This is a genomic window from Frankia sp. Allo2 (assembly GCF_000733325.1).
GTDB lineage: Bacteria > Actinomycetota > Actinomycetes > Frankiales > Frankiaceae > Frankia > Frankia casuarinae.
Genome location: NZ_JPHT01000007.1, coordinates 134,315 through 182,580 on the forward strand (window position 1 = coordinate 134,315; position 48,266 = coordinate 182,580).

42 protein-coding genes (1 of these 42 cut by a window edge) are annotated in these 48,266 nt (G+C 69.2%); 24 read left to right on the forward strand and 18 right to left on the reverse strand.

Annotated elements, in window-relative coordinates:
- The 4 genes from ALLO2_RS07760 to ALLO2_RS07775 all read left to right on the forward strand — a co-directional run.
- On the forward strand, nt 1-864 hold the 3' portion of the coding sequence (locus ALLO2_RS07760) for an LCP family protein (RefSeq protein WP_035730775.1). 786 nt of this gene lie to the left of the window's left edge; the window shows 864 of its 1,650 coding nt (coding positions 787-1,650); its start codon lies off the left edge, out of view; the stop codon is at nt 862-864.
- Nucleotides 865-1,139: 275 nt separating this feature from the next.
- Nucleotides 1,140-2,720: an LCP family protein gene (locus ALLO2_RS07765; protein WP_011435164.1), complete on the forward strand. Its 1,581-nt coding sequence runs from the start codon at nt 1,140-1,142 to the stop codon at nt 2,718-2,720.
- Nucleotides 2,717-3,622, forward strand: a complete 906-nt coding sequence (locus ALLO2_RS07770) for a TIGR03089 family protein (protein ID WP_035730859.1) — start codon at nt 2,717-2,719, stop codon at nt 3,620-3,622. The genes ALLO2_RS07765 and ALLO2_RS07770 overlap by 4 nt, the downstream gene beginning before the upstream one ends.
- A 159-nt stretch (nt 3,623-3,781) precedes the next feature.
- The gene (locus tag ALLO2_RS07775) at nt 3,782-5,116 is read left to right on the forward strand and encodes a UDP-glucose/GDP-mannose dehydrogenase family protein (protein WP_011435162.1); all 1,335 of its coding nucleotides are present in this window, start codon (nt 3,782-3,784) and stop codon (nt 5,114-5,116) included.
- A 78-nt stretch (nt 5,117-5,194) separates the two neighbouring features.
- On the opposite strand, the gene ALLO2_RS07780 is transcribed toward ALLO2_RS07775, so the two are convergent.
- Nucleotides 5,195-5,812, reverse strand: coding sequence for a carbonic anhydrase (locus ALLO2_RS07780; RefSeq protein ID WP_011435161.1), 618 nt, complete (start codon nt 5,810-5,812; stop codon nt 5,195-5,197).
- Between the two features lie 335 nt (nt 5,813-6,147).
- Here ALLO2_RS07780 and ALLO2_RS07785 point away from each other — a divergent pair, with 335 nt between their 5' ends.
- Nucleotides 6,148-6,720, forward strand: coding sequence for a GtrA family protein (locus ALLO2_RS07785; RefSeq protein ID WP_011435160.1), 573 nt, complete (start codon nt 6,148-6,150; stop codon nt 6,718-6,720).
- A 358-nt stretch (nt 6,721-7,078) separates the two neighbouring features.
- Nucleotides 7,079-7,675: a TetR/AcrR family transcriptional regulator gene (locus ALLO2_RS07790; RefSeq protein ID WP_035730779.1), complete on the forward strand. Its 597-nt coding sequence runs from the start codon at nt 7,079-7,081 to the stop codon at nt 7,673-7,675.
- Between the two features lie 216 nt (nt 7,676-7,891).
- On the opposite strand, the gene ALLO2_RS27005 is transcribed toward ALLO2_RS07790, so the two are convergent.
- Nucleotides 7,892-8,299 (reverse strand): hypothetical protein, encoded by a 408-nt coding sequence (locus ALLO2_RS27005; protein ID WP_232234963.1) that lies wholly within the window; start codon nt 8,297-8,299, stop codon nt 7,892-7,894.
- 411 nt (nt 8,300-8,710) lie between these two features.
- Here ALLO2_RS27005 and ALLO2_RS27010 point away from each other — a divergent pair, with 411 nt between their 5' ends.
- Together ALLO2_RS27010 and ALLO2_RS07805 are read left to right on the forward strand one after the other, a co-directional pair.
- Nucleotides 8,711-9,151: a hypothetical protein gene (locus ALLO2_RS27010; protein WP_051868615.1), complete on the forward strand. Its 441-nt coding sequence runs from the start codon at nt 8,711-8,713 to the stop codon at nt 9,149-9,151.
- Between the two features lie 2,168 nt (nt 9,152-11,319).
- The gene (locus ALLO2_RS07805) at nt 11,320-12,033 is read left to right on the forward strand and encodes a hypothetical protein (RefSeq protein WP_011435156.1); all 714 of its coding nucleotides are present in this window, start codon (nt 11,320-11,322) and stop codon (nt 12,031-12,033) included.
- Between the two features lie 38 nt (nt 12,034-12,071).
- Here the strand turns inward: ALLO2_RS07805 and ALLO2_RS07810 are convergent, their stop codons facing one another.
- Complete coding sequence (locus ALLO2_RS07810; protein ID WP_035730781.1) at nt 12,072-12,581, reverse strand: PH domain-containing protein; 510 nt, start codon at nt 12,579-12,581, stop codon at nt 12,072-12,074.
- A 49-nt stretch (nt 12,582-12,630) separates the two neighbouring features.
- Nucleotides 12,631-13,581 (reverse strand): biotin--[acetyl-CoA-carboxylase] ligase, encoded by a 951-nt coding sequence (locus ALLO2_RS07815; RefSeq protein ID WP_035730870.1) that lies wholly within the window; start codon nt 13,579-13,581, stop codon nt 12,631-12,633.
- A gap of 190 nt (nt 13,582-13,771) precedes the next feature.
- On the opposite strand from ALLO2_RS07815, the gene ALLO2_RS07820 reads away from it, so the two are divergent.
- From ALLO2_RS07820 to ALLO2_RS07835, 4 genes are all read left to right on the forward strand, one after another.
- The gene (locus tag ALLO2_RS07820) at nt 13,772-15,367 is read left to right on the forward strand and encodes an acyl-CoA carboxylase subunit beta (RefSeq protein WP_035730783.1); all 1,596 of its coding nucleotides are present in this window, start codon (nt 13,772-13,774) and stop codon (nt 15,365-15,367) included.
- Between the two features lie 125 nt (nt 15,368-15,492).
- Entirely contained in the window at nt 15,493-15,744 is a 252-nt protein-coding gene (locus ALLO2_RS24120) for an acyl-CoA carboxylase subunit epsilon (protein ID WP_084588374.1), read from the forward strand.
- 116 nt (nt 15,745-15,860) lie between these two features.
- Nucleotides 15,861-17,618, forward strand: a complete 1,758-nt coding sequence (locus ALLO2_RS07830; protein WP_035730871.1) for a biotin carboxylase N-terminal domain-containing protein — start codon at nt 15,861-15,863, stop codon at nt 17,616-17,618.
- Between the two features lie 71 nt (nt 17,619-17,689).
- Nucleotides 17,690-18,100, forward strand: coding sequence for a DUF5313 family protein (locus tag ALLO2_RS07835; protein WP_011435150.1), 411 nt, complete (start codon nt 17,690-17,692; stop codon nt 18,098-18,100).
- 190 nt (nt 18,101-18,290) lie between these two features.
- Here the strand turns inward: ALLO2_RS07835 and ALLO2_RS07840 are convergent, their stop codons facing one another.
- Complete coding sequence (locus tag ALLO2_RS07840; RefSeq protein WP_035730785.1) at nt 18,291-19,772, reverse strand: NAD(P)H-quinone dehydrogenase; 1,482 nt, start codon at nt 19,770-19,772, stop codon at nt 18,291-18,293.
- Nucleotides 19,773-19,965: 193 nt separating this feature from the next.
- Here ALLO2_RS07840 and ALLO2_RS07845 point away from each other — a divergent pair, with 193 nt between their 5' ends.
- The gene (locus tag ALLO2_RS07845; RefSeq protein WP_011435148.1) at nt 19,966-20,406 is read left to right on the forward strand and encodes a gamma-glutamylcyclotransferase; all 441 of its coding nucleotides are present in this window, start codon (nt 19,966-19,968) and stop codon (nt 20,404-20,406) included.
- Between the two features lie 106 nt (nt 20,407-20,512).
- Here ALLO2_RS07845 and ALLO2_RS07850 read toward each other — a convergent pair whose 3' ends face one another.
- The 4 genes from ALLO2_RS07850 to ALLO2_RS07865 all read right to left on the reverse strand — a co-directional run bounded on the left by ALLO2_RS07850 (nt 20,513) and on the right by ALLO2_RS07865 (nt 25,603).
- On the reverse strand, nt 20,513-21,730 hold the full coding sequence (locus ALLO2_RS07850; RefSeq protein WP_023839885.1) for an amidohydrolase: 1,218 nt from the start codon (nt 21,728-21,730) through the stop codon (nt 20,513-20,515).
- A gap of 75 nt (nt 21,731-21,805) precedes the next feature.
- Nucleotides 21,806-22,954, reverse strand: coding sequence for a glutamate--cysteine ligase (locus ALLO2_RS07855; protein ID WP_035730788.1), 1,149 nt, complete (start codon nt 22,952-22,954; stop codon nt 21,806-21,808).
- A gap of 221 nt (nt 22,955-23,175) precedes the next feature.
- Nucleotides 23,176-25,026: an aspartate--tRNA ligase gene (gene aspS / locus ALLO2_RS07860; protein ID WP_051874983.1), complete on the reverse strand. Its 1,851-nt coding sequence runs from the start codon at nt 25,024-25,026 to the stop codon at nt 23,176-23,178.
- A 190-nt stretch (nt 25,027-25,216) separates the two neighbouring features.
- On the reverse strand, nt 25,217-25,603 hold the full coding sequence (locus tag ALLO2_RS07865) for a hypothetical protein (protein ID WP_023839883.1): 387 nt from the start codon (nt 25,601-25,603) through the stop codon (nt 25,217-25,219).
- A 39-nt stretch (nt 25,604-25,642) separates the two neighbouring features.
- Here ALLO2_RS07865 and ALLO2_RS07870 point away from each other — a divergent pair, with 39 nt between their 5' ends.
- Nucleotides 25,643-26,455, forward strand: a complete 813-nt coding sequence (locus tag ALLO2_RS07870; RefSeq protein WP_023839882.1) for a purine-nucleoside phosphorylase — start codon at nt 25,643-25,645, stop codon at nt 26,453-26,455.
- 18 nt (nt 26,456-26,473) lie between these two features.
- Complete coding sequence (locus tag ALLO2_RS07875; RefSeq protein ID WP_011435143.1) at nt 26,474-28,516, forward strand: phospho-sugar mutase; 2,043 nt, start codon at nt 26,474-26,476, stop codon at nt 28,514-28,516.
- Here the strand turns inward: ALLO2_RS07875 and upp are convergent.
- A complete protein-coding gene (upp, locus tag ALLO2_RS07880) occupies nt 28,462-29,100 on the reverse strand; it encodes a uracil phosphoribosyltransferase (RefSeq protein WP_011435142.1) in 639 nt (212 codons plus the stop codon). The genes ALLO2_RS07875 and upp overlap by 55 nt on opposite strands.
- Before the next feature lie 40 nt (nt 29,101-29,140).
- On the opposite strand from upp, the gene deoC reads away from it, so the two are divergent.
- Complete coding sequence (deoC, locus tag ALLO2_RS07885) at nt 29,141-29,920, forward strand: deoxyribose-phosphate aldolase (RefSeq protein ID WP_108913196.1); 780 nt, start codon at nt 29,141-29,143, stop codon at nt 29,918-29,920.
- A 102-nt stretch (nt 29,921-30,022) separates the two neighbouring features.
- Here deoC and ALLO2_RS07890 read toward each other — a convergent pair whose 3' ends face one another.
- The 4 genes from ALLO2_RS07890 to ALLO2_RS07905 all read right to left on the reverse strand — a co-directional run bounded on the left by ALLO2_RS07890 (nt 30,023) and on the right by ALLO2_RS07905 (nt 33,773).
- A complete protein-coding gene (locus tag ALLO2_RS07890) occupies nt 30,023-30,613 on the reverse strand; it encodes a DNA-3-methyladenine glycosylase I (protein WP_035730889.1) in 591 nt (196 codons plus the stop codon).
- A 191-nt stretch (nt 30,614-30,804) separates the two neighbouring features.
- Nucleotides 30,805-31,905 carry an adenosine deaminase gene (locus ALLO2_RS07895; RefSeq protein WP_035730891.1) on the reverse strand — a complete coding sequence of 367 codons (1,101 nt, stop codon included), beginning with the start codon at nt 31,903-31,905 and terminating at the stop codon, nt 30,805-30,807.
- Between the two features lie 87 nt (nt 31,906-31,992).
- Nucleotides 31,993-33,297, reverse strand: a complete 1,305-nt coding sequence (locus ALLO2_RS07900) for a thymidine phosphorylase (protein WP_035730791.1) — start codon at nt 33,295-33,297, stop codon at nt 31,993-31,995.
- Nucleotides 33,294-33,773, reverse strand: a complete 480-nt coding sequence (locus ALLO2_RS07905) for a cytidine deaminase (protein ID WP_011435137.1) — start codon at nt 33,771-33,773, stop codon at nt 33,294-33,296. Before ALLO2_RS07905 ends, ALLO2_RS07900 begins: the two co-directional genes overlap by 4 nt.
- Before the next feature lie 76 nt (nt 33,774-33,849).
- Between ALLO2_RS07905 and ALLO2_RS07910 the strand changes: the two genes are divergently transcribed.
- The 6 genes from ALLO2_RS07910 (at nt 33,850) to ALLO2_RS07935 (ending at nt 41,717) form a co-directional block, all read left to right on the forward strand.
- Nucleotides 33,850-35,991, forward strand: coding sequence for a serine/threonine-protein kinase (locus ALLO2_RS07910; RefSeq protein WP_035730894.1), 2,142 nt, complete (start codon nt 33,850-33,852; stop codon nt 35,989-35,991).
- A gap of 93 nt (nt 35,992-36,084) precedes the next feature.
- Complete coding sequence (locus tag ALLO2_RS07915; protein ID WP_011435135.1) at nt 36,085-38,109, forward strand: serine/threonine-protein kinase; 2,025 nt, start codon at nt 36,085-36,087, stop codon at nt 38,107-38,109.
- A 250-nt stretch (nt 38,110-38,359) separates the two neighbouring features.
- The gene (gene sdhC, locus ALLO2_RS07920) at nt 38,360-38,755 is read left to right on the forward strand and encodes a succinate dehydrogenase, cytochrome b556 subunit (protein ID WP_011435134.1); all 396 of its coding nucleotides are present in this window, start codon (nt 38,360-38,362) and stop codon (nt 38,753-38,755) included.
- The gene (locus ALLO2_RS07925; protein ID WP_035730792.1) at nt 38,755-39,216 is read left to right on the forward strand and encodes a succinate dehydrogenase hydrophobic membrane anchor subunit; all 462 of its coding nucleotides are present in this window, start codon (nt 38,755-38,757) and stop codon (nt 39,214-39,216) included. The genes sdhC and ALLO2_RS07925 overlap by 1 nt, the downstream gene beginning before the upstream one ends.
- Nucleotides 39,217-39,264: 48 nt before the next feature.
- A complete protein-coding gene (gene sdhA, locus ALLO2_RS07930) occupies nt 39,265-41,019 on the forward strand; it encodes a succinate dehydrogenase flavoprotein subunit (protein ID WP_035730896.1) in 1,755 nt (584 codons plus the stop codon).
- The gene (locus ALLO2_RS07935) at nt 41,019-41,717 is read left to right on the forward strand and encodes a succinate dehydrogenase iron-sulfur subunit (RefSeq protein WP_011435131.1); all 699 of its coding nucleotides are present in this window, start codon (nt 41,019-41,021) and stop codon (nt 41,715-41,717) included. Before sdhA ends, ALLO2_RS07935 begins: the two co-directional genes overlap by 1 nt.
- Before the next feature lie 17 nt (nt 41,718-41,734).
- On the opposite strand, the gene ALLO2_RS07940 is transcribed toward ALLO2_RS07935, so the two are convergent.
- On the reverse strand, nt 41,735-43,954 hold the full coding sequence (locus ALLO2_RS07940; RefSeq protein ID WP_023839876.1) for a RecQ family ATP-dependent DNA helicase: 2,220 nt from the start codon (nt 43,952-43,954) through the stop codon (nt 41,735-41,737).
- Nucleotides 43,955-44,302: 348 nt separating this feature from the next.
- Here ALLO2_RS07940 and ALLO2_RS07945 point away from each other — a divergent pair, with 348 nt between their 5' ends.
- Nucleotides 44,303-45,067: an SDR family NAD(P)-dependent oxidoreductase gene (locus ALLO2_RS07945; RefSeq protein WP_011435129.1), complete on the forward strand. Its 765-nt coding sequence runs from the start codon at nt 44,303-44,305 to the stop codon at nt 45,065-45,067.
- Nucleotides 45,068-45,322: 255 nt separating this feature from the next.
- On the opposite strand, the gene ALLO2_RS07950 is transcribed toward ALLO2_RS07945, so the two are convergent.
- Complete coding sequence (locus tag ALLO2_RS07950) at nt 45,323-45,598, reverse strand: SCO4848 family membrane protein (RefSeq protein ID WP_011435128.1); 276 nt, start codon at nt 45,596-45,598, stop codon at nt 45,323-45,325.
- Nucleotides 45,599-45,804: 206 nt separating this feature from the next.
- On the opposite strand from ALLO2_RS07950, the gene ALLO2_RS07955 reads away from it, so the two are divergent.
- Nucleotides 45,805-46,065, forward strand: coding sequence for a hypothetical protein (locus ALLO2_RS07955; protein ID WP_035730898.1), 261 nt, complete (start codon nt 45,805-45,807; stop codon nt 46,063-46,065).
- Between the two features lie 32 nt (nt 46,066-46,097).
- Here ALLO2_RS07955 and ALLO2_RS07960 read toward each other — a convergent pair whose 3' ends face one another.
- The gene (locus ALLO2_RS07960; RefSeq protein WP_035730793.1) at nt 46,098-47,294 is read right to left on the reverse strand and encodes a Fic family protein; all 1,197 of its coding nucleotides are present in this window, start codon (nt 47,292-47,294) and stop codon (nt 46,098-46,100) included.
- A gap of 616 nt (nt 47,295-47,910) precedes the next feature.
- A partial coding sequence (locus tag ALLO2_RS23185) for a transposase (RefSeq protein ID WP_157493305.1) occupies nt 47,911-48,266 on the reverse strand: 356 nt, incomplete at its 5' end.

The window sequence follows — 48,266 nt, forward strand, 5'->3', positions numbered from 1 at the left end:
GAGCAGGCACTCGCCTTCGTCCGCCAACGCCACGGCCTACCCGACAACGATTTTGATCGCATCCGCCGTCAGCAGCAGTTCATCGGCGCCGTCTTCACCCAGGCAACCACGACCGGGGTGCTCGCCAACCCGGTCAGGCTGGAGAACCTGCTCCAGGCCGCGACCAGGGCGCTCACCGTCGATGACGGCACCAGCATGAACGACATGCGCGCGCTCGCGACACGGCTGCGCGGGATGTCCGCCGATCAGATCCGGTTCGAGACGATCCCCGTACACACCCCGACGCCGGCCGAGGGCGGCAACGCCGTGGGGGAGCTGCCGAGGTTCGGCTCCGTGCAGCTTTACGACCCCGAGACGCTGGAGAAGTTCCTCGCTCCGCTGCGCGGGCGGGCCCGTGACACGCGGGAGTCCTCCGTTACCCCGGCACCGACTCCGACGGTCGACCCGGCGCAGGTGCTGATCGACGTCTACAACGGCGCCGGAGTGGGGGGCCTCGCCGCCAAGGCCGCCGGGGCGCTGCGGCAGGCCGNTTTCCGGGTCGGCCCGCCGCAGACGTGGCAGGCCGGCGTGGTGGAGACGACGCAGGTGCGCTACCGCCCAAGCGAACAGGCCGCCGCCCATGCCGTGCAGGCCGACGTGCCCGGCAGCCGGTTGCGCGCGGACGCCTCCGTCCCCGCCGGCCACATCGCCCTCGTCCTGGGCACGTCCTACAACGGGGTGAACCCGAGTCCAGCGGCCGGGGGCGCCGGATCGACCGGTGGTNCCGGCACAGCCGCNGGGGCGACCGGCGGGTCCGCTACGGCGGACCCGCCTCCCGCCTCACCGTCAACGGCCGCGGATCTCACCTCGGGGTGCACGTACTAACCGCTCGCCGTCTGACTCACCGCCGGCTGACTGATCGTTCACCCGACCGTCCGATCACATTCCGCGCCGTCCGCACTACGGCCGGAGACGAGATCAACCCCGCCGCGAACATCCGTGCTTGTCATGGCAACGTCTTGGCCGTCCGGAACGTCCAGTTAGACGGACACGGCTGCCACATCACGACCACGACGGCCGCGGCATGCGTTCCGGCGGGGGTTCTCCCGCCCCGGCCGCCTGAACGAGGAGGGCTTTCGACTCAGGTGAGCCCCGATACCATGCGCCCGCCGGCCCTGCCGTCCGCGTTGGACCCACGTGGGCCCCGTCGCCACCGCTCCCCGCTGCGACGGCTGTCCGTTGGAGCCGTCGCTCTGCTGTCCGTGCTGGTTCTCGGTCTGAGCACCATCGGGTGGGCCGCCTACCGACAGTTCGACAAGGCCGTCACGCGCGTCGACTGGGACATCGAGGGTGCCCGCCCGGCGAGCGCGGACGGCGAGGAGAACGTCCTGCTGCTCGGCGACGACAGCCGGGAGGGCACCGGGGGTGAGTACGGCGTGGTGGACGGCGTCCGGTCCGACACCACCATCATCGCCCACTTCGGCAAGGACGGCTCGGCCACGTTACTGTCCTTCCCCCGGGACATGCTCGTCCCGGTGGTGCCGCGGGAGAAGGCCACCGCCCACGACGGCCGGTCGAAGCTCACCGAGGTGCTCGGGCTGGCGGACGTCCCCGGTCTCGTCACCACGCTGGAGTCCCTGACCGGCCTGAAGATCGACCATACCATCTCGATCAATCTCGCCGGTTTCAAGACGATGACCGACGCGGTGGGAGGCGTGAGCGTGTGCGTGACGCCCCTACCGAACGGCAGCACCCGCAACCTGCACGACTCGATGTCGGGATGGAGCGGACGGCTCGGCGAGAACCGTCTCAACGGTGATCAGGCGCTGGCCTTCGTCCGGACCCGTTACGCGCTCGGGGACGAACGCCTTCGCATTCTGCGCCAGCAGCAGTTCCTCTCCAAGCTGCTGGCGACAGCGACCAGCAGCGGAGTGCTCACCAACCCAGCCAAGATCACTTCACTGATCGGTGCGGTCGGCAGCGCGCTGCGGATCGACCAGGGTCTCGACCAGACCGCGATGCTCAAGCTCGCGAAGCGGGTCAGCGAGCTGGGTCCGGGAAGAATTCACTTCGTGACAGTCCCTACGCACATCGCGCTGCGCTCCGATGGCGCGGTTGACGACCTGGGTTCGATTCCCCCGCACGGGGCCGTACTCATCGTCGATCAGGCCGGCCTCGACCAGGTCCTCGCTCCGCTGCTGCCCGCGGGCACCAAGCCTCCCGCACAGCGAACTCTCGACCCCGCCCAGGTCTCGATCGCCGCCGTCCGCAACGCCTCGGGACGTGCCGGACTCGCCACCGGCACGGTCGACGGACTGCGGGCACGCGGCTTCACTGGGCCGATGACCGCCGCGACATCGACCCGCCAGACTCTGACCGAGGTACGCCATCCCCCGGGCCAGGAGGCTGCGGCACGCACCCTGGCGGCGACGATCCCCGGCAGCCGGATCGTCGCGGACGCCGGCCGCTCCGGGGCCGGCCTCGTCCTCGTCCTCGGATCCACCTTCACCGGCCTGCCCAGCTCCGGCCTGCCCAGCGGTGGGCTGCCGGGCGCGGCGGCAACCGTCGGCACGAGGATCTCGACGACCTCGACCGCCGCCGGTGGTGACACCCGGGCGACCACGATCGGCGGCACCGCGACGCCGACCCCGGCGGCCGGCGGGGCCGGCGTCGGCGGCACCACAGGCACCGCGGCCGCTCCGGTCGGTCCCGTTCCCTCCGACCCCTCGTGCACGCCATGAGCGCCTCCGTGCCGCGGCTGGTCGCCGCACGGACGCTGCTTGGCCNGGCCGCGGACGCCGACGCCGCACCCGCGGCGGGGGNTCGCGGCATCGCGTCCGTCCTCGCGCACCGGCTGGCCACCGATCCCGCCCGCCCGCTGGTCACCTTCTACGACGACGCGACCGGCGAACGCGTGGAATTCTCGGCGACCACCTTCGACAACTGGGTGGCGAAGACCGCGAACATGCTGGTCGACACGCTCGGCCTCGGCATCGGTGACCGGGTCGGCGTCCACCTGCCGACGCACTGGCTCAGTTCGGTCATCCTGCTCGCCACCTGGTCGGCCGGGATGGACGCGGTCCTCGTCCGGGACGCAGCCGGCGAGCAGGACGGCGGGGACGCCGAGAAGGCCGGCGGGGAGCTCCCGGTCGCGACCCCCCTCGACGCGCTGTTCGTGGCCGAGGACCGGCTCGACGAGGCATTCGGCCTGATGGTGGACGAGATCGTGGCCCTGTCACTGCGCCCGCTGGGTGGTCGGATGCGCAGGCCCGTCGCCGGGGTTCTCGACTACGCCGCGGAGGTGCCCCCGCACGGCGATCGGTTCGCCGCCCCGGCAGCGCCGCCTGGGCAGGCCGCGCTGCTGCGCGCGGGTACCGCGATCGCGGGGGCGTGGGGCCTGGGACCCGCGGACCGGGTGCTGTTCACCGCGCCGCTCGCCACGACCGAGGGCCTGGTCGGTTCGCTGCTTGCTCCCCTGGTCGCAGGCTCGTCGATCGTGCTGTGCCGGCATCTCGACAGCGCCGCGCTCCCGCGGCGCATCGAGACGGAGAAAATCACCGCCGTCGGCCGATCAGTCCTGCGGCACGCGCCCAGCCCACTGCCCGCGGGGGTCCGGTCGCTGCCGCTCCCCCGCCTCGGGTGAAACCCGTACGACCCCCGTATCGGGCCGCGGCCGGGGAATGACCATACCCGACATCCGGGCGGCTCACAGACGGCGTGACCATCGAACGGCGCGACGGCCAANGAGAATTGGGGCAGCGCGGCGGCCGTCTTTACCACGTGCAGCGGAGGTCACTCAGACGTGAGCACGTCACCGGTTCTTCACCTCAGCGTCATCGGCACCGGCTATCTGGGCGCGACACATGCCGTGTGCATGGCGGAACTGGGTTTCGAGGTCATCGGTGTCGATATCGACGCGACCAGGACGCAGCGGCTCGCCGCGGGTGAGGTGCCCTTCTTCGAGCCCGGTCTGGAAGGGCTACTCCGCAAGAACCTGGAGGCGGGACGGCTGACCTTCTCGAGTTCGCTCGCCGAGGCGGTTGACCGGGCCGAGGTGCATTTCATCTGCGTGGGAACACCGCAACGGCCCGATTCCGGCGCGACGGACCTGCGCCACGTCGAGGCGGCGACGAATGGTCTGATCGCGGCCGGGCTGCGGCCCGGGACGCTGGTGGTGGGCAAGTCGACGGTTCCCACGGGCACCGCGGCCCGGCTGGCCGGACGACTTGCCGCCGGCGCCCCGGGCGCGGAACTTGCGTGGAATCCCGAGTTCCTCCGGGAGGGGTCCGCCGTCGACGACACCCTGCGGCCGGACCGCCTGGTCTTCGGGGTCGTCCCGGGTGGCACCGCCGAGGCACGGCTGCGGACGGTCTACGCCAGAACGATCAAAGAAGGCACACCCGTCATCGTCACCGACTTCGTCACGGCCGAAATCGTGAAGGTCGCCGCGAACGCCTTCCTCGCGACGAAAATCTCCTTCATCAACGCGATGGCCGAGATCTGCGACATGACCGGGGGGGACGTGACCGAACTCGCCGCCGCCCTGGCCCACGACCCCAGGATCGGGCCCCGGTTCCTCCAGGCCGGCATCGGCTTCGGCGGCGGCTGCCTACCCAAGGACATCCGTGCCTTCCAGGCCCGTGCGGACGAGCTGGGAGTCGGCTCCGCGCTGGCCTTCCTCACCGAGGTCGACGCCGTCAACACGCGGGCCCGGACGCGGACGGTGGCGCTGGCCACCAAGGCGCTGGGGGGCTCGCCGACGGGCCGGATGGTGGCGGTCCTCGGTGCCGCCTTCAAACCGAATTCCGATGACATCCGCGACTCGCCCGCCCTCGACGTGGCCACCGCGCTGCACCGCGCCGGCGGCCACGTGTCCGTCTACGACCCCGCGGCGATCCCGAACGCCCGCATTCACTATCCGTACCTGCACTACACCGACTCGGTGATACGGGCCGTGGCAGGCGCGGAGATCGTCCTGGTCCTGACGGAATGGAGTGAGTTCCGCGAGATCGACCCGGCCGCCCTACGGCCGCACGTCAGCAGACCCATCGTCATCGACGGACGGCACGTCCTGGATCCCGCGGTCTGGCGGGATGCCGGCTGGATCTACCACGCGCTCGGACGGCCACTCGCGTGACCCACCGACCGGACCGAGCAAGCTTGGTCCGACGACGATCCGACAATGCGGCCTATCCCCACGCCGCCGTGGACCGCTCTACGGCAGAACCTCGACCAGTGCCCCGGTCTCCACCTGGTAGACGAACCCGCGTACCGAGGTGGTGGACTGCAGGAACGGCGACGAACGCAGCACCCTGACGGACTTGCGCACGTCCTCCTCGACATCGGGAAAGGAATACACGGCCCATTCGGGACGAACGCCCGTCTTGCACTCCAACTGGTCCCGGAACCCGTCGTCGGTGATCCTTTCGAGACCACACCCGGTGTGATGCAAAAGAATGATCTCCGTCGTTCCCAGCACGTGCTGGCTCACGGCGAGCGAGCGGACCACATCCGGGGTGATGACACCACCGGCGTTGCGCAGGATGTGGGCGTCACCTTCGACAAGACCGAGCAAGGCCTCCACCTGGATCCGCACGTCCATACACGCAACCACCGCGACGCCCAGGCGCGGCCGCGCGCCGGGCAGGGCAGGTAGCCCGGCCTCCCGCCGCCGGGCGGGGTGACCTGCAGCGTAGCTCAGCAGGAGTTCGGTCGCCGTGGCAGCGCCGCTCACCGGGCTCACCGTATCCGCGGGGCGCACGGTGTCCGCATGGACATCGTCTGCATGGACATCGGCAACGGGGTCGACAGCGGTGTGGTCATCGGTGTCCACGTGGTCATCGGTCCTTGACGTCGGCATCAACGGCTCGGCCAACGACTCGAGCGGATCATGATGATGCGTCCTTCCGATCAATGGTCCCCACTCTCCAACTGCCAGGATGCCGTCCATGGGCCCAGCTTCGCCAACGTTCCCGAGTTTTTGCCGAAGTTGTGCCACTCACGTTGCCCGCCGCACCGGATTGGTGGCATCACCTAGCGTAGAGATGGGAACAGCTACCCGGTGACTCCACCACGCGCCGGCGCGTTCACCGCTACGTCCGGCATCATGTCCGGTGAGCCGGCCTCGCCGCGGATGTCCACCACGCCACCGTCGACGGGGGTGGCACGGTGGGCGGCCGGGAGCAGCCGGTACTCTCTCTGGGTGGTAAATATCGATCGGGGTCGCCCGTGGTGAGACACCGACAGACCCGCTCACCGGTGCAGGTACTCGTCCACGAGATGGGCAAGTTCGGGCTGGTCGGCGGTGCGTGTTACGCCATCGACTTTCTCGTCTCCAACCTGTGCCACACGCTTCTCGGAATGGGTCCGCTCAGCGCGAAGACCGTCTCCACGGTGGTCGCCGCCACCTTTTCCTACATCGGGAACCGGCAATGGTCGTTCAACCATCGCGCCCGAACCGGTCTACGTCGCGAGTACACACTCTTCGTGATCCTGAATACGGTCGGGTTGCTGATCGCGCTCGGCTGCCTCGGGTTCGCACGCTATGTACTCGATCTCAAGGGCGTACTTGCGTTCAACCTGTTCGGTAACATCATCGGCACCGGGCTGGGCACCGTATTCCGGTTCTGGGCCTACAAGAAGTGGGTCTTCCTCCACCCGGACCACCCCAAGGCCGCCACGAGCTGCGGAGCCCGTCAGGACGGTCGTCGGCACATCCCGGAGCATGCGGGCCGGATCTGACCGCACCAGCGGCCACCGGCCCGACACCCCGGCCCGGCGCGCATTCCGCCACCTGCTCCGGCACCGGACCGGCCGTTTCAGGCGCACCGCGCATCGCCGCCACCCCGGACGCCCAACACGCCCGCCGACACGGCACGACAGCGGAACAGGACGTTCCGCCCTCTCACCGTCCCCGGCGGACAAGTCGGGAACAACCCAGTTCCGATACCGAACGGTTCCCGAACCTTCGCCGGTGGGCTACGCTCGGCGGGCCAGGCTGGCGCCGCGCGCCCACAGCCCTCCATCCAGCGAGACACATCGGCTACCGGGAACGCCGCGTGGAGCGCCGTCCAGTCCGCAGCAACCTGGAGGGTGTGTCGTGACCCCGTTCTCGCTCGCGTCGTCGCACCCCGGCGGCCGACCTCGCGACGAGAGCCGGGACCAGGCGATCCGCACCGCCACCCTGGACCTTCTGGCCGAGGTCGGATACGACGGTGTGACGATGGACCGGGTGGCCACCCGGGCGCGAGCCGGCAAGGCCACCATCTACCGGCGCTGGCCGTCAAAGCTCGCCCTGGTGATGGACGCGGTCAACGCCTTCACCGAGCAGCGGATGCCGGCACCCGACAACGGCTCCCTCCGCCTGGACATCCTTGAGTTCCTGACCTCGTTCCATGACGCGATCCGCGGCGATCGGGGACGGATCCTCGCGGAACTGATCTCGGAGATGCCGCGCAATCCCGGTCTGCGCGACGCCCTGCGCCGCGGCCTCTGGATGCAACGCCAGGCGAGCTCGGAAGCCATCATCGAACGCGGGATCGCCCGCGGCGAGGTCCGCCCGGACGTCGACCGCACGGTACTCATAGAACTCGGANCCGCCGTCATCCTCCAACGGGTGCTGCTGACCGGAGACCCGGTCGATCAGACGTTCCTGGAGATGATCGTCGACGACATCGTGATCCGTTACGCGGCCTGATCCGACACCTTGTCTCCAAGACGACCCGGGATCCCCCTCCGAACACAAAGCTCCTAACATCGAGCATCGAGCCCGACCTGGGCCGAACGGGGCGATCCGTCCCGCTCTAACACAGATGGACGGTTGCGAGAACCGCCCGGCACCACGGCGGGATCAGCAAGATCACGAGTGCGGGCAGGGGCCGCTCTTCGCGCAGCGCAGGAGGACGTCATGCAGTCACCGGGCCCAGGCCCCCAGGACCCGGACGCCCAGACCCAAGGGGTTGACGGCAACGCTGGTGGTTCCTATTCCGCCTCGCCGTACTCCGCGGGCTCGGCACCGTTCGGCGACGAAGACGAGACCCACCTGATCGGCGACAGCGCACCCGGCGTCAACCAGCCCGGCGGCTACCCGCCCACGGCACAGTACTCCCAGCACCAGCACCCCCAGCACCAGCACCCCCAGCACCAGTACCCCCAGCACCAGCACCCCCAGCACCAGTACGCACAGAATCCGTACGCACAGCACCAGCACCCCCAGCACCAGCACCCCCAGCACCAGTACCCCCAGCACCAGCACCCCCAGCACCAGTACGCACAGAATCCGTACCGCGGCACCGATCAGTACCCCCCGACGGCGGTCCACCCACCCAGTGGGGGCTACCCACCCGGCGAGGGCTACGGCCAGGATTATCCCGTCGGCGGCTATCCCACGGAGAGTTATCCGCAACAGGCATATCAGCAGAACTATCAGCCGGGTTACCAACAGGGCTATCAGCAGCAGGGCTACCCCGCGGCGGACGGTTACGGAGGCTATCCGCCGCCGGGGGCGCCCCCCCGGCCCGGCGGCTCTCAACGTCGGCGTAACACCATCATCGCTGCCGCGGTGGCGGCGACACTCCTCCTGATCGTTGTTTCGGTTGCGCTCCTCTCCGGAGGTTCCGACAACCCGGGCACGGTGGCCGCGTCCGAAAGCCCCAGCGCCTCGCCGACCTCGACAAGCCCATCGTCATCGCCCTCGCCAAGTCCGAGTCCGAGTCCGAGTGTGAGTCCGAGTGTGAGTCCCTCGGCGCAGTTCACCTCGGCGCAGCACGCCCTGCTGGCCAAGCTCGACTCGTCCGTGATGATGGACTGCGAGCCCAACAGCGAAGCCGAGGGCGGCCACATCAAGGCGTCGTTGTTCTGCAACTCGGATGATGGGAAGGTGGTAGCCGCCTACTCCTACGCGACCACCAGTGATCTGAACAGCGACGTCGAGGTGCGCAAGTCCCTGGTCACCACCACCGGAGGCAAATGCGAGCAGGGCGGCGACGAGGTCTTTACCTGGAACTTCCACGAGGGTGCGACCCAGGGCACGGCCGTCTGCAACGTACGTGACGGTGATCATTTCATCTTCTGGTCCTACAACTCCACGTTGGTCTCCTTCATGGCGACCGGCCCCGACGGGGCGGCCCTGTACGAATGGTGGAGTAATTTCGATCCGGTGCCCAAGGCCTGACGTCGCGGTGGACGCCGCCGGGACGCGGCCACGTCCACACGGCGGGGCGCCGTTTGCTGTGAATTCGATCTTGCCTGCTTGCCTTCGGCCGGGCGGGTGGTGATAGAGCAGTATTTGTGACGCAGTAGCCTGACATCGCCCATATCCGGGTGGTGAGGGGCCTACGCTGGGGTCGCACCTGTCACCCATCTCGGGAGGAACCGTGCCCAGCCCCGGCCAAGGCGACAACGAAGCGTCGCAGGTGTCCGAGCCACCGCCGGACTTGCCGCGGCCAGGGAGCGGCCCCGATGCAGACCCGGACGGGCCTGACCGGACCATCCTGTATCCACTGCACCGGGGACCAGGGGTGGAGCCGGGGCATGCCTTGTCGCCTCCGCCATACACGAATCCGGTCCCACCGCCGTCGGCCCTGGGCTCGGGACCGCCGCCGGGTTCCATNCCGCAAGGCCCGGTTCTGCCNCCGGGCCCGCCGGTTCCCGCGGTTCCCACGGTTCCCCCCCGCTTCGGGGGACTGCCCGGTCCGGGTGGCCTGCCGGGGCCGCCCGCGCCCTCCACTCCGTCATGGCCTCCCGCTCCCCCCGGGCCACCCGAATCTCTCGCCCCGCCCGGCTCCGCCCCGCCCACCGGCCCCCCCGCCTGGTCCGCCCGGGCGGACCAGCCTGGTCCGGGCGGGCAGGGACCGCCTGGCCTGCCGGCTCGGTCGGGGACGCAGGGACCTCCCGGCCCCCCGGGCCCCCCCGGGCCACCCACAGGCATGGCCGGCCCGCCCGGTCCGCTCTACTACGGCTCGCCAACCAGATCCGGCAGCTCTGACTCCCCGGTGGCCTTCGGCCCCCCCTGCCTTCGGGACCTCAGACGTCCTCCGGAGTGTCGATGTCCCCACACCACACCCCATCGTCACCGTGGCCGGACGACGGCGACCTCACCTATCGCCTGACCCCGCCCACCGGACGGCCCGGCATCCAGGGCGGCGACCCTAACCAGCCCGGAACCCTCGCGAACCAGCCCGGAACCCTCGCGGCCGAAACCGGCACCGGGCTCGGCACGAACGGTGACACGGCCTTCCTCGGAGCCTTCGAGGCCCGGGGCAGGTCCACGAACGGCGTTGACGCGCAGGCCGAGCCGTCCGCACCGCCCATCGGTTATCCGGCGCCAACTCCCGGAGCGACAATCGGTGTCAACCCGCCGAACGGATTCCCTTCGGTGAGCGGAACTCCGGTCACATCCGGCGCATCTCCGCTTCCCGTATCACCCGCCGACCACCCGTTGACGGGCGGGACGCCTGTCCCGACCGGCGGCTTTCCAGCGTCGGCGCCCGTCAATCTCCTCGGCACGTCCGCCCCCTCGGTCGACACGGCCACCGCCGTGCGGCTCGGCGCGCCTGCGGATTCCAGACGGCCCTCGTCGTTACCGGGGCTGTTGCCGGGACTTCCGCCGGAGCCGCCCGTCCACCCGACGGGAATCCCCGCCGGCGCGGCCGGACCCGGGCTCACCGAGCGCGCCGTGGCCCCCCTGGCCCCCATGGCCAAGCGCGGCACGGCCTCCCGGCACGAGGTCAGCGTGGATCGACGCCTGCTGTTCGCGGGCGGCGGTCTCCTCCTGACCCTGGTGATCCTGCTCGGAGTCGTCGTCTTCACCGGCGGGGACGGCGCCGACACGACGAGCGGACAATCCGTCGCCAGAACATCGACCATCGAAGCGTCGGGGNGCGGNGGNCAGCCGGCCGGCAATCCACAGGAGATCCTCCGCTCACTACTGAACCCGGTCGTCATGACGGGATGCGCCGTCCCCGCACACCGTGACAGCGCCTACGCCGACGCCGCCCTCGTCTGCAAGGATTCCAGCGGCATCGAGGTCACCGCCTTCCACTTCCCGAGTCAGTCCGCCATGGACCGGCAGATCGGCGCCCGTGAAACGTACTACTATGACGAGGGGAACTGCGACGATGGCCAGCAGAGCTCGGAGCAGTGGAGCTCGCCGGCCGAGTCGACCGGTGGCACCCGGCTGTGCTACTTCTTCGCGAAGCGTTTCTACGAGTTCTGGNCCTACGACGACTATCGAATCGCGTTCTCCGCGGATGATCAAGATCCGGGTAACCTCAACAGATGGTGGAAGTCGTTCGATCCACTCCGCCATTGAGCTGACCTTCCTCGGGAGGCCGGATACCTGTGAACGGTTCCGAAGACGGATTCCCGCGGAATCCGGCCGACGGTGACGAGGATCCATCCGGTGGAACCGGCTCGTGGTGGCGTCGTGGACCCCTCACCGCGATCGTCCTGATCATCGCGGCTCTGATCGCGAGTGGCATCACCATCGGACTCGCCGTGACCCACGATCCGAGCGACAGCCCCGCCGGTCGCCACCCGTCGGCGTCCGGCACGACGGGCACCGCAGGCACCGTGGCCTCCGGAGGGCCCGGCGTCGGACCGTCGCCGGGCCCGACGCTCGACGCCGCCGAGGCCCGGCTGCGGTCCTCGCTCAAGCCGTTCGCGGTCGACGAATGCACGAGTGCGCCGCCCAGCGAGGGACAGGCGGTACCCGATGGCGTGGAGGCGGCCCTCAGCTGCGTCCCCGGGGTGGCGACCGACGCTCCAGCCCCCGCTCGAATCCTCGTCCTGCGTTACCGGGACGCCTCGGCCCTGACCCGCGACATCGCCCGCCGGTCCGCAGCCCTCGCCGACGTCGGCGACTGTTATCAGGGACAGACCGGCATCGAACGCTGGGCACGCGGCTCCCGACGCCGTGGCACCTTCCTGTGCGATGCAAGACCCGGCCGGTTCTCGGTGTTCTGGACGGTTGACGACGAGCGTCTCGGCTTCGCCACGGAGGATCCGCAGGCCGACAAATTGCTCGCATGGTGGCGGGAGTTCGATCCGGTGTGACGGATCTGCCGTGCTTACCGCCTCCGGCCGTCCCGGCGTCAGGCCCCCGGATAGCCCCGTGACTGGTAGGGCGCGGAGAGATCGGCGAGGGTTTCCTGCACCCGCTCGGCGTGCGGCATACACGACAGGCTGACCCGGCCCCGCTGCCCCACCGCCTCAATGATCAGCTCACCCGAGCCCAGAAGCCGGTCGATGACGTTCTGCTGCACCGTCGCGCCAACCAACCAGGCGAGCGGGACGTCACGCCCGACCCGCGTGACGACCCCTTCGCGGATCACCAGTCGATGGTTCGTCACGACGTAATGGGTCGTCATCCGACGTAACCATGGCATCACACTCAGGTAACCGATCGCACCGAAGGCGACCAGAAGCACGAGATACTGGATGGGCTTCTGCAACACCCCTCCGGGTGCGAAGAAAACCCCCAGCACGGCGAAANGGAGGGCGGCAACCGTCCAGAACGCCGGGACTACCAGGCTGACCCAGTGCGGGTGCACATGAAGGACAACCTCTTCGTCCTGGGTGAGGATATCGTCGGGAAACGCCACGGCAACGATCGTCGCATCTCGGGCGGACAGATCACTGCCGGGTCCCTCGTCACCGCAGGTGAACGATGTCGGCGGCGCTGTAGGGTCGCCCGTTGACGACGAGCCGGCCGTNGGGGTCAACGTNGGTGGCGGNCCCGAGCNCCGCCGAACCGTCCGGCAGCTCGACGCGCACCCGCCTGCCGATCGTCGCGCACACCCGTAGGTACTCCGCGCGAGCCGCTTGCGGGTCGGCCTCCCAGCCAGTGATCGCCCCGACGAGATCCGCGAGTACCACCCCGAGCAGCTCGGTCCGGTCCAGAGCCGCCGGAAGCGCGCCGCTGAGCAGCAGGCTTGTCGACCGCTCCGGGAGCTCGTCACGCTCCGCCATGACATTCAACCCAAAACCGATAATCACCGAGGGTGACGATAGTGGGACCTGGACGACCTCGACCAGGATGCCGGCGAGCTTCGCATCGTCAACGAGAACGTCATTGGGCCATTTCAGGACTGCGGGAACCGCCGCCACCTCGCGTAGCGTCGCCAGAAGCGAGGTTCCGACCACCATGGGCAGCCAGCCGAACAGTGACATCGGTAGCCGGGGTTGCAGCAGCAGCGAGACCGTCAACCCGGCACCAGGGCGAGACTCCCATGATCGGTCGAGCCGACCACGACCCGCCGTCTGCCGTTCGGCGACGAGAACCCGTCCCCGGCCGCGGGCGGTGTCTTCGCCCCGGGCGGTGTCTTCGCCCCGGGCGGTGTCTTCGCCCCGGGCGATGCGCGCCAGCGCGGCGTTGGTCGAGTCGGTCTCCTCTACCACCGTCAGGTCGAGACCGACCGCGGCGGCACGGGCCGCGAGGCGTGCGGCGTCCAGCGGTTCACGTGTTCCGACGGACGAGAATCGCCCCTCTCCGGCAGGGCGGGCCCGAGGGGACGCCGGCGAGGGCTTGCCGGACGGGAGCTTGCCGGACGCGGGCTGCTCGGGAGAGGGTCCCGCGGGTGCGGGCTCCTTCGAGGGTGGCACCGGTCCACCCTGCCAGACCGTCCGGTCACCCGTCGGCGACTCGGACGATCGGCGGACGATCGGCGGACGATCGGCGAGCTGATCCGGGATACGGTCAACTCGCCGGAGGCCCACGAATCTCGCCTATCCGGTGAGATCCGCTGCACATCAATCACACGCGTGGACCCACGGGGGTCGTACGCTGCCGGTTATGGCTCTTCCCGCGTCCGCAGAGGATTCCGCTCCCGACCCGCACACCACCGCAGGCCGACTCGCCCACCTGCGGCGCGTGAACGATGATGCCGTCCACGCCGGGTCCCAGCGAGCGGTCGACGCGCAGCATGCCAAGGGCAAGATGACAGCCCGCGAACGGGTCGAGGCCTTCCTCGACCCCGGGTCGTTCGTCGAGACCGACGCCTTCGCCCGCCATCGCGCGCACGACTTCGGCGTCCAGGCCAACCGGCCGTACGGCGACGGCGTGGTGACCGGGTACGGGACTGTCGACGGCCGGCAGGTCTGCGTGTTCAGCCAGGACTTCACCGTTTTCGGTGGCAGCCTGGGTGAGGTCTTCGGTGAGAAGATCGTCAAAATCATGGATCTTGCGTTGAAGACGGGCTGCCCCGTCGTGGGCATCAACGACTCCGGCGGAGCGCGTATCCAGGAGGGTGTCGTCTCCCTCGGTCTGTACGGCGAAATCTTCTACCGCAACGTGATGGCCTCCGGCGTCGTCCCACAGCTCTCACTGATCATGGGGCCATGCGCCGGTGGCGCCGTGTACTCTCCGGCGATCACCGACTTTACCCTGATGGTCGACCAGACCAGCCACATGTTCATCACCGGCCCCGACGTGATCAAGGAGGTCACCGGCGAGGACGTGGGCATGGAGGAACTGGGTGGCGCACACACCCACAACTCCCGCAGCGGTGTCGCGCACTTCCAGTCGGCCGACGAGACGGAGTGCCTCGAACTCGCCCGTGCGCTGCTGTCGTTCCTTCCGTCGAACAATCTCGACGACGCCCCGAGCTACGACGCCGTGGACGATCTGGACGCCGAGATCGACCCGGATCTCGACACGTTCATCCCCGACTCCCCGAACACTCCGTACGACATGCACCAGATCATCGAGCGGGTCCTCGACGAGGGTGACTTTCTCGAGGTCCACGCTCAGTTCGCCCAGAACATGATCGTCGGATTCGGCCGGGTGGATGGACGTTCTATCGGGGTGGTCGCCAACCAGCCGATGCAGTTCGCCGGCACCCTCGACATCGACGCCAGCGAGAAGGCCGCCCGGTTCGTCCGGACCTGCGACGCATTCAACATCCCGGTGCTGACTCTGGTCGACGTCCCCGGCTTCCTTCCCGGCACCTCCCAGGAGTGGAACGGCATCATTCGCCGTGGCGCCAAGCTGNTCTACGCCTACGCAGAGGCCACCGTACCGAAAGTGACGGTGATCACTCGGAAGGCCTACGGCGGTGCCTACGACGTCATGGGGTCCAAGCNCCTGCGGGCGGACATCAACCTTGCCTGGCCAACCGCCGAGATCGCGGTGATGGGCGCCCGGGGTGCCGTCAACATCATCTATCGACGGGATCTAGCCAGGTCCGAGTCACCGGAGACTCGTCGGGCCGAGCTGATCCAAGACTACACCGATCACTTCGCGACCCCTTACATCGCGGCGGAACGGGGCTATCTCGACGCGGTCATCAGCCCGTCGGAAACGCGGCGCGAGCTCATTCGAGCACTGCGTCTGCTGCGTACCAAGCGTGAATCCCTGCCACCGAAGAAGCACGGCAACATCCCGCTATAGGCGGGATCTGCCGTCGCCGGCTCGCCGGAAGGGGAATCCGCCCGCGGCGGAGATCTCCCGGGCCGCGGGCCCACGGACGGCATACGTACGACGCACCAGCTACTCGAGGTACCGAGGAGAAAAACGTGGTTCAGGACGATGACAGGCGGGCGAGTCAGCCTCGGCTGCAGCTGATCCGCGGTGAGGCGACGCCGGAGGAGATCGCCGCCGTGGTGGCGCTCCTGACGGCTCGCGCCGTTCCCTCGTCGGCNCCGGCCNCCCGCCGTTCGTCCTGGGCCAGCCCGACGCTGGCGCTCCGTGGCAGTCTCACCACCGGACCGGGGGCGTGGCAAAGGTCCGGGATGACGCCGGGTGCGCGCACTCGAGCCGACTGGTGATCAACCGATAGACATGACGTCGGGATGTCTGCAGCATCACATCTGGGTACAATGACAGCAAAATGTGCGGCCCGACTCACCTACACGCAGGCAGGCCGGACGAGGACGGGAGCGACGTGCGTAAGATCCTCATCGCCAATCGGGGAGAAATCGCGGTTCGAGTGGCCCGCGCCTGCCGCGACGCCGGATACACCAGCGTCGCAGTCTACGCGGAACCAGATATCAATGCCCTGCACGTACGCGTTGCTGACGAGGCATTTGCGTTGGGAGGCGCGACCCCTGGTGATTCGTACCTGCGCATCGACAAAATTCTCGATGCCTGCGAGTCCTCCGGGGCCGACGCCGTCCACCCGGGATACGGTTTTCTCTCGGAGAATGCGGACTTCGCGGAGGCCGTGATCTCCGCAGGCCTCACCTGGATCGGCCCGCCGCCGGAGGCCATCCGCCGTCTCGGAGACAAGACCGCGGCCCGGCATATTGCACTAGCGGTCGGCGCGCCGCTCGCGCCCGGCACCGCAGACCCCGTGGCCGGCGTCGATGAGGTTGTCACCTTCGCCGGGCAGTACGGCCTTCCGGTTGCCATCAAGGCCGCTTTTGGTGGCGGAGGGCGCGGACTGAAGGTCGCTTGGACCGCGGAGGAGCTCCCCGAACTGTTTGACAGTGCCGTCCGGGAGGCGGTCGCGGCGTTCGGTCGCGGGGAATGCTTCGTCGAGCGGTATCTGGACCAGCCGCGCCACGTCGAGACCCAGATCCTGGCGGATACGCACGGCAACGTCGTCGTGGTCGGTACCCGCGACTGCTCACTCCAGCGCCGTTACCAGAAGCTCGTGGAGGAGGCGCCGGCACCGTTTCTCTCGGAGGCTCAGCTCCACTCGCTGTACGACGCCTCGAGGGCGATCTGCAAGAAAGCCGGCTATGTCGGGGCCGGGACCGTCGAGTTCCTCGTCGCCCGCGATGGCATGATCAGCTTCCTTGAAGTCAACACCCGCCTCCAGGTCGAGCATCCGGTGACCGAAGAGGTCTCCGGAGTGGACCTGGTTCGTGCCCAGTTCCGTATCGCCGAGGGTGAGGCACTCGACTTCACCGATCCGGCTCCTCGCGGTCACTCCATCGAATTCCGCATCAACGGTGAGGATCCCGGCCGTAACTTCCTTCCCGCACCCGGCACGGTCACCAAGCTGATCGCGCCGGCCGGCCCCGGCGTCCGGCTCGATACCGGCATCGAAAGCGGCAGCGTCATCGGCGGCGCCTTCGACTCCCTGCTCGCAAAGCTCATCATCACCGGAGCAACCCGGCAGGAAGCTCTGCAGCGGGCTCGGCGTGCCCTCGATGAGATGGTCATCGAGGGAATGGCGACGGCGCTGCCGTTCCACCGCGCGGTCGTACGGGATCCCGCCTTCGCCCCGGAGGACGCCGCAGAGCCTTTCCGTATCCACANCCGCTGGATCGAAACCGAGTTCGACAACACCATCCCGGCCTTCGCGGGAGGGACTGAGGCCGACACCACCCCCGAGCCGCGGGAGACCGTGGTTGTCGAGGTGAGCGGCAAACGCCTCGAAGTCGTGCTACCCGCCGGATTCGGTTCTGCCCCCGTCGCCGCTTCCCGGGGAGCGGCGCCCAAGCGGCGCGCTCGCGGCACGGCGGCGGCCAGGGTCACGGGCGACGCCCTGGCCAGTCCCATGCAGGGCACCATCGTGAAGGTCGCGGTCAACGACGGCGACACCGTTTCCGCGGGTGATCTGATCATTGTTCTGGAAGCGATGAAGATGGAACAGCCGATCAACGCGCATCGGGATGGCACGGTCACCGGACTGGCTGCGACCGTCGGCGCCGTTGTCACCAGCGGCACCGTGCTCTGTGAGATCAAAGACTAGAGCACACTGAAGCTCGACCTGCCCACCGTCGACTGCCACCTCTCCACCGCAGACTTCATAGGCTGCGAGGTATGGACGGTAACGACAGCCCGACGGTGAGCGGCCAGGACCGGAAGCTGGCGGTGGCCCGCCCGGTCGTTCAGCGACCACCGCTGACCGGGCGAGTGCACTACCTGCTTGGGGGGACCCTTCCTCCGGCCTACAACGACTGGGTCTCGCATGACCTCACCGGCCCCGGCTGGAGGCTGCGCCAGGCGACACGGCCCTTCCTGCTGATGTTGCCCTTCGCGCTGATCTTTGCCCTGCTGCCCGGTGAGCTCGAAGTCCGAGCCATCGTCGTCGCGTTTCTTCTGATTTCTGGGATCGGGCTCGGCTTCGCCACCAGCGGGTTCTTCCGGAACCGCCGGCTGGAACAGCATGGCTTTCCTCCAATTTTCCCCACGAGCGACGATGAGGACGAGGGGGACGGGGACAACTCGTAGCCTTCTCCACAGGCAGGCGTCGGCAGTACTCGCCGCGCCGACCTTCGTCATGAGAGTCGGGACGGGTCGGTGCCCGCGCCACTCGTCTGCGTCTGCGGGCAGCGCCCGGCAGCGGCGACTGCCGTCCGCGGCCCAACACGGCAGCCCAAGATGGCAGGAGGTGCCGCGCGCGGCCCTGCCGGGCCCCTGCTCACTCTGGGTTGTCGAATCCCGCGAAGAAGTCGCGCGTACGCAGGACGCGAGCCGCCTCGGTGATCGATCCGGAGAGCGACGGGTAGATCGAGAACGTATGTGCGATTTGATCGACGGTCAGACCGTGTTCGACCGCGAGCGAGATAGAGAGGATGAGTTCGGATGCACGCGGCGCGACAATGACACCGCCAAGCACACTTCCACTCCCCGGACGGCAGAACAGTTTCACGAAGCCGTCCTCAATACCCATCATCTTCGCCCGCGGATTCCGCGAGAGTGGAACTGTGGTCACCTCGGCTGCGACTGCCCCGGTGTCCTTCATCACCTGCGTGACTCCGACGGTGGCGATTTCCGGCTCGGTGAAGATGTTGGACGACACCGTCCCGAGCCGCAAGGGTGTGACGGCCTCGCCGAGGGCGTGCCACATGGCGATACGCCCCTGCATCGCGGCGACCGATGCGAGCGGGAGGACTCCGGTGCAGTCACCGGCCGCGTAGACACCCGGCACCGAGGTCCGCGACATCCGGTCCACGTTCACATGCCCACCAGGCCCAAGCCGTACCCCCACGTCAGTCAGTCCCAGGCCCTTGGTGCGTGGTACCGAACCAACCGCCATCAGAGCGTGGCTTCCCGTAACGGTCCGGCCGTCGGTCAGCTCGACGATCACACCGTCCCCGATGCGCCGTACCGACGCCGCCCTCGATCGGTTGAGCACCTCGATCCCACGCCGCACGAACACATCCTCGATGACCCGGGCGGCATCCGGGTCCTCCCCCGGCAGCACGCGTTCGCGCGAGGAAACCAGCGTGACCTCGGCGCCAAGCGCCCGATACGCGCTGGCGAACTCGGCTCCGGTGACGCCGGAACCGACGACGACCAGATGTTCGGGTATCTCCTTGAGGTCGTAGAGGTGGCGCCAGGTGAGAATCCGCTCACCATCTGGCCGGGCCGTGGGGAGGTCGCGTGGTGAGGCGCCGGTCGCGATCAAAATCACATCACCGACGAAGGTTTCACCGGTGCTGGTCTCGACTGCGTGCGGCCCGACGAGGCGCCCAGAGGCGTGCACGACATCGACCTTCTCGCGCTCGAGCCGGCGCTCGATGTCCAGGGACTGGGCCTTGGCTAGATCACGGACCCGTTCGTACACCTGCTCCGCATCCACATTGACGACCTCCGGGGGCGTGAGCGGCCGGGTGCCCGAGTCCGTGCCGGTACTGATCCCCCAGGCCACGGGGGGCAACNCCGGTTCCGGCCCAGAGCCAAGACTATGCGGGCGGACACCCAGGCCGGGAGCTAGAGCGAGGTTCGTCATGGTCTCCGAAGTTGCGATCAAGGTTTTGGAGGGAACGCAGTCGGTGAGCACACAGGCACCACCGACCCCCTCCGAGTCGATGACGGTGACCGTCGCGCCGAGTGAGGCGCCGACGAGAGCCGCCTCGTAGCCTCCGGGCCCTCCACCAAGAATGACGATGCGAGTCACGTGCCCTCCCGATCCGGTATCGCTTCCTTATCATCTTGCCCCGCCGCCGCGGCCGCTCTCCTGCCGGTGCGGGAGGCTCCGTAGGATCGCAGACGGAGTCCGACATCGGCGATGTCAGGTAGGGCCATCTTCCTCCTTTCATGAGCGGAAATTACAGTTACAATCACGCACCGTAACCCTCCGAGAGATCACAATGACCTTGTACGCGGCTTACGCCGGCAACCTCGACCCGGCGCAGATGAAGGAGCGGGCCCCGCACTCGCCCGTGACCGGCACTGGATGGATCAATGGCTGGCGTCTCACGTTCGGCGGTGAAAACGTCGGTTGGGATGGAGCCTTGCCGACCATCGTCGAGGCTCCGGGTGCTCACGCGTACGTCCTTCTGTACGACCTCGACCGTTACGACCTGGAACGGCTCGACGTCTGGGAGGGCGCGGACACCGGCCTGTACACCCGCATCCGGGTGCGGGTCTCCACCCTTGATGGGGAGGCCCTCGCCTGGACCTATGTTCTCGACGCCTACGAGGGAGGACTCCCGTCGCGCCGGTACCTCGAGATGATCGCCGATTCCGCGGAGAAGGCCGGGGCACCCGCCGATTACGTGGCCGAACTCCGTTCGCGACCGACCGCATGACGCATCACGGCAGCGTGACGCATCACGGCAGCGTGACGCATCACGGCAGCGTGACGCATCACACCATGAGGCGCGGCCGCGGATCCGGACAGAGGCGGACGTAGCGTCACGGCGCCGGGGGCGTATGGGTCAGCAGATCGAGAGCCGCGCCGGCAAGCAGCTTCACGCCCACACCGATCGCCCTCTCGTCCACGTCGAAGCTGCCCTGGTGAAGGTCGTAGGTGTGGCCGCCGGGTGTCCGAGTGCCCAATCGGGCCAAGGCCCCCGGCACGTGGTTCAGATACCAACCGAAGTCCTCGCCACCAAGCGATTGCGCCACCATGGTGGAGGCCCCATGACCAAACACGCGGTCGACGACGGTCCGNAGGACCTCGACGACATCCACGCTGTTCACCACGGGCGGCACGCCACGGCGGTAGTCGACCACGATCTGTGCTCCGTACGGTGCGACGAGCTGCTCGGCAACCTGAGTGACCAGCGCCGGCACGCTCTCCCAGGTCTCCCGGGACAGGGTGCGGACCGTGCCTCGAAGCTGACCGGTACGAGGGATGGCGTTGGCAACGGTTCCCGCCTGCACCTGACCCCAGACCAGGGAGAGCGCCGACCTGGGATCGACCAGTCGCCCCAACGCGGCAGGGAGATCGGCCGCAAGGCGGACGAGCGCGTACACCAGGTCGACTGTGTTCTGTGGCCGGGAGGTGTGACCGCCGGGCCCGGCCAGCGTGATTTCGACGGCATCGGCGGCAGAGGTGATCGGACCCGTCCGCAGACCGATCATGCCCAGGTCGAGCGCCGGATCGCAGTGCAGCGCGATCGCCGTGGTCACCGGCTTCAGCACGCCCGCGTCGATGATGTCCAACGCGCCGCCCGGCATGAGCTCCTCCGCGGGCTGGAACACCAGGCGCACGGTCCCGGGCAGCGTGGACACGCGTGCGACCTCGGCAAGCGCGAGTCCGGCGCCGAGCGCCACGGTCGTGTGTACGTCATGTCCGCAGGCGTGAGCCACACCCGGAACGGTGGAGCGGTACGGCACGTCCTTGATATCCGAGAGCGGAAGAGCGTCCATGTCNGCCCGCAGCATGATCACGGGAGCGCCTGGATCATGATCGACGCCGGCACCGATGTCACACCACAGGCCAGGAAGGTCCGGCAGGCGCTGCGGCGACAGTCCCGCGGCCCGAAGCCGCGCCTCGACCTGCTCGGCGGTGCGGTGCTCCTGCCGGCCGAGCTCCGGGTGAGCGTGGAGATCGCGACGCAACGCGATCAGCTCGGATTCGTGCGCGGCCACCCACCCGGCGACCGCCGCGGTCTCGTCAACCTTCATCTGCCGGCCGGGCTCCTCCCTGCACACGCCACGCGGGCCCTGAACGCAGGCGGTTCGGGGTATTCGCCGGCGTGTCTAGCCGTCGACTACCGGACGGCCGGTGTTCATCTCTTCGAGAAGGGTATCGACGACCCGGGTGAGATCTCCACCGGCCCGCCGGGCGGCGTCCCGCTGCCGGATATAGCTCGCGCCCGTCCGCAGGATGGTCAGCGTGTCGGAGAGCTCGGATGAACAACCGAGACGGTGGGCGACCGGAAGCAGATCCTCCACGAGATCGGTGATGTCANCCCGGNCCGGCCGGATNCCGCCCCGACCATCGACGATGATCTGCGCGTCCAGNCCGTNCCGGGCCGCCCGCCACTTGTTCTCCTGCACGAGCCATCGTTGCGGGGTCGGGAGACGATACCCACGATCGATCTGGGTGTTCATGCGGTCAACCAGGCACTGCGCGAGAGCCGCAACCGCCCCCACCTCCATCAGGGACGGCAGACCATCGCAGACCCGCAGTTCCACGGTGCCGAAGTTGGGATGTGGACGGATGTCCCACCAGACCTCGCGGATCGTCTCGATGGTGCCGGAGACAATCAGTGTCTCCATGAACGACTCGAAACCCGGCCAGTCCTCCAACGGGTACGGCAGCCCCGCGGTGGGCAGGCTCGCGAAGACCTGTGATCGCGATGAGGCCAGCCCGGTGTCTCCGCCCAGCCAGTAGGGCGACGACGCCGACAAGGCGAGAAAATGTGGGACATAGGCCATCAGAGCGTTCACGATCGGCATGGCCTTGTCCGCAGACCGCACTCCGACATGTACGTGGACGCCGAAGATGAGCAGCCGCCGGGCCAACCACTGCATCTGGCTGACCAACCGGAAATAGCGATGATCCTCGGTGATGCGCTGTCCCATATAGTCACTGGCTGGGTGCGTGCCGCTGCACATCAGCCCGATCCCGCGCCGTTCCGCCAGATCGCGCAGCAGCGAGACGGTTCCAGACAGGTCCGCGGTCGCTTCCTCCACCGAGTCGCAGACCCCGGTGATGACCTCGATGGTCGACTCGAACAGCTCGTGCTTGGCCTTGGCCGCCTCGCACTCCCCGACCTTCGCCCGCAGCTCGTGAAGAATCCCGCTGGCCTCGCCGCGAAGTTCGCGCGATTGCTGGTCGACGAGCTGCAGCTCCCATTCGATGCCGAGACTGGTGCTCGACGACGACGAGAAAGGGATCTGCACCTGGCCTCCTGGGGTCGGGTCTCGGGGTCGGTAACAGCTCGGGGTCGGTAACAGCACCAGACAGCCGTCACCCACCGGCTCGGCTCACGGGCAGCAGAAGGTGACTACCCCATTCGGCCCGTTCCTACCCCACCACCCCACCGGGGAAGCTGGCCAAAGGCCTGGTCGCGGCAATGCCCGGCCCCGACCACCGCACCGCTCATCGGCCAGGCCCGACGCACTCAGACGGCTACCGGGCCCNGCCCCTGTCCCGGTGCCGGTGCCGGTGCCGTGACCACCCGCACCCCCAGCTCACGCAGCTGACGATCGGTCACGGGCGTCGGGGCGCCCGTCAACGGGTCGAGTCCCGACTGGGTCTTGGGAAAGGCGATGACCTCCCGGATGTTCTCCTCACCGGCGAGGATCGCCACCAACCGGTCGATCCCCACCGCGAATCCGCCGTGCGGTGGTGCCCCGTAGCCAAAAGGGGTGAGGAAGAAGCCGAATCGAGCCTTCGCCTCCGCCGGCGAGATTCCGAGGATCCCGAAGATGCGCTGCTGGAGACCGCTCTCATGGATCCGGATCGAACCGGATCCGAGTTCCCAGCCGTTGAGCACCAGATCGTACGCCCGGCTACGCACCGCGAGCGGATCGGTCTCCAGCTTGTCCACATCGTCGGGGTGCGGACGGGTGAAGGGGTGATGCCCCGGCTTCGGCCGTCCGGTGCCAGGGTCCACCCCGACGAACAGCGGGAAGTCGACGACCCACACGAACCGCAACGGACCTTCGCCGGCCGGTGGGCGGCCCAGATCGTTGCGAAGCTGGCCGAGTACCTCGCAGGTGGTCGCCCACTCGTCGGCGACCAGGAGAAGAAGGTCTCCCGCCACCGCCGCGGTTGCCGCGACGATGCCGGCGAGTTCCTCGGCGGAGAGAAACTTCGCCACCGGGGACTCCAGTTCACCGCCGGGACCGACCCGCATCCAGACCAGGCCCTTCGCGCCCAGTCCCTTCGCCCGCGCNGTGAGATCGTCGAGCTTGCGCCGGTTGTGCGAGGCCGATCCGCCGGGTACGCGGATTCCCTTGACGGCCTCGGCCCCGGCGAACGCCTTGAAACCGCTACCCGCGAAGACCGCGGTCAGCTCTACGAGTTCCATGCCGAACCGCAGGTCCGGCTTGTCGACCCCGAAGCGGTTCATCGCCTCGTGCCAGGACATCCGCTCGATCGGCGGCACGGGGCCGCCGGTCACCGCCCGGGCCGCGGCCAAAACCGCCGCCGACGTCACGTCGAGCACGTCGTCCTGGTCCACGAAGCTCATCTCGAGGTCGAGCTGGGTGAACTCGTACTGCCGGTCGGCCCGTAGGTCCTCGTCGCGCAGGCACCGGGCGAACTGGAAATAGCGATCCGTCCCACCCACCATGAGCAGCTGCTTGAAAAGCTGGGGTGACTGCGGGAGGGCGTAAAAACTGCCTGGGAACTGGCGCGACGGAACGATGAACTCCCGTGCTCCCTCCGGGGTCGAGGGCATCAGCAGCGGCGTCTCGACCTCGACGAAGTCCAGCGGGGCAAGCGCCGAGCGCATCGCCGCAAGAACCGCCGAGCGGATCCGCAGGTTGCGCTGCATCCGGTCACGGCGCAGATCGAGATAGCGGTAGGCGAGACGAGTGGCCTCATCGACGGAGTCGGCTCGATCGTCCAGCGGGAACGGCGGCGGTGTCGCGACCGAGAGCACCTGCACCTCGCAGTCGCGTAGTTCGACCTCGCCCGTGGCCAGGGCGGGGTTCGCGGTCCCCTCCGGGCGGACGGCGACGGTACCGGTGATCCGCAATACGTACTCGGTCCGGACGTCGACCGAGCCGTCGACGACCGCCTGAATGATCCCGGAATGGTCACGCAGGTCGACGAAGGTCAGCGACTGGCCATGCTGACGGCGATGCGCCACCCAGCCACACACCGTCACGGTCTGGTCAACGTGATCCGATCGCAGATCACCGCACATATGTGTGCGCATGGCCGTGCGCTGCCGCCCGCCCGAGGTGGCGGCCCCCGCCACCGGGATCGGTAGCTCGCCGGTGGTCGACTGGGTCGTAGTCATCGATCCGTTGTTCCCATCGCAGTCTGGTCCGGCCCGCCGGGTACTTTTCTCGCCAGATGTGTGGCGATGTCACCGCGCCCGTCGCGGGATCCAGTCCTGACCCTATCGGCCGGTAACCGCGAGACCGCCGCTCCCGGCGGCCGCACGGGCCACACAGGCCGCACAGGCCGCACGGCGAGATCGTTCACTGTTAGCGCAGCGCGCGGATGAAACGGCTCGCCTCCCCGCGTAGCCGGGCCGGGATGCGCAGAACCTGACGGCCGCGGGGAGTGGTGAGCTCGACGGTGATCACATCTCCGTGCTTGACGCCTCGGGACGCCGTCACCTCACGACGGTCGAAGACGACGTCGAACCAGTCGCCCTCCCGCGGGAAGGGGGCGAGGACCAGCAGCCGCCGATCGGTCAGCACGATCCAGCGCGAGGCCCCGAACCGGTGTCCGACGAAGGATTCGACCTTCGCCGTGAACCGTCCGGGTCCGCTCGGGTCGGTGAGCCGACCGCGCAGCACGACCTCGGTGAACTCGCCGGACTCCAGGGGCACTGCCGGGAGACGACGGTGGGACGGTATCAGGGGCACGGGCGTCAGTGTCCTCCACACACCCCGTACAGTCGCCGGGTGAGGGCACAGGCGGACGAACCGAATGCGGCGGCCTCGGCCGCCACCCTGGCCGAGCTGACCGGAGCCGACCGGCACGACATCGCGATTGTGCTGGGATCGGGCTGGCCCCCGGCCGCCGATGTACTGTCCCGGCAGGCGACCGACGTCACCGAGGTCACGTTTACCCAACTCGGCGGCTTCCCCTCCAACACCGACGTTCCCGGGCACAAGCCGACCGCACGCTCCGTCCAGCTCGGCGACCGNCGCCTGTTGATCTATCTGGGTCGCGTGCATCCGTACGAGGGCCATGACCTGTCCCGGGTGGTCCACGCGGTCCGCCTGGCCTGTGCGGCCGGCGCGTCGACCGTCATACTGACGAACGCCGCCGGCGGTCTGCGCGCGGACATGTACGTCGGCCAGCCCGTCCTCGTCGCTGACCATCTGAACCTGACCGGCCGCTCGCCCCTGGTCGGCCCGGCGTTCACCGACCTGACCGACGCCTATTCCCCCCGGCTACGGACGCTTGCCCGCGAGGTCGATCCCACCCTGACCGAAGGGGTGTATGCGGGACTGCCCGGTCCGCACTTCGAGACACCCGCGGAGATCCGCATGCTGCGGCTCCTGGGAGCCGACCTGGTCGGCATGTCGACCGTGCACGAGACGATCGCGGCGCGGGCCGCCGGAGCGGAGGTGCTGGCCCTGTCCCTGGTCACCAACCTCGCGGCGGGGATGAGCGGCAAGCCGCTGGATCATCTCGAGGTGCTGACCGCGGGAGCCGCCGCCGCGGAACGCCTGGGTATCCTGCTCGCCGACATCGTCACCCGGCTGTAGGACCGCGGCGGAATCGCGATGCCGTCCGCGTCCCGACCCGGCCCGACGTCCCTGCCCGGCCCGACGTCCCTGCCCAGCCCGACGTCCCTGCCCAGCCCGACGTCCCTGCCCAGCCCGCTCGCCGAGCAGGTCGAGGCCTGGCTGAACGATGATCCGGATCCCGCCGACCGGGCCGAACTGGCCCGGCTGCGCGACGGCGCGGGTCACGATGCCACGCTGCTCGCGGAACTGACCACACGTTTCCACGGACCGCTGCGGTTCGGCACAGCCGGGTTGCGCGGGCCACTGCGCGCCGGTCCAGCCGGCATGAACACTGCCGTGGTGCGCCGCGCCGCCGCCGGACTCGCCACCTGGCTCACGAGCAGGGCACCACCAGCACCGGCACCACCAGCACCGGCGGCACCGAAGCCGGATCCGGCCACGGCCGGGAGCTCCATGAACGCCGCACCGGGCTCGGCCGCGGCCCCGAATTCCTCGACGGCGACCGTCGTCGTCGGCTACGACGCCCGGCATCGCAGCGAGGCGTTCGCCCTCGACAGCGCCCGGGTGTTCGCCGGTGCCGGATTGCGGGCGCTGGTACTCCCCGGGCCGCTACCCACTCCGGTGCTGGCCTTCGCCGTGCGCAGGCTGGGCGCGGACGCCGGCGTGATGGTCACGGCCAGCCACAATCCGGCCACCGACAACGGCTACAAGGTCTACCTGGGTGATGCTTCCTCTGACGCCGCGAGGGGAGCGCAGCTCGTGGCTCCGGCGGACCGTGAGATCGAAGGAATGATCGCGGCTGCCGGCCCCGCCCGGGCGATCCCACTCGCCGAGACCTGGCGGAGGCTCGATGCGGATGTCGTCGACGACTACATACACGCGGCGGCCACGGCCGGCCGGGCAGCCACCGCCACCGCCACCGCCACCGCCACAGCCACCGACCTACGCACAGACGTGACCACAGACCCGACGGCCCTGACCGTTGCGTACACCCCGTTGCACGGTGTCGGCGCAGGCGTTCTCGGCGCCGTGTTCACCGCCGCGGGTCTCGCCGCACCCAGGGTCGTCCACGAGCAGGCCGAACCCGATCCGGAGTTTCCGACAGTCCAGTGGCCGAACCCCGAGGAGGCGGGGGCGATGGACCGGGTTCTGGCGCTCGGCGAGCGCATCGACGCCGATCTGGTACTCGCCAACGATCCCGACGCCGACCGGTGCGCCGTCGCCGTCGGAGGGCGGGTACTCAGCGGCGACGAGGTCGGTCTGCTTCTCGCCGATCATGTCCTGCACTCCTGCCCCGGTCCGGTGGCGACCACCATCGTCAGCTCCTCCGGTCTGCGTGCGCTGGCCGCCGAGGTCGGCGTTCCTTACGCCGAGACGCTGACCGGATTCAAGTGGATCATGCGTGCGGACGCGCGGCTGGTCTTCGGCTACGAGGAGGCACTCGGCTACGCCGTCGCCCCGGAGCTGGTCCGCGACAAGGACGGCATCACCGCCGCCCTCGCCATCGCCCTGGTCGCCGCGCGGGCGAAGCAACGAGGCCGGACCTTGCCAGACCTGCTCGACGAGTTGTCCGCACGACTCGGTGTCCATCTCACGGGGCAACGCTCGGCGCGCTTCGACGACGTCACCCAGATCGACGAGACGATGCACCGCCTGCGGGCCCAGCCGCCGACCAGCCTCGCCGGGCGTCCCGTCACCGCGGTCCGTGACCTGCTGGCCGGTCCGCGGGACGGGGACGCACCGGCGGGAGGCATTCCCCCTCGACCCGCACGCCCCGTGGACCGCGCCGACGCGGCGCATCCGGTTCTGCCACCCGCCGACGTGCTCATGCTGTTCCTCGACGAGGACCGGGTGATCTTCCGCCCGAGCGGGACNGAACCCAAACTGAAGGTGTACCTCGAGACCGTGGAGCCGGTGCCGGGGCATGCCGTTGACGCGGTGCCCGCGGCTCGGGACCAGGCCGCGGCACGCCTGCTCCACCTGCATACGGCCGCGGGCAATCTGCTCGACGGACGCGACGGAGATCACATCTCGCCGAAGATCCGATCACCCGCGTCGCCGAGCCCGGGCACAATATAGGCCGTCTCGTTCAATCTCTCGTCGACCACGGCGGTCACAACGGTCAGGTCCGCCGTGCCGACCGCAGGGCCACCGGATTCCAGCGCCGCAAGGCCCTCCGGTGCTGCCACCACGGAGACCACGGTGACGCCCCGCGCCCCGCGGTCGGCGAGCAGCCGCAGACAGTGCAGGGCCGAACCGCCGGTGGCGAGCATCGGGTCGAGCAGCAGCACCGGGCGGCCGGCCAGATCGCTGGGCACCGCCTCCAGGTAGACCGTGGGTTCGAAGGTCGTCTCGTCGCGGGAGAGCCCGATGAACGCGGTGTGGGCGTCGGGAAGCAGGTTGAGCGCCGCCGGCAGCATGCCGAGCCCGGCCCGCAGCACCGGGACGACGACCGGCTCCGCGGCCAGCCGCACCCCGGAGGTCGTGGCCAGCGGAGTCGTGACGGCGACCGGCATCGTCGGCAGCGTACGGGTCGCCTCGTACACGAGCATCATCGCCAGGTCGTACAGGACGGGCCGGAACCGGGACCGAGGCGTGCGCTCGTCCCGCAGGACGGTCAGCGACGAGGCCGCGAGGGGATGGTCGACGATGTGCAGCTGCACGGAAGGACTCCTCGTACGCGAAGCCGGGCGATCGGCAATGATGCAACGTATGACAACGGCTCCGGCAGGATCGGACCGTCCCGGCGAGGAACCCGAGAAGTCCCCCTCCCGACCGGCCGCCGGCGCTCGCCCCACCCTGCGGCGCGCCGAGGTGGCCCGGATGGTCGACCACACACTGCTACAGCCGTCCGCCACCGGCGAGGAGATACTCGCGCTGTGCGGGGAGGCTGCCAAGCTGGGTGTCGGTGCCGTCTGTGTGGCGCCGACCCATGTCTACCTGGCCGCCGCGAGTACCCGACGGGACCGCGGTGAGGTCAGGCCGGCCTTCGGCGTCGCCTCTGTCATCGGCTTTCCGCACGGCACGCACCTGACCGTCATCAAGGCCGAGGAGGCGCGGCGGGCGGTCGCGGACGGCGCCACGGAGATCGACATGGTCATCGACATCGCCAACGCGATGGACGAGAACTGGCGAGCGATCGAGACCGAAATCACCGAGGTCCGGCTGTCGGTGCCGCCGGACGTCGTGCTCAAGGTCATCCTGGAGACGGCCCTGCTGCCGGACGAGAGCATCGGCGCCGCCTGCCGGGCAGCGGAGGCCGGCGGCGCCGAGTTCGTCAAGACCTCCACCGGTTTCCACCCGGCCGGCGGGGCCAGCGTGCGCGCAGTGCGGGCGATGGCGGCGGCCGTGGGTGGCCGGCTCGGCATCAAAGCCTCGGGCGGCATCCGCACCACCGAGAAGGCGATCGAGATGATCGAGGCCGGCGCGACCCGGCTCGGGCTGTCCGCCTCCGCGGATGTGCTCGCCGGCTTTCCCAGGTGACCGGCTTCCCCGGATGATCCGCCGGAGCTCCACCCAGCCCATCCGGCCGGTTCACGGCCACGGACTGAACCGCCGCCGACGGCCACAGCCGAGATCTGACGGCTAGCCCACGCCCCCCGCCACCCAGCAGCCAGACAGATGATCATCAACGAGCCCGCAGGCCTGCATCAGAGCATAGGCGGTGGTCGGACCGACGAAGACGAACCCGGCCGCGCGCAGCCCCTTGGCGAGCGCCACCGACTCGGGGGTCTTCGCCGGCACGTCGGCGAGGGTGGCCGGCGCCGCCCGCCCCGTCGGCTCCGGCTGGAACGACCAGATCAGCTCCTCCAGAGGATGGTCGAGCGTAAGGACGGCGCGGGCGTTGACGATCGTCGCCTCGATCTTGCGACGGTTTCGGACGATGCCGGCGTCGGCGAGCAACCGGTCGACATCCGCGGAACCGAACGCGGCCACGGCTGCCGGGTCGAATCCGGCGAACGCCGCCCGGAACGCCGACCGCTTGCGCAGGATCGTCAACCACGACAGGCCGGACTGGAACGCCTCCAGGGTCAGCCGCTCGAACAGACCGACCGTGTCCCTGACCGGACGCCCCCACTCGTAGTCGTGGTAGGCGACGTACTCCGGCGTGGACAGACCCCACGGGCATCGCGGGCAACCATCGGCTCCCACCACGACATCCGAGGCGGGCCTCACCGGGACATCCGAGGCGGGCCTCACCGGGACATCCGAGGCGGGCCTCACCGGGACATCCGAGGCGGGCCTCACCGGCCCGGACGTCCCGGACCCGGAGATCCCGCTACCGAGCAGATCGGGTTCAGCGCCCGGCGGACCGCCGCTCAGCGGACCACCGCTCAGCGGACCACCGCTCAGCGGACCACCGCTCATCAGGCTGACTCCGCGGAGACGAGCTCCGCATAGCCCGGCTTGATGACGTCGTTGATGAAATCGAGCCGCCGGTCGAAGGGCAGGAAGGCGGACTTCATCGCGTTGAGGGTAAGCCAGCGGATGTCGGACCAGCCGTAGCCGTTGACGTCCACGAGGGTCGCGAACTCACTCGACAGCGACACGCCGCTCATCAGCCTGTTGTCCGTGTTGACCGTGACCCGGAACTGCAGCCGGCGAAGCAGCCCGATGGGGTGCCGCTCGATGCTTGGCGCGGCTCCGGTGTGCACGTTCGACGAGGGACACATCTCCAGCGGCACCCGGACGTCGCGCACGTAGTTCGCGAGATCACCGAGGATCGCCTTACCGTCCGGATCGACCGTGATGTCATCGACGATGCGCACTGCGTGCCCCAGCCGATCGGCGTTGCACCACTGCACGGCCTCCCAGATCGACGGCAGGCCGAACGCCTCGCCCGCATGGATCGNGAAGTGGCCGTTCGCCCGCTGGATGTATTGGAAGNCATCCAGGTGACGGGTGGGCGGATTACCCGCCTCGGCGCCCGCGATGTCGAACCCGACCACGCCGGCATCGCGCCACCGGACCGCGAGCTGCGCGATCTCCAGCGAACGGGCCTGATGGCGCATCGCGGTGAGCAGGGCGCGAAGGTGCAGCGGTGTGCCGGCCGAACCGGCTCGGAACCCGTCAAGCACGGCCTCGACCACCGCGTCCAGGGACAGCCCGCGCTCGAGGTGCAGCTCGGGTGCGAACCGTACCTCGGCGTAGACGACGCCGTCGGCCGCGAGATCCTCCGCGCACTCCCGCGCCACCCGCATGATCGCATCCTGGGTCTGCATCACCCCCACCGTGTGCCGGAACGTCTCCAGGTAGCGGACGAGCGAACCGCTGTGCGCGCCGCCACGGAACCAGGTGCTCAGGGCGTGGACGTCCGTGGTCGGCAGATCGCGGTAACCGGTCTCGTCGGCGAGCTCTACCACCGTGGCCGGCCGGAGCCCGCCATCAAGATGATCATGAAGCAGTACCTTCGGTACCCGGCGGATATCCTCGACCGTGATCGTCGGGGACCGTGCGTCGTTCGTCATCATGTCCTCCGTCATCGTCTCGACGGTAGGCCACGGGTACGACAGAACAGCGACGGCACGATGACGACCCGGACCGCCGGGACCGGTTCAGCTGATGTGATCGAGGACAAGCGGTGTGCTCGGGGGCGGCGTCGCGGCGACCTCCACCGCTCCCGCCAGGGCCTCCCGGGCCCGCTCGACGCTGGCCGGGTCATCGGTGTGCAGTTCCAGCAACGGCTCGCCGGCCGTGACCGGGTCACCGATTCCCACCCGCCACCGCACGCCCGCCGTCGCGGAGACCGCGTCCTCCTTGCGGACCCGGCCCGCGCCAAGCCGCCAGGCCGCCAGGCCGACCGCTCGGGCGTCCAGGCGGTGGAGATGGCCGGTCGCCGGCGCGGGGACGGTCTCGACATGGCTCGCCGCCGGAAGCGGCGCGTCCGGATCGCCGCCCTGGGCCGCGACCATCGCCCGCCACACCGCAAAAGCGTCCCCGGCAGCCAGTACCTGCGCGGGATCATGAAGAGCACCGGACCGGTGGCCGAGTTCGGCGGCGACGAGGTCGATCATCACCCTGGCCAGCGCGACGGTGACCTCCACCAGATCCGCCGGCCCACCACCACGGAGGGTCTCCACGGCCTCGGCCACCTCCAGCGCATGCCCGGCGGTCCGGCCGAGGGGATGGTCCATCCCGGTCAGCAGGGCCTCGGTGCGGACCCCGGCGGCAACGCCGATCCGAACCATCGTCCGGGCGAGCTCACGGGCCTCATCCACCGACGTCATGAAGGCCCCGGAGCCGACCTTGACGTCCAGGACCAGCGCCGACGTGCCCTCGGCGATCTTCTTGCTCATGATCGACGATGCGATGAGCGGGATCGACTCGACGGTTCCGGTGACGTCCCGCAGCGCGTAGAGCCGGCGGTCGGCCGGGGCGAGGCCGGCACCCGCGGCGGCGATCACCGCACCCACCTCGGCGAGGAGCTCACGCATCCGGGCGGCCGACAGATCCGCCCGCCAGCCGGGGATCGCCTCCATCTTGTCCAGCGTTCCACCGGTGTGACCGAGCCCCCGCCCGGCGAGCTGTGGGACCGCGGCCCCACAGGCGGCGACCAGCGGCACCAGCACGAGCGAGACCTNGTCGCCGACCCCTCCGGTGGAGTGTTTGTCGACGGTGGGACGTCCCACACCGGTCAGATCCAGGCGCTCCCCACTGTCGATCATTGCGGCGGTCCAGCGGTCCAGCTCGGCGGGAGTCATCCCGCGCCACACCACCGCCATCAGGTACGCCGACATCTGCTCGTCGGCAACCAGACCCCGGGTGTAGGCGTCGACGAGCCAGTCGACGGCCCGGGGATCGACGGGTCGACCGTCCCGCTTGGCCCGGATCAGATCGACGACGTCGAAGCTTCCGCTCACGCGACACCCGGCAGATCGTGCGGTCCGAACGCTGCGGGGAGCAGGTCCGCGATGGTGCGCACGCCGTCGCCCATGGCGACGAGCAGATCCGGCCCGCCGTGCTCGTAGAGCAGCTGACGGCACCGTCCGCAGGGCGCCAACGGCGCACCGTCGGAGTCGACGCAAGCGAACGCCAGCAGCCGACCACCGCCTCTGGCGTGCAGCGCCGAGACGAGACCGCATTCGGCGCACAGCCCGAGGCCGTAGGACGCGTTCTCGACATTGCAGCCGACGACGATCCACGGGTCGTCACCGGTGGTACGTCCGGCGGCGTCCGGCAGATCCACGACCAGTGCGGCAGCACCAACCCGCAGACCCGAGTAGGGCGCGTAGGCACTCTGTGCGACACGGACAGCAGCGTTCCGCAACCGCTCCCAGTCTTTGTCGTTCACACTCCACCCCATGTCCGTGGTCCGTTCGGTCGCTGTCGCCAGCATGCCCGACCCCCCACGATCCGGCCACGATGTGATCCCATGGACGCGGGCCCCACCGGCGATCGGAAGGGACGACGGGATGGCAGGCGAGTCCCCGGACAATCCGGGTTCGGCCAGGGCGGTGACCCTCGTCGGGGGACGGTACCGGCTCGACGGGGTCATCGGACGCGGCGGATTCGGCGTCGTGCACCGGGCCACCGACGAGCTGCTCCAGCGCGTGGTTGCAGTCAAGGAAGTACGGCTGCCGCTCGGGGAGAACGCGGACGAACGCGGCCTGACCCGCGAGCGGGTCCTGCGCGAGGCGCGCGCCGCCGGTCGGCTGCATCATCCCGGTGCCGTCGCCGTCCTCGACGTCATCGACGATGGCGAGCTGCCCTGGATCATCATGGAATACGTTGACGGCCGGTCCCTCGCCACAATCATCAACGATCGCGGACCGCTGCCGGTCGAGGAGACGTGCCGGATCGGCATCAGCCTCGCCTACGCCCTGGAGGCCGCGCACCGGCTCGGCGTGGTGCACCGCGACGTCAAGCCGAGCAACGTGCTGGTGACCGCGGACGGCCGGGCCCGGCTGACCGACTTCGGCATCGCGGTCAGCCAGGGGGATCCCCGGCTTACCAGCACCGGGATGGTGATGGGCTCCCCCGCCTACCTGCCGCCGGAACGCGCCCGTGGCGATGCCGGCAGCGCCGCGGGTGACCGGTGGGGACTGGGCGCCACGCTGTTCACCACCGTCGAAGGTTACCCGCCCTTCACCGGCGGTGACCCGATTTCGGTGCTCGCCGCCCTGGTTCAGGGACGACGCCAGCCCTTCCGGCTGGCCGGACCGCTTATACCGGTGATCGACGACCTGATGGCCCCGCACGAGGCGAGCCGACCACCGCTCACCGTCGTACGCAGGCGACTGCGCGAGATAGTCGAACGAGATGCGGTCCGCCGGCCCTCGCGTCCTTCTCGGCCCACTCGCCCCCGCTCATCGACACGTACCACCTCCCCGGCCGCACGGGCCATACCGACCACACCGGCCGAGTCCGCCACCGAAGCCGTCCCCTCCGGCGACGTCACCNGGTTCCCGGAGACCGAGGTCCGGTCGGAGACCAGTGCCGTCTCCGGGATCAGTGCCGTCCCGGCACCGGTGGCCGCCCTGACCACGCCGGACACCGAGACGCGTCAGGACACCGAGACGCGTCAGGACACCGAGACGCGTCAGGACACCGAGACGCGTCAGGACACCGAGACGCGTCAGGAGGCCACGCCGTCGCGGACACCTCGGTCCCGTCCCACCGGGCCGTTGGAGCGCATGCACTCGATCGACCGGATGCGTGCCCTGGGCGGAATCCCGGCCCGGGCCCGGCTCATCGGCCGAGGGCACGGCAACGGTCTCACCGGCGGCGACGTCGAACTGGCTAATCTCTTCGCCACTGCCGCACCGGCCTCCCCGCCGTCGACCGCCCGGCTGCGGCCGGCGCCCGACGGGCCGGCGGGAATCGAGCCGGCAGGAATCGGGCCGGCGGAAGATCCGCCACGCGACCCCGGCGCCGGGGATCGACGTCGCGTGACCATCGCCGTGGCGACGCTCGTGGCGCTGGTCGCCGCCGCGATCATTGGCATCGTGATCGTGGTGACAGGGGGCCCGGACGACAGGAGCCGCGACACCTCGGCCAACCAGACCGGCGGCATCTCGTCGCCGACCGGAGCCGGCGGGTCGGCCCTGGCGGATCCGGCGGCGGCCAGGGACCCCGTCGCCCGGGAAACCACCCCGGTTACGGGCCCGCCTGGCTGGGTGTCCTACGTCGATCCCACCGCCGGCTGGTCCGTGGCGTACCCCTCGGACTGGCAGCGCCGCGAGGGGCCCGGCGGACCCGGAAACGTCGACTTCGTGGACCCGGCTACCCGGTCCTTCCTACGTGTCGGTAGCGTCAGGCAGGCAAACACCTCTGCCATCGGCGACTGGCAACGCAACGAGGCCGGCTTCCGGCAGAGCGTGCGGGATTATCGGCAGATACGGCTGGCTCCCAGCGATGGTGGGGATGGCACCAACCAGGCCGACTGGGAGTTCGGGTACCGCGGGTCGGACGGGGTCATGGTGCATGTGCTCAACCGGGGTGCGATTCGCAACGGCCACGGATATGCCCTGTACTGGCATACCAGGGAGGATCTGTGGCTGCAGGATCAACCGTTGATGCGCCAGTTGTTCGCCACCTTCCGGCCCGGTCCGTGATGTCGGTCATCGATGGATTTGCGGTGCCCGTAGTGTTCGGAAAGATGCGGGCCGTCCGGCGCGCGCATCAGTCCATCTGTCAGACTTGACACGATGGCTAAATCGGCAAGCGTGCCCCCGGACACCTCCCGGCACGGCACACCTCGCTACGTAGCGCAACGCTACCGGCTCGACACGCCCATCGGGCGTGGTGGAGCCGGTGTCGTCTGGCGCGGNGAGGACGAACTACTCCAGCGTCCGGTCGCCATCAAAGAGATCCTCGTGCCGATGGCCGGCGCGCAGAACGAGCGCGACGCGATTCGGGCCCGGGTTCTTCGCGAGGCCCGCGCCCTGGCCAGGCTGCACAGTCCCGCCATCGTCTCGGTGTACGACGTGGTCGAGGAACATCAGCGGCACTGGATCATCATGGAACTCGTCGACGCGGACAGCCTCGGCGATGTGATCCGCAACCAGGGCCCGCTGCCTTTCGACCAGGTCGCCGCGATCGGGCTGGCGCTGACCGACGCGCTCGCCGCGGCTCATTCGGCGGGCGTGCTCCACCGCGACGTCAAGCCCGGGAACGTCCTGCTCGGGCGGGACGGCCGGGTGCGGCTCACCGACTTCGGCATCGCCGCGACCGAGGGCGACGTGACCCTGACCGGCACTGGGGCCCTGGTCGGTTCCCCGGCCTACATCGCTCCCGAGCGGGTCCGGGGCTCCTCCGGTACTCCCGCGAGCGACCTGTGGGGGCTCGGCGCGACGCTGTACTCGGCCGTCGAGGGTCAGCCTCCGTTCGAGGGCCCGGAGACCTACGCCGTACTGACCGCCGTGGTGGAGGGCCGCCGGCGGGCCTTCCGGCTAGCCGGTCCGTTGCGCAACCTGCTCAGTGACCTGATGGACCGGCCGGCCGAGGAGCGGCCCGACGTGACGGAGATCCGCCGGCGGCTGATCCCGATCGCGCGCAATGCGAATCCGGTACCGGCTTCGGTCATGCACGCCCGTCCTCGGACTGACGAGGAGACGGACGCGAGTTCCGTCGACGTCGGCCTGGAGAACCTCGACGACCCGGCCGAGCCGGCAGCAGGCGCCGGACCGGCCGCGGATTCCCGGTCGGGGTCGAGCGGCGGTGTCGCCGGGACCGCGGGAGTCCAGGCGGGCGAGGCAGCTTCGGCGGCCGTGGGAGACCAGGGGGCTGTCCCGGGCCCGGCGAACCGCCCGGCGTCCGCCGCCGCGCCGCCCGTCCCCGCTGACCGCGACGTCACCGTGGATCCCCTGCTCAACCCCCTTGGCGGGGCCGCCGTGGCGGCCGCGGGCGCTGCCGGGTCGCGCACCGGTCGTAGGGAACCCGACCGCGCCGGCCCATCGAACCGCGTGATCCCGCCGGATCGGACCACGCCGCAGAACCGCGCAGCACCGCCCGGCCGGACGCGGCCCGACCCCGACCACGACGCGCCGACCAGCATCGGGCTCAACAGCGTGGCGGGGCCTTCGGTGGACGACGACGTGACCCGCATCGGCGCGGTCACCCCCGTGTCGGCGACCTCCGACCTGGATCTGTTCGACGACGACAATCACGCCGCCGGACTGTTGCCCCTCGGCGAGGCCCGGCGCCGCGCCGAGCCTGCCCGCCACGACGGACACGGTCGCGGACCGGGCGACCCCCAGCGGCGTCGGCAGCGGACGATCGCGGTCGTGGCCGGAGCGGCCATGCTCGTGATGGGCGCGGCCATCGCCCTGACCGTCGGTCTGACCTCCGGCGGCTCGACCCCCGGGCCGAACGATGTCACCGCGCAGCAGACCACGCCACCGCCCATCGCGACCATCGCTTCATCCCCCCCGGCCGTGACTTCACGGTCCGCCGCGTCTGAGGTAGTCGCCCCGGACTCCCCGCGCTATACCCCCCGCCCCCGGCCGTCGTCGTCCGCGACCCCAACGACGACGCCGACGACGGAGACACCCACCCCGACTCCCCAGCCGAGCACCCAGGTTCAGACCTCCCCGCCGCCGACCCAGACACCACCCCCCAGGGTCACCCCCTCGCCGAGCCGGACGGCGCCGGCCTCTCCAGGGGGCACAACGCCGCCCGTCGTTTCGACGACGGCACCGGCGCCGACCGGAACCACCACCTTCGTGCCCTGACGACCCGGTCGAGGGACGGCTCGGGGAGCGGGCCGGCACCGGACGGCGCCGGAACCGGGGGTGGGGCGTCCCAGTGCCGCCTGTGGCCGAGTTCACCCGGACGCGCCCGGCCCGAACATGCCCTCCACCAGGCCCGGCACTAGCATCTGGGTGAGATGCACCATCGTCTCGACGATGTGTCGGGTCGCCAGAGCGCCCCCAGACATGACCTTTCCGGCCCATCGGCTGGGCCGATCCGGAGGAGCTTTCATTGCCGAAGGCACCAGCGGGCACGCTGTACCGCGGTCGAGAGGGTATGTGGTCCTGGGTGGCCCACCGGATCACCGGTGTCCTGGTCTTCTTCTTCCTCTTCGCCCACGTGCTCGACACCGCTCTCGTCCGGGTCTCCCCCACGTCGTACAACGAGGTGATCGAGGTCTACAAGAGCCCGATCGTCAACCTGCTCGAGGTCGGCCTGGTCGCGGCGGTGCTGTACCACGCCCTCAACGGCATCCGGATCATGTTGATCGACTTCTGGGAGTCCGGCCCGAGATACCAGAAGCAGATGCTGTACGTCGAGCTCGTCATCTTCGTCGTGCTGCTGGTTGCGGCCGCCTCCCGCATGCTGCTGCACACCTTCGAGACGCTGTTCGGGAGCACGACCTGATGACGACCGCTCCCCCCGGTGGCCCGGCGGGCCCGCGCGCGCCGGAACTCGTCGCGCCCCGCACCCCCGGGCTCTCCCGCCGGCGGGGGAAGCCGGGCAGCGCCAAGGCGCGCACCAACTTCGAGCTCTACGCCTGGGTATTCATGCGGGTCAGCGGCCTGCTGTTGTTCTTTCTGGTGCTCGGCCACCTGTTCATCATGAACATCCTCGACGGCGGGGTGCAGCGGGTGAACTTCGGATTCGTCGCCGGCCGCTGGGCGTCACCGTTCTGGCGCACCTGGGACCTGGTGATGCTGCTCCTGGCGGAGCTGCACGGCACCAACGGCCTGCGCACGATCATCAACGACTACGCCGGGCGGCCCCAGACCCGGTTCTGGCTGAAGACGCTACTCTATACCTCGGCGTTCCTGGTCGTCGCCCTCGGCACCCTCGTCATCTNCACCTTCGATCCCGACATCTGAACGCGCCGGTGATCCCGTGACCCCAGCATCGGACGGATGGAGGTAGGCGTGCAGGTCCACAGGTACGACGCAGTCATCGTCGGTGCGGGTGGAGCCGGCATGCGTGCCGCCATCGAGGCGGGCACCCGCTGCCGGACCGCCGTGCTCACCAAGCTCTATCCCACCCGCTCGCACACCGGCGCGGCGCAGGGCGGCATGTGTGCCGCCCTGGCCAACGTCGAGGAGGACAACTGGGAGTGGCACACCTTCGACACGATCAAGGGCGGTGACTACCTGGTCGACCAGGACGCCGCGGAAATCATGGCGAAGGAGGCCATCGACGCTGTCCTCGACCTGGAGAAGATGGGGCTGCCGTTCAACCGGACGCCCGAGGGTCGCATCGACCAGCGCCGGTTCGGCGGCCATACCCGCGACCACGGCAAGGCCCCGGTGCGCCGCTCCTGCTACGCGGCGGACCGCACCGGGCACATGATCCTGCAGACGCTGTACCAGCAGTGCGTCAAGCACGACATCGAGTTCTTCAACGAGTTCTACGTCCTCGACCTGCTACTACAGAAGGGCGCGGCGGCCGGGGTGGTCGCCTACGAGCTGAAGACCGGAGAGATCCACATCTTCCAGGCCAAGTCGGTGGTGTTCGCCACCGGCGGTTTNGGCAAGGNCNTNAAGGTCACCTCCAACGCGCACACACTGACCGGTGACGGAATGGGTCTGGCGTTCCGGCGGGGCATCCCGCTGGAGGACATGGAGTTCTTCCAGTTTCATCCGACCGGCATCTGGAAGATGGGGATTCTCCTCACCGAGGGTGCCCGCGGCGAGGGCGGAATCCTACGCAACAAGGACGGCGAACGCTTCATGGAGCGCTACGCCCCGACCATCAAGGACCTTGCGCCACGCGACATGGTGGCTCGCGCCATCTACACCGAGATCCGTGCCGGCCGCGGCTGCGGCCCGGACGCCGACCACGTCTACCTTGACCTCACCCACCTGCCGCCGGAGCACCTCGACGCAAAGCTGCCCGACATCACCGAGTTCGCTCGGACCTATCTCGGCATCGAACCGTACAACGACCCGATCCCGATCCAGCCGACGGCGCACTACGCGATGGGCGGCATCCCGACCAACGTGGACGCGCAGGTGCTCGCGGACAACGACACGGTCGTGCCCGGTCTGTACGCGGCCGGCGAGGTGGCGTGCGTGTCCGTGCATGGCGCGAACCGGCTGGGCACCAACTCGCTGCTCGACATCAACGTATTCGGCCGGCGGGCTGGCATCGCCGCCGCCGAGTATGCGAACGCGAACGCACAGCACGTCGACCTCCCGGAGAACCCGGCGTCGTTCGTCGAGGACCTGCTCGGGCGCCTGCGCGCGGGCGCCGGAACCGAGAACGCGGCCGCGATCCGGCGCGAACTGCAGGAGTCGATGGACGTCAACGCCTCGGTGTACCGGACGGAGGCGACGCTCAAGCAGGCGCTGAGCGACATCTCCGGCCTCAAGACGCGTTACCAGCGGGTGGGCGTGTCCGACCGGGGGCGTCGCTACAACACCGAACTGCTCGAAGCGGTGGAGCTCGGCTTCCTGCTGGACCTCGCCGAGGTCCTGGTCATCGGGGCGATGGCCCGCAACGAGTCCCGCGGCGGCCACTCCCGTGAGGACTACCCGAACCGGGACGACGTCAACTTCATGCGCCACACGATGGCCTACCGGTCGGGGCCGCTGGTGGCCGCCTCGCCGGAGGCGGAGATCCGCCTGGACTACAAGCCGGTTGTCATGACCCGCTACCAGCCGATGGAGCGCAAGTACTGATGACAGTCACCCTCAAGATCCGTCGCTACGACCCGGAGACGGTCGACGAGGCGCACTGGGAGAGCTACCAGGTGCCGTTCGATCCGAGCGACCGGCTGCTCGACGCAATCATGTGGGTCAAGTGGAACCTCGACGGGACGCTCGCCTTCCGCCGGTCCTGCGCGCACGGGGTGTGCGGCTCGGATGCGATGCGGGTCAACGGCGCCAACCGCCTCGCCTGCAAGGTGCTGGTGAAGGACCTCGGCTCGGAGATCACCATCGAACCGATCAAAGGTCTGCCGGTAGAGAAGGACCTCATCGTCGACATGGAACCGTTCTTCGACGCGTTCCGGGCAGTGAAGCCCTACCTGATCACGGACGACCACGAGCCGACCCGCGAGCGGCTGCAGTCCACCGAGGACCGGGCCCGCTTCGACGACACGACCAAGTGCATCATGTGCGCGGCGTGCACCACCGCGTGCCCGGTGTTCTGGACCGACGGCGACTACTTCGGCCCGCAGGCGATCGTCGCGGCCCACCGGTTCATCTTCGACAGCCGTGACTCCGGTACCGACGAGCGCCTGGAGATCCTCAACGAACGCGAGGGGGTCTGGCGTTGCCGGACCACCTTCAACTGCACCGACGCCTGTCCACGCGGCATCCAGGTGACCAAGGCCATCCAGGAAGTCAAGCGGGCGCTGTTGTTCCGCCGCGTCTGAGCCTTCCTCCCGGCCGGTCATGCGGTGTCCACCGCGAGCGCGAACGGCAGCACCGACGGCGCTCCGGCCTGCCGGAGCAGGCGAGCGGCGACCGTCATCGTCCAGCCGGTGACGATCCGATCATCGACGAGCAGCACCGGGCCGCCGAGCTCGCCCAGGGCGGCGGCAAGGGCCGGGGAGACCGTGAACGCATCCCACAGGCCGGCGAGCCGGTGCGCGCTGTTGTGCACCTGCCCGGTGTGCGGCCCGCCGGCGACCCGGTCGAGCTGCCCCAGCAGCGGCAGGCGTCCGATGGTGGAAATGCGCTCGGCGAGGCTCGCGATGAGCCGGGGCCGGCTGCGGGACGCGATCGACACGACGGCCACCGGCCGCCGCTGCCATCCCCAACCGGCGAGCGTTGCGACCACCGCCTCGACGAGATCGCCGGGAAGCGGGCCGTCGAGGGCGCCGGGCACAGCGGCGCCGGGCACAGCGGCGCCGGGCACAGCGAGGGTGGCAGACGTGAACATCGGGCGCAGCCGGTTGCCCCAGCCCACATCGCTGAGTCGGGCGAGCGCCCGCCCGGGCTCGGCAGCGGCCGACGCCGGGATACGCCCGGCCAGGTCGACCCCGAGCCGGCCCATCCCAGTCGGCCACATCCGCCGCGGTTCGACCGGGACGCCCGCCCGGCGCAGCTCATCCCGGGCCCGCGTCCGCGAGGACTCCGAGACCGCGGACGACCACGACCGACCGGTGCACCGGTCACACCGCCCGCAGGCCGCCGCGTGGGGATCGTCGAGCTGCCGGCGCAGGAACTCCATCCGGCAGCCGGTCGTCACGATGTAGTCGAGCATCGCCTGCTGCTCCCGAGAGCGCGCCGCGGCGACACGCCGGTAACGCTCCTCGTCGTACAACCAGGGCTCACCGGTACTCACCCAGCCGCCCCTGACTCGCCGGACCGTCCCGTCGGTGTCGAGAACCTTCAGCATCTGGTCGAGTCGGCTGGGGCCGAGGTCGACGGACGCGAGCAACGCCTGGGTCGACAGCGGCCGGTCGGCGCCCGCGAGCACTCCGAGCACCCGGCGGACGACGTGCTCCGGCGGAAAAGAGGTGTCCGCGAAGTAGCGCCAGATGTCCCGGTCCTCAGCCGCCGGGAGGAGCACGACCTCGGCCGTGTCGAGCGCCCGGCCGGCCCGGCCGATCTGCTGGTAGTAGGAGATCGGCGACGACGGAGCTCCGATGTGGACGACGAAGCCGAGGTCCGGCTTGTCGAAGCCCATTCCGAGCGCGCTGGTGGCGATCAGCGCCTTGACCCGGTTCGCGAGCAGATCCTCCTCGGCGACGATGCGCTCGGCCGCCTCGATGCCACCGTGATAGGTGGCGACGGCATGACCCTGACCGCGCAGAAAGATGGTCAGCTCCTCCGCCGCCGCCTTCGTCAGCGTGTAGACGATCCCCGATCCGGGCAGCTCGCCGAGATGGTCGGCGAGCCAGCCGAACCGGTGCTCGGCCTGCGGCAGCGACACGACCGCGAGCCGCAGGCTCTCCCGATCGAGACTCCCGCGTAGCACCAACGTCCCGGCGGACGCCGGGCCGGCGGGAGCGGAGGTTCCGAGCTGCTCACTGACGTCCTCGACCACGCGGGTGTTGGCGGTGGCCGTCGTGGCCAGCACCGGGACCCGCGGACGCAGCCCGGCGACGAGAGTGCGCAGCCGCCGGTAGTCGGGCCGGAAGTCGTGCCCCCAGTCGGAGATGCAGTGCGCCTCGTCGATGACGAGCAACCCGGTGGTGGCGGCGAGCTCGGGCAGGTAGTCGTCCCGGAAGGTCGGATTGTTCAGCCGCTCCGGCCCGACGAGCAGCACGTCGAGCTCGCCCGACCGCAACGCCGCGTAGACCTCGTCCCACTCGGTCACGTTGCCGGAGTGAATCTCGCCGGCGCGGATGCCCAGCCTCGCCGCGGCCGCCGCCTGGTTGCGGATGAGCGCGAGCAACGGGGAGACGATCACCGTCGGAGCAGCGCGTCCCGCTGCGCCGCGGAGCAGTGCCGTGGCGAGGAAGTACACCGCCGACTTGCCCCAACCGGTGCGCTGGACGAGCAGCACCCGGCGCCGGTGGGTCACGAGCGCGTCGATGGCCTGCCACTGGTCCTCGCGCAGCGCCGCGGCCGGCCCGGCAAGCGCCCGCAGCAGCTCCTCCGCGCGCTCCCGCAGCCCACCGGGCCCCGGTTCCGCCGGGTCCGCCAGGCCCGCCGGGAACATCGGGCCCGGCCAGGCCTCCGCCCGATCCGGGGCATGCGCGACCGGCGACGCCGGGCCGGAAGCCCCCGGAAGCGCGGAGGTCGTCTCGTCTGCTGCCATGAGAGGTGTCTACCCGATGCCACCGACAAGATCGGATCGTCCCAGGTCACAGCGGGACGGAGTCACCGTGACGGCTCGGCAGATACCCGATCACGGTAGGCTTCGCCCGGCATGACCGGACAGTGCCTGTCGCCGGGTTCCACCGGTTCGTGCGGCCGGCCGCGGCACCCTCTTCCAGCCGCTCCAGGTAGGGCGCCTGACCACGCTGACTGACCCGGCGACTCGCCCACGACTCAGGAGCGCGTACACATGAGCGAACGGCTGGACGGCACCGTTGCCCTGGTGACCGGTGCGAGCAGCGGCATCGGTGAGGCGACCGCCCGCGAGCTGGCCCGGCACGGCGCCGCGATGGCGCTGGTCGCGCGGCGCGGCGACCGGCTCGAGCGCCTCGCCGCCGACATCACCGGCGCCGGCGGCACCGCCCTCCCCCTCCCGCTGGACATCACCGACCAGGCCCAGGCCGCCGACGCGGTGAAGCGCACCGTGGCGGAGCTCGGCCGGCTCGATACCGTCGTCAACAACGCCGGTATCATGCTGCCCGGGCCGATCCTCGACGCGCCGACCGAGGAGTGGGACCGGATGGTGGCCCTGAACCTGCAGGGCCTGCTGTACGTCACCCATGCGGCGCTGCCGCATCTGCTCACTGCCGCGGACGGCGGCCCCCGCCAGGTCGCGGACCTGGTGAACATCAGCTCGGTGGCGGGACGGCACGCCACCATGGGCGCCGGCATCTACAACCTCACCAAGTTCGGGGTGAACGCGTTCACCGAGTCGCTGCGCCAAGAGGTCACCGCCCGGCACGTGCGCGTCTCGGTGGTCGAACCGGGCTCCGTCGAGACCGAGCTGAGGTCCCATATCCGCGAGGAGATCCGGAATATCGTCATGCGCCGCATCGCCGACATCGAGCCGATGCAGTCCGAGGACATCGCGGACGCCGTTGCCTACATCGTCACCCGGCCGCGGCGGGTCGCGATCAACGAACTGCTCATGCGGCCCACCGAGCAGGTCGGCTGACACCGCGTCGCGCGGGAACCCCTGGCGCCGGACTGGTCGGGCGTGTCCCGGATTTTCCGGGACACGCCGCTCCGCGCCCCCGGAGTGGGCCCACGCGCTCAATCACTCAATTGGGACTCGGTGCGACCACACACGACGATCAACGCGAAGCAGCCGCGCAGGTCAGCCCCTGTTTCCCAACGCCAGGAGAATCACACGACGTAGAGCCGATCATGAAACGGAGCGGTTTCGAAGACTACCGCCGCTTTCGGCATGTCAACGACCCGAATTGATCAGCCGCCTGGATGAGGCATCATCACCGGTATCGCCATGGCGGACGGCCCGTGCGCCGCGGATGCCGAGCCAGCCAACGACGGAGCCGATGGCGAGGGAAGCGACAGTCAGGACCAGGTGGACCGTGAAGAAGCCAGTCGGGCCGTCGTCCCAGGAACGATCATCCTTCCACACGTTCCGCAGGAAATTTGGCCAGATGGCCCACGTCCAGACGCCGACCGCGATCAAGAACCAGGACGCACGCTTCGACAGAGTCACCTCACCAGCCTCGCACTCACAGGCGCCGTGGCCTCTCCGTGGGCGCGCGATTTCAGCCACGTTGATCGACCATAGGGTGAGATGGCAGCCAGATTTTCGACGACCAGCTGCCGAACCGTTCTTGGGCGAGGGGACCACATGGGCCCACCCCGGGGCAAGATGATCGACGGAGGGTAGGGCGGGTGAACCGAAGTTACGATGTCGCCATGACGGAGATGCCGCTCCCACCCGATGACCAACTTGCCGAGGTCGTCCGAGAGGCTGCCGCATCTGGTCAGGTCGTCTACCTGACGGACAAGGGCCAGCGGCTGGCCGCCATCGTGCCGGCCGGTCTCGCCGAACTCCTCGAACGGGGCGAGACGACCAACGGACGGCGCGTGCTCGGCGCCCGGGGCGCAGGCCACAGCGGCCGGCAGGACATCTCCGAACGCATGGAGGAGATCCTCTCCAACGAGGTGGCGTCATAGCCCTCGTAGTCGACGCCGGTACCGGCGAACCCTCAGCGGCCCGATTGGGCCCGTAGCACTGAGGTGACCTCCACCGCCTCAAAGACACGACCATAGCTTCGCCCGGTACGTTCCCGCAGAATTTCCAGCTCCACAAGCCTGGCGACGGCGTTGCTCGCCGCCTGCAAAGTCCTCCCGGTATCTTCACTGACCGAACGCACCGTGACAAACGGACTCCCGATCAGCCCGTCGATGATATCGCGGACCAACCCACCGGTCAGACCCGCCACCTTGAGTCGTCGCACGTATTCGGCCTGGAGACCGAGGAGGTCGTCGACTGTCCGAATAGTCCGCTCACAGGACTCGACCAGACCTTCGGAGAAGAACGAGATCCAGCCGTCCCAGTCTCCCGTTGCGCTAACTTCCCTCAAATGGTCCTGGTACTCTTCCCGACGCACCTCGAACCAGGGCGACACAGCCAGCAACGGCTCCGAGAGTATCCCCTTCCAACAAAGNTCGAGGACCACGAGAAGCCGCCCGATTCTGCCGTTTCCATCGTTGAATGGATGAAGAGTCTCGAACTGATAGTGCGCCATCGCCGCAGCCACGACCGGGTCAATGGACTTCGAATCCACGGTGATCCAGTCCAGCAGATCACGTACAGCCGCGTCCAGTTCCAGTCCGGGCGGCGACGGGACGAAGCGAGCGGTGTCGATCGCACCACCGCGGCTTCCGATCGCAACCTGAATCGAGCGGATCCTCCCCGCATCACGGGTGTCCGCAGGAGTTCCACGCACGAGATCTCGATGCACCTGACAAAGCGCGGCTACGGTGAGTGGGCGACCATCGCCTATCCACGCGAAGGCCGCCTCCGCCGCCCGGACATAGTTGAGGACCTCCCGAACCTCCTCGCTCTGCGAGGTCGGCTCTGTGACCTCAGCCGCAAGCACGTCCTCCAGGGGAGCGAAGGTCCCCTCCAACGCGGACGTGCTCTGCGCCTCCGTCCGAAGCGTGGGTTGCAGTAGCAAGGCGGGCTCAGGAATCTGTCGACCAGCCTGATCGAGACGACCGAGAGCGCGCCCCGCGCGGGCCACGTTCCGCCACGTCCCTCCCGCCAGCGCCGGCTCGGCGCCCGCCAGCGGGTCCGGCTGGAAGGCCACATGTTCGTACGCGACGCCCGACCGCCCGTCAGTTCCAGTGATCTTGACGAGATGTCCAGTAGGGCTGCGCTCGAACCGATCCCGATCCACAATCCAAGTCTACGGGCAAGAACTTGAAATCTTCCCACGCGGCTCCAAGTCCGCTTGCAGAGCCCGTCCCAGCGCCACCCCGCCGACCCATCGCACGACATGCCCTTGACTCGCCTCGGTCCGAGCACAGGCCGTCGCCAAAACCACCCCATCCGTCACTGACTGCGATACGGCGGGCTGGAGTACCTAGGTCATGAGTGAAGGCTCTACAAATTTGGCCGTTGCAAGTCGGGTTGTGTACACGGTCGCTTGGCGCCCAAGCGCCCCTGAGTCACACGTCCCGTACGGGGCCTGCGCACGGGATCGGCGCTTATCTCGTCTCGCTACCCCGACCCCCGCAGTAGCTTCCCATTCAAGATCCAATCCAGGAAGAGATTGATTGGCGTCAATCCTGAACAGATCACGTGAAGTGCCGAAATCGAGAAAATATCGCATTCCATTGTCGTAGACACACGAAAGCCCTCGACTCGCGAACGGTAGAAGAAAATCTGCGTTTGCTCCTACGTGCGAAACGGTAAGACTAGACGGTATTTACCGAGCCCTGCACTTCCGTCAGCAAAAGCCGAAGAGTCAGGCTGTGCTTTTCGGGTGGGAGCCGACAGGGTGACCCGCAAAGTCATTGATGCAGGTCAGCGGGGTTGTCGAGAGTGAGGATGGCCAGGAGCAGGGCGTTGTCGTGTCGGATTCTGCGGATGGTCGGGGCGATGCGGTTATGGNCAGCGAGGCGAATCAGCCCGATGATCAGGTTACGGAGNGTGGTCATGATGCGGGGCAGTGGGCCGGTCCGAACCCGCGAGGCATCCTCACGGAACGTCACATCGCGCACCCAGTGGACCTTGTTCTCGATCGTCCAATGCCCTCGGGCGTAGCCCGCGAGATCAGCGGGTGTGACCGCGTCGAGGGTGAGGCTCGTCAGGACGTGGACCGTGACAGTGCTCGGGATCGTCCGGGTGACCCGGGCCCGGCCCGTGC

Excerpts from the sequence above, each read along its gene's own strand:
- ALLO2_RS07765 (WP_011435164.1), top strand. The coding sequence starts at position 1,140 with ATGCGCCCGCCGGCCCTGCCGTCCGCGTTGGACCCACGTGGGCCCCGT.
- ALLO2_RS07835 (WP_011435150.1), top strand. The coding sequence starts at position 17,690 with ATGGACGGTAACGACAGCCCGACGGTGAGCGGCCAGGACCGGAAGCTG.
- ALLO2_RS07845 (WP_011435148.1), top strand. The coding sequence starts at position 19,966 with ATGACCTTGTACGCGGCTTACGCCGGCAACCTCGACCCGGCGCAGATG.
- deoC (WP_108913196.1), top strand. The coding sequence starts at position 29,141 with ATGCAACGTATGACAACGGCTCCGGCAGGATCGGACCGTCCCGGCGAG.
- ALLO2_RS07905 (WP_011435137.1), bottom strand. The coding sequence starts at position 33,773 with ATGCTGGCGACAGCGACCGAACGGACCACGGACATGGGGTGGAGTGTG.
- ALLO2_RS07935 (WP_011435131.1), top strand. The coding sequence starts at position 41,019 with ATGACAGTCACCCTCAAGATCCGTCGCTACGACCCGGAGACGGTCGAC.
- ALLO2_RS07940 (WP_023839876.1), bottom strand. The coding sequence starts at position 43,954 with ATGTTCCCGGCGGGCCTGGCGGACCCGGCGGAACCGGGGCCCGGTGGG.
- ALLO2_RS07945 (WP_011435129.1), top strand. The coding sequence starts at position 44,303 with ATGAGCGAACGGCTGGACGGCACCGTTGCCCTGGTGACCGGTGCGAGC.
- ALLO2_RS07955 (WP_035730898.1), top strand. The coding sequence starts at position 45,805 with ATGACGGAGATGCCGCTCCCACCCGATGACCAACTTGCCGAGGTCGTC.